General features: G+C 45.3%; 46 protein-coding genes, 2 pseudogenes and 1 other annotated feature. Of the genes and pseudogenes, 6 read left to right on the forward strand and 42 right to left on the reverse strand.

Annotated elements, in window-relative coordinates; all coding sequences use genetic code 11:
- Nucleotides 1-364: 364 nt before the first annotated feature.
- The 37 genes and pseudogenes from trpA to ACTNB3_RS13480 all read right to left on the reverse strand — a co-directional run bounded on the left by trpA (nt 365) and on the right by ACTNB3_RS13480 (nt 35,692).
- Complete coding sequence (trpA, locus tag ACTNB3_RS13300) at nt 365-1,132, reverse strand: tryptophan synthase subunit alpha (protein ID WP_427807028.1); 768 nt, start codon at nt 1,130-1,132, stop codon at nt 365-367.
- Nucleotides 1,125-2,309 carry a tryptophan synthase subunit beta gene (gene trpB, locus ACTNB3_RS13305; protein WP_441026274.1) on the reverse strand — a complete coding sequence of 395 codons (1,185 nt, stop codon included), beginning with the start codon at nt 2,307-2,309 and terminating at the stop codon, nt 1,125-1,127. Before trpB ends, trpA begins: the two co-directional genes overlap by 8 nt.
- Nucleotides 2,302-2,919, reverse strand: a complete 618-nt coding sequence (locus ACTNB3_RS13310) for a phosphoribosylanthranilate isomerase (RefSeq protein WP_427819676.1) — start codon at nt 2,917-2,919, stop codon at nt 2,302-2,304. Before ACTNB3_RS13310 ends, trpB begins: the two co-directional genes overlap by 8 nt.
- A complete protein-coding gene (trpC, locus tag ACTNB3_RS13315; protein ID WP_427819675.1) occupies nt 2,913-3,719 on the reverse strand; it encodes an indole-3-glycerol phosphate synthase TrpC in 807 nt (268 codons plus the stop codon). Before trpC ends, ACTNB3_RS13310 begins: the two co-directional genes overlap by 7 nt.
- An 11-nt stretch (nt 3,720-3,730) precedes the next feature.
- Entirely contained in the window at nt 3,731-4,753 is a 1,023-nt protein-coding gene (trpD, locus tag ACTNB3_RS13320; RefSeq protein ID WP_441026276.1) for an anthranilate phosphoribosyltransferase, read from the reverse strand.
- Nucleotides 4,754-4,841: 88 nt separating this feature from the next.
- Nucleotides 4,842-5,928: pseudogene (locus ACTNB3_RS13325) on the reverse strand (anthranilate synthase component I family protein).
- 85 nt (nt 5,929-6,013) lie between these two features.
- Nucleotides 6,014-6,280, reverse strand: a binding site (T-box leader).
- 76 nt (nt 6,281-6,356) lie between these two features.
- A complete protein-coding gene (radA, locus tag ACTNB3_RS13330) occupies nt 6,357-7,712 on the reverse strand; it encodes a DNA repair protein RadA (RefSeq protein ID WP_427807024.1) in 1,356 nt (451 codons plus the stop codon).
- A gap of 112 nt (nt 7,713-7,824) precedes the next feature.
- Nucleotides 7,825-8,235: an endosialidase gene (locus ACTNB3_RS13335; RefSeq protein WP_427807022.1), complete on the reverse strand. Its 411-nt coding sequence runs from the start codon at nt 8,233-8,235 to the stop codon at nt 7,825-7,827.
- Between the two features lie 67 nt (nt 8,236-8,302).
- Nucleotides 8,303-10,750: an ATP-dependent Clp protease ATP-binding subunit gene (locus tag ACTNB3_RS13340; protein WP_441026279.1), complete on the reverse strand. Its 2,448-nt coding sequence runs from the start codon at nt 10,748-10,750 to the stop codon at nt 8,303-8,305.
- A gap of 82 nt (nt 10,751-10,832) precedes the next feature.
- Nucleotides 10,833-11,201 carry a GntR family transcriptional regulator gene (locus ACTNB3_RS13345; RefSeq protein WP_427807020.1) on the reverse strand — a complete coding sequence of 123 codons (369 nt, stop codon included), beginning with the start codon at nt 11,199-11,201 and terminating at the stop codon, nt 10,833-10,835.
- Nucleotides 11,202-11,387: 186 nt separating this feature from the next.
- Nucleotides 11,388-12,734: a phosphoglucosamine mutase gene (glmM, locus tag ACTNB3_RS13350; protein ID WP_441026281.1), complete on the reverse strand. Its 1,347-nt coding sequence runs from the start codon at nt 12,732-12,734 to the stop codon at nt 11,388-11,390.
- 149 nt (nt 12,735-12,883) lie between these two features.
- Nucleotides 12,884-13,975 (reverse strand): tryptophan--tRNA ligase, encoded by a 1,092-nt coding sequence (trpS, locus tag ACTNB3_RS13355; RefSeq protein WP_427807018.1) that lies wholly within the window; start codon nt 13,973-13,975, stop codon nt 12,884-12,886.
- A gap of 47 nt (nt 13,976-14,022) precedes the next feature.
- Nucleotides 14,023-14,478 carry a large conductance mechanosensitive channel protein MscL gene (gene mscL, locus ACTNB3_RS13360; protein ID WP_427807017.1) on the reverse strand — a complete coding sequence of 152 codons (456 nt, stop codon included), beginning with the start codon at nt 14,476-14,478 and terminating at the stop codon, nt 14,023-14,025.
- Nucleotides 14,479-14,596: 118 nt separating this feature from the next.
- Nucleotides 14,597-15,454 (reverse strand): putative manganese transporter, encoded by an 858-nt coding sequence (locus ACTNB3_RS13365; RefSeq protein ID WP_427807016.1) that lies wholly within the window; start codon nt 15,452-15,454, stop codon nt 14,597-14,599.
- A 96-nt stretch (nt 15,455-15,550) separates the two neighbouring features.
- On the reverse strand, nt 15,551-17,419 hold the full coding sequence (locus ACTNB3_RS13370; protein WP_427807015.1) for a heavy metal translocating P-type ATPase: 1,869 nt from the start codon (nt 17,417-17,419) through the stop codon (nt 15,551-15,553).
- A 39-nt stretch (nt 17,420-17,458) separates the two neighbouring features.
- Nucleotides 17,459-17,677: a cation transporter gene (locus ACTNB3_RS13375; protein WP_427807014.1), complete on the reverse strand. Its 219-nt coding sequence runs from the start codon at nt 17,675-17,677 to the stop codon at nt 17,459-17,461.
- A 266-nt stretch (nt 17,678-17,943) separates the two neighbouring features.
- On the reverse strand, nt 17,944-19,989 hold the full coding sequence (locus tag ACTNB3_RS13380) for a complex I subunit 5 family protein (protein ID WP_441026283.1): 2,046 nt from the start codon (nt 19,987-19,989) through the stop codon (nt 17,944-17,946).
- A gap of 12 nt (nt 19,990-20,001) precedes the next feature.
- A complete protein-coding gene (locus tag ACTNB3_RS13385) occupies nt 20,002-21,474 on the reverse strand; it encodes a complex I subunit 5 family protein (RefSeq protein WP_441026285.1) in 1,473 nt (490 codons plus the stop codon).
- An 18-nt stretch (nt 21,475-21,492) separates the two neighbouring features.
- Complete coding sequence (locus tag ACTNB3_RS13390; RefSeq protein ID WP_427819668.1) at nt 21,493-23,025, reverse strand: complex I subunit 5 family protein; 1,533 nt, start codon at nt 23,023-23,025, stop codon at nt 21,493-21,495.
- A gap of 12 nt (nt 23,026-23,037) precedes the next feature.
- A complete protein-coding gene (locus ACTNB3_RS13395; protein ID WP_441026287.1) occupies nt 23,038-24,543 on the reverse strand; it encodes a complex I subunit 5 family protein in 1,506 nt (501 codons plus the stop codon).
- The gene (locus tag ACTNB3_RS13400; protein ID WP_427807009.1) at nt 24,544-24,921 is read right to left on the reverse strand and encodes a sodium:proton antiporter; all 378 of its coding nucleotides are present in this window, start codon (nt 24,919-24,921) and stop codon (nt 24,544-24,546) included. It lies immediately after the preceding gene.
- A 1-nt stretch (nt 24,922) separates the two neighbouring features.
- Entirely contained in the window at nt 24,923-25,885 is a 963-nt protein-coding gene (gene mbhE, locus ACTNB3_RS13405; protein WP_427819667.1) for a hydrogen gas-evolving membrane-bound hydrogenase subunit E, read from the reverse strand.
- Nucleotides 25,878-26,144, reverse strand: coding sequence for a hydrogenase subunit MbhD domain-containing protein (locus ACTNB3_RS13410; RefSeq protein WP_427807007.1), 267 nt, complete (start codon nt 26,142-26,144; stop codon nt 25,878-25,880). The genes mbhE and ACTNB3_RS13410 overlap by 8 nt, the downstream gene beginning before the upstream one ends.
- 3 nt (nt 26,145-26,147) lie before the next feature.
- Entirely contained in the window at nt 26,148-26,504 is a 357-nt protein-coding gene (locus tag ACTNB3_RS13415) for a cation:proton antiporter (RefSeq protein WP_441026289.1), read from the reverse strand.
- The gene (locus tag ACTNB3_RS13420; RefSeq protein ID WP_427807005.1) at nt 26,491-26,823 is read right to left on the reverse strand and encodes a monovalent cation/H+ antiporter complex subunit F; all 333 of its coding nucleotides are present in this window, start codon (nt 26,821-26,823) and stop codon (nt 26,491-26,493) included. Before ACTNB3_RS13420 ends, ACTNB3_RS13415 begins: the two co-directional genes overlap by 14 nt.
- A complete protein-coding gene (locus ACTNB3_RS13425) occupies nt 26,808-27,290 on the reverse strand; it encodes a Na+/H+ antiporter subunit E (protein ID WP_427807004.1) in 483 nt (160 codons plus the stop codon). The genes ACTNB3_RS13420 and ACTNB3_RS13425 overlap by 16 nt, the downstream gene beginning before the upstream one ends.
- Nucleotides 27,291-27,527: 237 nt before the next feature.
- Nucleotides 27,528-28,088, reverse strand: coding sequence for a TetR family transcriptional regulator (locus tag ACTNB3_RS13430; RefSeq protein WP_427807003.1), 561 nt, complete (start codon nt 28,086-28,088; stop codon nt 27,528-27,530).
- 123 nt (nt 28,089-28,211) lie between these two features.
- Nucleotides 28,212-29,624, reverse strand: a complete 1,413-nt coding sequence (locus ACTNB3_RS13435; RefSeq protein WP_427807002.1) for a radical SAM protein — start codon at nt 29,622-29,624, stop codon at nt 28,212-28,214.
- 53 nt (nt 29,625-29,677) lie between these two features.
- Nucleotides 29,678-30,268, reverse strand: coding sequence for a manganese efflux pump MntP family protein (locus ACTNB3_RS13440; protein WP_427807000.1), 591 nt, complete (start codon nt 30,266-30,268; stop codon nt 29,678-29,680).
- A gap of 240 nt (nt 30,269-30,508) precedes the next feature.
- Nucleotides 30,509-31,687, reverse strand: a complete 1,179-nt coding sequence (locus tag ACTNB3_RS13445; protein WP_427806999.1) for a phosphoribosylaminoimidazolecarboxamide formyltransferase — start codon at nt 31,685-31,687, stop codon at nt 30,509-30,511.
- A gap of 18 nt (nt 31,688-31,705) precedes the next feature.
- Nucleotides 31,706-32,419 carry an IMP cyclohydrolase gene (locus ACTNB3_RS13450; protein ID WP_427806998.1) on the reverse strand — a complete coding sequence of 238 codons (714 nt, stop codon included), beginning with the start codon at nt 32,417-32,419 and terminating at the stop codon, nt 31,706-31,708.
- A 119-nt stretch (nt 32,420-32,538) separates the two neighbouring features.
- Nucleotides 32,539-32,886, reverse strand: coding sequence for a hypothetical protein (locus ACTNB3_RS13455; protein ID WP_427819666.1), 348 nt, complete (start codon nt 32,884-32,886; stop codon nt 32,539-32,541).
- The gene (locus ACTNB3_RS13460; RefSeq protein ID WP_427806996.1) at nt 32,879-33,280 is read right to left on the reverse strand and encodes an SdpI family protein; all 402 of its coding nucleotides are present in this window, start codon (nt 33,278-33,280) and stop codon (nt 32,879-32,881) included. The genes ACTNB3_RS13455 and ACTNB3_RS13460 overlap by 8 nt, the downstream gene beginning before the upstream one ends.
- 69 nt (nt 33,281-33,349) lie before the next feature.
- Nucleotides 33,350-34,009: a DUF3887 domain-containing protein gene (locus tag ACTNB3_RS13465; RefSeq protein WP_427819665.1), complete on the reverse strand. Its 660-nt coding sequence runs from the start codon at nt 34,007-34,009 to the stop codon at nt 33,350-33,352.
- Between the two features lies 1 nt (nt 34,010).
- Nucleotides 34,011-34,355, reverse strand: coding sequence for a PadR family transcriptional regulator (locus ACTNB3_RS13470; protein ID WP_427819664.1), 345 nt, complete (start codon nt 34,353-34,355; stop codon nt 34,011-34,013).
- A gap of 92 nt (nt 34,356-34,447) precedes the next feature.
- Entirely contained in the window at nt 34,448-34,894 is a 447-nt protein-coding gene (locus ACTNB3_RS13475; protein ID WP_427806993.1) for a threonine/serine exporter family protein, read from the reverse strand.
- Between the two features lie 3 nt (nt 34,895-34,897).
- Nucleotides 34,898-35,692 (reverse strand): threonine/serine exporter family protein, encoded by a 795-nt coding sequence (locus ACTNB3_RS13480; protein ID WP_427819663.1) that lies wholly within the window; start codon nt 35,690-35,692, stop codon nt 34,898-34,900.
- 300 nt (nt 35,693-35,992) lie between these two features.
- On the opposite strand from ACTNB3_RS13480, the gene ACTNB3_RS13485 reads away from it, so the two are divergent.
- The 6 genes from ACTNB3_RS13485 (at nt 35,993) to ACTNB3_RS13510 (ending at nt 41,860) form a co-directional block, all read left to right on the forward strand.
- Nucleotides 35,993-37,339 carry an MATE family efflux transporter gene (locus ACTNB3_RS13485; RefSeq protein WP_427819662.1) on the forward strand — a complete coding sequence of 449 codons (1,347 nt, stop codon included), beginning with the start codon at nt 35,993-35,995 and terminating at the stop codon, nt 37,337-37,339.
- A gap of 93 nt (nt 37,340-37,432) precedes the next feature.
- Nucleotides 37,433-38,194: an AzlC family ABC transporter permease gene (locus ACTNB3_RS13490; RefSeq protein ID WP_427806990.1), complete on the forward strand. Its 762-nt coding sequence runs from the start codon at nt 37,433-37,435 to the stop codon at nt 38,192-38,194.
- Nucleotides 38,184-38,495 (forward strand): AzlD domain-containing protein, encoded by a 312-nt coding sequence (locus ACTNB3_RS13495; RefSeq protein WP_427819661.1) that lies wholly within the window; start codon nt 38,184-38,186, stop codon nt 38,493-38,495. The genes ACTNB3_RS13490 and ACTNB3_RS13495 overlap by 11 nt, the downstream gene beginning before the upstream one ends.
- Nucleotides 38,496-38,522: 27 nt before the next feature.
- Nucleotides 38,523-39,773 (forward strand): ATP-binding protein, encoded by a 1,251-nt coding sequence (locus tag ACTNB3_RS13500; RefSeq protein ID WP_427806988.1) that lies wholly within the window; start codon nt 38,523-38,525, stop codon nt 39,771-39,773.
- 6 nt (nt 39,774-39,779) lie between these two features.
- Complete coding sequence (locus tag ACTNB3_RS13505) at nt 39,780-40,631, forward strand: response regulator (protein WP_427806987.1); 852 nt, start codon at nt 39,780-39,782, stop codon at nt 40,629-40,631.
- Between the two features lie 194 nt (nt 40,632-40,825).
- Complete coding sequence (locus ACTNB3_RS13510) at nt 40,826-41,860, forward strand: PTS sugar transporter subunit IIC (RefSeq protein ID WP_427806986.1); 1,035 nt, start codon at nt 40,826-40,828, stop codon at nt 41,858-41,860.
- Between the two features lie 81 nt (nt 41,861-41,941).
- Here the strand turns inward: ACTNB3_RS13510 and ACTNB3_RS13515 are convergent, their stop codons facing one another.
- From ACTNB3_RS13515 to ACTNB3_RS13535, 5 genes and pseudogenes are all read right to left on the reverse strand, one after another.
- On the reverse strand, nt 41,942-43,642 hold the full coding sequence (locus tag ACTNB3_RS13515) for a carbon starvation CstA family protein (RefSeq protein WP_427806985.1): 1,701 nt from the start codon (nt 43,640-43,642) through the stop codon (nt 41,942-41,944).
- 156 nt (nt 43,643-43,798) lie between these two features.
- On the reverse strand, nt 43,799-43,930 hold the full coding sequence (locus ACTNB3_RS13520) for a hypothetical protein (protein WP_441026293.1): 132 nt from the start codon (nt 43,928-43,930) through the stop codon (nt 43,799-43,801).
- A gap of 45 nt (nt 43,931-43,975) precedes the next feature.
- A complete protein-coding gene (locus ACTNB3_RS13525) occupies nt 43,976-44,404 on the reverse strand; it encodes a methyltransferase domain-containing protein (RefSeq protein ID WP_427807030.1) in 429 nt (142 codons plus the stop codon).
- Nucleotides 44,405-44,572: 168 nt separating this feature from the next.
- Nucleotides 44,573-45,343: pseudogene (locus ACTNB3_RS13530) on the reverse strand (class I SAM-dependent methyltransferase); the annotation flags it as partial.
- Between the two features lie 15 nt (nt 45,344-45,358).
- Nucleotides 45,359-46,603, reverse strand: a complete 1,245-nt coding sequence (locus ACTNB3_RS13535; protein WP_427819657.1) for a saccharopine dehydrogenase family protein — start codon at nt 46,601-46,603, stop codon at nt 45,359-45,361.
- Nucleotides 46,604-47,180: the final 577 nt, after the last annotated feature.

Genomic DNA, 47,180 nt, shown 5'->3' on the forward strand with positions numbered 1-47,180 from the left:
TTCCTTCTTACTGTTTTTAGGTTTGTTAAATCTGTCGATTCAACCGTTCTTGAAAAATCTCTTAAAGAATTTTCAGGGTTGTTGTCTATTGTTTAGTTATCAATGTTCTTTCTTCTCTGTCTCGCGACAGCTATATTAGATTATCACATCTTTCGACGTTTGTCAACAACTTTTTTTCACCAGACTTCTGCATACCGCCCCTGGCCTCTGTCTCAGCCCTTCTAAAATAAGTTATGACCCGTTGCCCGCCGTCTCATTTCTGAGTACTGACCAATCAACGAGTCATATCTTACCACTTCATTTTGAAATTGTCAATAATGTTTTTGTTTTTTATTTATTTCAGACAATTCAAACAATTTCATTGTTATATCGCTTCTTTCATGCTTTTCACATAGTCACTTACATATGGTACGCATTCTTCTCCATACTTTGCCACTATTTTGACAATCGCCGATCCTACAATCACTCCGTCAGCCACAGCTGCCATATCTTTTGCCTGATCCGGAGTCGCAATTCCAAATCCGACTGCACATGGAATATCGGACACTTCTTTCACTTTTCTGATCATTGCTCCAATATCGGTCTTGATTTCACTGCGCACTCCGGTTACCCCAAGCGATGATACACAATAAAGGAATCCTTCCGCCTCCCTGGCGATCATCTGGATTCTTTTGTCCGATGTTGGCGCGATCAGAGAGATTAATTCGATTCCGTATTCACGGCAGACATCTTCCAATTCTCCTTTTTCTTCATATGGCATATCCGGTACGATTACGCCGACCATTCCACATTCAACGCAACGTTCCATAAAATGCCTCTTCCCGTAACTGTAAATTGCATTTACATAAGTCATAAACACACGCGGCACATACATTTCATCTTTTATTTCTTTCATCGCGTCAAAAAGCTTGTCCGTTGTACATCCGCCTTTCAGCGCACGTTCATCTGCCTCCTGAATGACAGGTCCCTCCGCGATCGGGTCTGAGAATGGAATTCCCACTTCAATCAGATCAGCTCCTGCCTCCTGCATGGCAAGCAAGAGTTTTTTTGTTACATCCAGTGCAGGATCTCCTCCTGTGATAAATGGGATAAATGCTTTTTTATTTTTAAATGCTTCCTGAATCTTACTCATAGATTTCAACTCCTCTGTATCTTGCAATTGCAGCCACATCTTTGTCTCCGCGGCCGGAAATATTGATTACGATAATTTTGTCTTTTGACATGGTTGGTGCCAGCTTCATAGCATACGCCACCGCATGTGCACTTTCAACAGCCGGTATGATTCCTTCTGTACGTGACAGATATTCAAATGCATTAACAGCCTCTTCATCGGTGATCGGAACGTACTTGGCGCGTCCTTCTTCAGCCAGCATCGCATGTTCCGGTCCGATTCCCGGATAATCCAGACCTGCCGAAATGGAATATACCGGAGCGATCTGCCCATCTTTATTCTGGCAGAAGAGAGATTTCATACCATGGAAAATTCCTTTCGTTCCTTTCGCAATTGTTGCCGCATGTTTTTCGGTATCAATTCCCAGACCTGCAGCCTCACATCCAATCAGCTGTACCTCTTTATCCGGAATAAATTCATAAAATGCACCGATTGCATTGCTGCCACCGCCGACACATGCGATCACCGCATCCGGCAGTCTTCCTTCCTTTTCCATGATCTGTTCTTTGATTTCTTTTCCGATAACCTTTTGGAAATCCCGCACGATTGTTGGGAAGGGATGTGGACCCATGACAGACCCCAGCACATAAAGTGTGTCATCCATCCGGCTTGCCCATTCACGCATCGTCTCGTTTACTGCATCCTTGAGCGTCATAGTTCCCGTTGTAACCGGATGTACTTTGGCCCCCAGGAGTTCCATGCGATACACATTTAACGCCTGACGGTCGGTATCTTCTTTTCCCATGAAAATCTCACATTCCATATCCATAAGGGCTGCTGCTGTCGCTGTCGCAACGCCGTGCTGCCCGGCTCCTGTCTCTGCAATCACCCGTGTCTTTCCCATCTTTTTTGCCAGAAGGACCTGTCCCAGGACATTGTTGATCTTATGTGCGCCTGTATGGTTCAAATCCTCCCGTTTTAAATAGATTTTCGCTCCACCCAGATCTTCTGTCATTTTTTTTGCTTCATATAGAAGCGACGGACGTCCTGCATAATTTTTCAGCAGTTCATCCAGCTCCCGGTTAAATTCCGGATCATTTTTATATTTCTCATAGGCCTCTTCCAACTCATTCACCGCATTCATCAGCGTCTCCGGAACGTACTGGCCTCCATATACTCCAAATCTTCCTTTACTCATGTTCTCTAATCCTTTCCAAAAATTCTTTTATCTTTCCGGCATCCTTCCATCCATCTATTTCCACTGCACTGCTAACATCCACCGCATACGGATGACATACCCGTATGTTGTCTATTACATTCGACGCATCCAGCCCGCCGGCAAGGAAATATGGTTTCTTCAAATCTGGGATCATACCCTTGTCAAATGTCTTCCCACTTCCACCGTACATATCTTTTACATAAGTATCCAGCAGAAGGTAATCACACTCTGTTTTTTCTGTCTCAAGTATCTGTTCTTTCGACCTCACCCTGACAGCCTTGATCACCGGAATTTCGGGAAGCTGATTCTTCAGTTCTTTCATATATTCTTCGTCTTCATCGCCATGGAGCTGAACCATTTGTATGATTTCCTGTCTGCACAGACTGCGAATGATCTCCACATCCTCATTTACAAACACTCCGACTGCCGGAATATCTCTTCGCAATTCTTTTCGAAGCAACTTTGCTGTTTTACTGTCAACTTTCCGTTTGCTGTCTGCAAAAACAAATCCGACAAAATCGGGGTGAAATTCATTTACCATCGCAATGTCTTCTGCTCGTCTCAAACCACATATCTTTACTTTTACCATTCGGAATCCCTCCCGCGAAGAAGGCCTCCGTTCAGTTCCACGAGCATTGCTTTTTTATCCCGACTTCGCATCAGTGTCTCACCGATCAGCACTCCATTCACACCGGCTTCTTTGAGATTCCTGATATTCTCTGCATTTTGAATTCCACTTTCCGCCACAAACAATACATCCGGCGGAGCTAATTTTCTGAGGCGGACACTGTTTCCGATATCTACGGTAAAGTCTTTCAGATTCCGGTTGTTTACTCCGATGATTCTCGCCCCGGCTTCGATTGCGGACCGCATTTCCTTCTCGTCATGAACCTCAACCAGTGCAGATAATCCAAGTTCATCGCAGATATGAATATAATCCCGTACAGTTTCTGTATCCAGTATGGCACAGATCAAAAGTACCGCACTTGCGCCGAGCAATTTTGCTTCATATATCATATATTCATCCACTGTAAAATCTTTTCTCAGAACCGGGATCTTCACTTTACCGGTAATTTCTTTCAAATATACATTCTTTCCCATGAAATACTTTGGTTCCGTAAGGCAGGAGATTGCCGACGCACCTGCCTTTTCGTATTCTTCTGCAATCTTCAGATAAGGGAAATCCTCTGCAATCACTCCCTTGGACGGAGATGCTTTTTTCACTTCACAGATATAGTGGATCCCGGGTTCTTTCAACACTTTTTCAAATGGAAATCCGGTGTCCGTTTTGCATGAAAGTGCAAGTCTTCTTATCTCGTCCGGCGAAAGCTCTTTCTTTGCCTCTTCTATTCGAAGCCGTGTATATGCTGCTATTTTATCCAATATCATCCTGTTTTCCCCTATTCCTTTGCTGCTGCCTGGGTAGCATCACGGAATTCTTCGTATTTGGCAAGTGCTTTTCCGCTCGTGATCAAATCTCTTGCCATTTCAATTCCGTCAGCCAGCGTAATTCCATCGATTCCAAGGTATAAGCTCATTCCGGCGTTCATCAGTACCACATCACGTTTTGCACCGATTTCTTTGCCAGTTAAAATATCCATCGTAATTTGTGCATTTTCTTCCGGAGTTCCGCCAATCAGTTCTTCCAGCGGGCATCTGGTTAATCCAAACTGCTCGGGACTGATCGTATAGGAAGTGATTTTCCCAAACCGGATTTCATAAACATCGGTCTCACCGGTCAGTGTGATTTCATCCAGACCATCCTCACCGCACACTGCCACACCGCGGGTCACCCCAAGATTAGCCAGAACCTGAGCCAGCGGTTCAGCCAGTTTTTTATCATAAACACCAAGAAGCTGCATCGTTGCTCCGGCAGGATTGGAAAGAGGTCCGAGGATGTTGAACACGGTGCGGACTCCCAGTTCTTTTCTGACCGTCGCCGCATATTTCATGGAAGAATGGTAAACAGGTGCAAACATGAAGCAGATTCCCGTTTTGTTCAATACTTCCTCATTCTGCTGTGCGGAAAGTGCAACCTGTATTCCCAGTTTTTCCAGAACATCTGCTGCCCCGCTCCTGCTTGAAACACTCCGGTTACCATGCTTAGCTACCGGCACACCACCTGCCGCCACGATAAATGCAGAAGTTGTGGAAATATTAAATGTTCCCACCTGATCGCCACCGGTCCCCACGATATCAATAACCTCTCTCTCCGGCTGGATCTTAATACCTTTATCACGCATTACATTGGCAAACGCCGTAATTTCTTCGATTGTCTCTCCCTGCATACTGAGTGCCATCAGGAACCCACCCATTTGCGCCTGTGTAGCGGTTCCATCCATCATTTCCTCCATGACACCTTTTGCTTCTTCATAAGTAAGATTTTCCTTTTTGCTTAATTTTGCGATTGCTTCTCTGATCATTTCATTTACCTCCTGCGGTCTTATTTTCATATTTTACTATGCTGAACCAGATTATAAGAAAAACTGTCATAATTATCGATCAAAAGTATCATGATTCCAACACCTCCCCTGCGCATTTGATTGCGTTCATAACTGCGGCCGCTTTATTTGCCGATTCCTCATATTCTTTTTCCGGAACACTGTCGGCTACAATTCCTCCTCCCGCCTGTACATATACCTTTCCGTCTTTTTTCACTGCCATACGGATCGCGATACAGGTATCCATATTCCCTGTAAAATCAAGGTATCCCAACGCTCCGCCGTAGATTCCTCTTTCCTCACTCTCCATCTCTTCAATGATCTCACAGGCACGGATCTTCGGCGCACCGGAAAGCGTCCCTACCGGAAGAACCGACTCAATCGCAGACAGTCCGTCACATTCGTCTTTGATATCTGCTTCCACCTGTGAACAGATGTGCATGATCTTGGAATATCTGTGGATCATCATATACTCTGTCACTTCAACAGAATTGAATTTCGCGATTCGTCCCAAATCATTTCGGCCCAGGTCCACCAGCATATTGTGCTCTGACAATTCCTTCTCATCTGCCAGTAGGTCTTTTTCCAGTTCTTTATCTTCTTCCTCCGTTTTTCCTCTTGGTCTGGAACCAGCCACAGGAAATGTCGTCACTCTGCCATTCTGGAGACGAACCAGTGTTTCCGGCGACGTACTCATGATCTCTTCTCCGTCAATATGCATATACACCATATAAGGGGATGGATTTGTCGTCCTCAGAAACCGGTATGGATTGATCAGGCTTCCTTCATACGGACTGGTAAACTGTCTGGATATAACCGCCTGGAAAATGTCGCCGTCCACGATGTATTTCTTGGTCCGTTCAACCAGTCGGCAATACTCTTCTTTTGAGACGTTGCAGGTAAATTCGATCCTGCTCGATCACGACTTTACCGTCACTGCAGTACACGCGCATCAGAGGATCATATCCCAGGAACGAATACCTGCCCCATTTTTCCCCGCCTTCAATACTTTCCAGCAGATAATGCCGTTTACTCACAGCCGCAATTTTCCGAAGCAAGGTGATCGGCGTAACAACATCTGCGTAGATTTCACGGCATACCGGAATGATGTCATAATCTGATGCAAGTTTCAGGATTTCATTACAATCTGGATACATGTACGCTCCTCCTAATTCAAAAAGTATTTGTTTTGTGGACCTTTTTTTCATAAGCATGGCACAAAAAAAAGCTCCTGTCCCCTCTTAAAGGGACAAAAGCTTAAATCTTCTGCGGTACCACCCAATTTGTCAATATACTGACCACTCTGTTATGTACTAACATACATATCTATTTGATAACGGGCTAGAATCCCGTCAGCGTCTACTCGCAAATATATGATATTCTCAAAATTTGCTTTCAAGCTGCCCTCACAAGTCCATTCAGTAAAAACTCTTGCCGCTGCCTTTCCACCATCCGGCAGCTCTCTGGGAACAAATATCTTTACCTACTCCTCTTGTTCATCGGTTTAGTGTTTTAATTTACTACAGTATATTCCGATATTTTCCAAATGTCAATTGATTTATTTTATTATAAATCTTCGTTTATATCAGAAAAGCCGGATCGCCTCATTGATATTTTTTACACCAATGATCTGTATGCCTTCGATGTTCTTCACACTGTCATAAGAGACAGCCGGCATGATACAGGTCTCAAATCCAAGCTTTTTTGCCTCCTGCACGCGCTGTTCCGGCATACTGACTGCCCGTACTTCTCCGCTCAGTCCAACCTCTCCGAATACAATCGTTCTCTCATCCAGTGGTCTGTTTTTATAGCTGGATACGATTGCCATCACAATTCCCAGATCGACCGCCGGCTCATTGATCTTAATTCCGCCTGCAATATTCACGTATGCATCATAGTTTGCCAACCGGTAACCGATCCGTTTCTCGAGTACCGCCATCAGCAAATTGACACGATTGTAATCCGTTCCAGCCGCAGTCCTCCTGGGTATGCCTAAATTACTTTCGCACACAAGAGCCTGTATTTCCAGAAGGATCGGCCTGGTCCCTTCCATGGAACATGCCACGACGGATCCCGACGCATGTTCCGGCCTGCCGTCCAGCATAAATTCCGATGCATTTTTCACCTCGCGCAGTCCGTCCTGACGCATTTCAAATACACCAATCTCATTGGTTGAACCGAAACGATTCTTCACCCCCCTGAGGATCCGGTACGATGCATGCCGGTCCCCTTCGAAATAAAGCACTGTGTCCACCATATGCTCCAATACTCTCGGACCCGCAACCGTACCTTCCTTCGTCACATGCCCTACAATAAATATCGTGATACACAGGCCTTTTGCAAGCTGCATCAGAGCATTGGTCGCCTCCCGGACCTGTGACACACTGCCCGGTGCAGACCCCACCTCTTCGCTGAACATGGTCTGAATCGAATCGATCACGACCGTTTCCGGTCTTTCTCTCTCGATTGCCTGACGGATCAGTTCCAGATTGGTCTCACAGAGCAAAAGCAGATGTTCCGTAAATTCTCCCATGCGCTGTGCACGCAGCTTGATCTGCCGCAGTGATTCTTCTCCCGAAATATAAAGCACCTTCTTCTCCGTGCGTGCCAGTTCACGGCAAACCTGCAGAAGCAATGTTGATTTGCCGATCCCCGGATCACCTCCGACAAGAATCAAAGAACCGGGAACGATCCCGCCTCCAAGCACACGATCCAGTTCATTAATATGAGTACTTACTCTCTCTTCTGCTTCCGTTTGCACCTGGGAAAGCGGAACTGCGCGTAGTTCCTTCCTGTCCTTCACGGCAACCGTTTTCGCCATCGTTACCCTTTCTTCAACAAAAGTATTCCATTCCTTGCACATGGGACACTGTCCCAGCCACTTTGACTCTTCATGTCCACAATTCTGACAGAAAAAAACTGTCTTCTTCCCTTTTGCCATATTTCCTGCTTTTCCTTTCTCACGCTGCGGTTCACAGACAGATTCAATTCCAGTGACAGGAAAAGGGCTGCATCAAACAGCCCTTCTCTCAAAATCACTATGTATCCGTGTCCTATTTCTTAACGATTTCTACTTCAACGCTTTCTTTCCCTAATTCTGCACTGATACTGAGTTTTGCACTTAAATTCGTTGACATATCTCCGACATTTACATCATTCATGTAAACTGTATATTCGCTGTCCGCTTCCAGTTCCAGCGTAATCTGCGCATCCCCTTCACCGGATACTTTGAACGAAACTACATTTTCAGAGACTTTGAAATTCTCAACGGCAGTTCCTGGCACAGATTCGTATACAAACATTCCGTTTTTCTCTAATTTGGTAATCTCTTTGAACGTCTTAACTTTATATAAATCTCCCTGAAATTCAAAACCATCTTTCTTCGTCTTTTCCGCAAGACTGTAATCTCCAAAGCTAAGTGTTCCGTCAGTCTCGCTCTTAATAAGTTCCTTGATTAATGCCATTTCCATGTTCCTCCTAATGGTATTCTCTTTTGAGTTAATCTTATTATACCATATCCCTTTTCTTTTTCTAGTTGTTTATTCCCTTTGTAGTAAATTTTATTTCTTTTTTAGAAATTCCGGCTTCCACATGATCGCCCCGTTTGATTTCACCGCTCAGGATCGCCTCCGCCAGTTTATCCTCCAGCTGATTCTGCACGGCTCTTCTAAGCGGCCTTGCACCGTATTTCTTATCCGTTCCGGTTTCGACGATGTGCTTTTTCACTGAATCGCGGATCACGAGCGTGATATCCAGCTGTTCTTTTGCACGCTGTGTCACTTCCTTGCACATCAGACCCACGATCTTCTTCATATCATTCTCACCGAGCGGGTGGAATACAATAATCTCGTCAATACGATTCAGGAATTCCGGACGAAACAGCTGCTTCACTTCATCCATAACGTTAGACTTCATGCGCTTATAATCGCCCGCCACATCTTCCTGCTGCGTAAAGCCGAGCTTCTTCGGTTCAATGATCGCTTTCGCTCCGGCATTGGAAGTCATGATGATGACTGTATTGCGGAAATCCACTTTTCTCCCCTGAGAATCTGTAATATGCCCGTCATCCAGCACCTGCAGCAGGATATTGAACACATCCGGATGTGCTTTTTCAATCTCATCAAACAGGATTACGGAATATGGATTTCTGCGCACTTTTTCACTGAGCTGTCCGCCATCATCATGTCCCACATATCCCGGAGGCGCCCCAATCATTTTTGCGACGCTGTGTTTCTCCATGTATTCTGACATATCAACCCGGATCATATCCTCTTCATTTCCAAAAAGTGCCTCTGCCAGTGCTTTCGAAAGTTCGGTCTTACCGACTCCGGTAGGCCCAAGAAACAGGAAAGAACCAATTGGCCTCTTCGGATCTTTCAGACCAACTCTTCCTCTCTTGACAGCTTTCGCCAGAGCCTTCACAGCTTCCTCCTGGCCGATGACTCTCTTCTCCAGTGTCTTTTCCAATTTTCCAAGTCTTGCCGTCTCTGTCTCGTTCAGTCTGCTCAACGGGATTCTTGTCCAGGCAGAAATCACCTCAGCCACATCCTCTTCTGTAACCGATACCTTTTTATTCTCGTGGCTCTTCTCAAACCGGGCTTTTGCCTGCTCCAGTTTCTTCATGGTTTCCTTCTGTTCCCGATGGAGGCGCGAAGCTTCTTCCATGTTCCCGGTTTTAATACAATTTTCTTTCTCGGCGCCAAGATCCTTATAAAGTATCTCTAATTTTGCAATATTCTCCGGTACTTTGAAGCCTCTGAGCTTCACCTTGGAACAGCTTTCGTCCAACACATCAATTGCTTTATCAGGCAGAAACCGGTCATTAATATAACGGCATGACAAATGAACTGCGGCCCTCAGTGCTTCTTCTTCAATCTCCACTTCATGATGTGCCTCATATTTTTTCTGGAGCCCTTTCAGGATCACAAGGCATTTTTCCTCATCCGGCTCTTCTACCGTCACCGGCTGAAAACGCCGCTCCAGCGCAGCATCTTTCTCAATATATTTGCGGTACTCCGTCAGTGTCGTCGCACCGATCAGCTGCAGCTCTCCGCGTGCGAGAGAGGGTTTCAGAATATTGGACGCATCGATAGCCCCTTCAGCCCCACCTGCTCCGATGATCGTATGCAGCTCGTCCAGAAACAGGATCACATTGCCGGATGCCTTTACTTCCCGGATCAGCTTCTTCATACGTTCCTCAAATTCACCTCTGTATTTTGATCCTGCAATCATGCCCGGAAGATCCAGCACAAGAATCCTCTTGTCCCGCATACTCTCCGGTACGATCCCGTCTGCAATCTGCATTGCAAGCCCTTCCACGATCGCAGTCTTACCGACACCCGGCTCTCCGACCAGACAAGGATTATTCTTGGTTCTGCGGCTCAAAATCTGCATGATCCTTCCGATTTCCTCCTGACGCCCGATCACCGGATCCAGCTTGCCTTCTCTGGCCTCCTCCGTCAGATCTGTGCTGTACTGTTCGAGGATTCCTCCCTGACCTTCTCCTTCACGCTGACTTTCCATATATTCTTTCGGATCCTCACCCATAGCCTGCAGAAGATCCTGAAACACCTTTTGAATATTGACATTCAAGGTCATAAGCATTTGGGTTGCCACACAGTCACCGTCTTTGAGCATCGCCAAAAGCATATGCTCCGTCCCGATCTTTCTGGATCCGAAATGTGCCGCCTCATTCTTGCTTTCCTCCAAAATGTATTCCAGTCTGGGGCTTCTTTCGATTCTTCGTCTGTCAGGTGTTCCTCCTGCCGGACTGGATATCAGCAGATCCATCGCTTTTTCCATCTGCTCTTCGTCCACTTTATTCTTGTCAAGTACCTGACCTGCAACTCCTGTATAGATTCTCTTCAATCCGAAAAGAAGATGTTCCGTCCCGATATATGGATGCCGGTTCGCCTCCGCAATCTCCTTTGCCATATTCAGCGCTTCCTGCGCCTGCTTTGTATACTGATTCTCTGTCATAACCTCGTAAGTCTCTCCTTATCTCTTATTAATCCGGTCTCACCACTCATGCAGTACTGCCGCATGACAGCCTTTACAGGCATCATTTATATTCTTCATAAATCTCATCTACCAATTCATGTACTTCTTCCCGGGTGATTCCTTTGCAGCTCCCCTTTGCCAGAAGAATCCGGAGCTGCTCCTTCATATCCTGAAGCGCCTGAATCTTATTGACATCAATACAGATCACGGCACCCTTTCTCCTGTCCAGCTGAATAAATCCTTCTTGTCTTAGTACATTATATGCTTTGTTTACCGTATGCATGTTGATCCCGATATTCTCGGCGAGTGTACGAACCGAAGGAAGCGGATCACCTTCGTGGATCGTGGACGTTGCAATCCCCATAATAATCTGATTTCTCAATTGCAAATAAATCGCTTCATCACTGTTAAAATCAATCTCTATCAGCATAAAAATTCCCTCTTTACTTTTTCTTTTGCTGTTTTTTGTTATATTCATGTTAGCACAGAAGGCATTTTTTGTAAAGTAATAAAGATGATCCCGCCATGAACCAAAAACGATCCATCGGTTCTTTTTGGCGTATGCATGACAAAAAAGGGACTGTGCATTTCACACAATCCCTTAAATCTGTTCGGGTTAACCGACGATCAGGCCTTCTTTTTCCATCACATCAACGACTTGATTTACATATTTTTCACACAGTTCATCCGTGGTGGCTTCCACCATAACACGGATTACCGGTTCTGTTCCGCTTTCGCGTACCAGAATACGTCCGTCATCTCCAAGTGCCTCTGAAACCGTAGCAACTGCTTTTACCACTTCCGGATTCTCCCGTGCCGTCTTCTTGTCAGATACTCTCACATTCTTGAGGAGCTGCGGGTAAATGGTCACATCCTCCGTCAGCTTTGCAAGAGACTGCTTCGTCTCCATAATCACTTCCATAATCATAAGAGAAGTCAGGATTCCGTCACCGGTCGTAGCATGTTTGCTGAAAATAATATGACCGGATTGTTCGCCGCCCAGCATGAAATTATTCTGGACCATATTCTCATAAACGTATTTATCGCCAACCTTTGTCTTTTCATAACGGATTCCAACTTTGTCACACGCCTTATAAAGACCGATATTTGACATGATCGTTGTCACGATCGTATCTCCGTTAAGCTGTCCGCGCTCTTTTAAATATTTTCCACAGACATACAGAATCAGGTCTCCATCAACGACATTGCCGTTCTCATCGACCGCGATACAGCGGTCTGCATCTCCGTCAAATGCAAATCCTACATCCAGTTTCTTCTCTTTCACAAATTTCTGCAGCACTCCGATATGTGTGGAGCCACAGTTTGTATTGATGTTCGTTCCATCCGGCTCGTTGTTGATCACATAAGTCTTAGCTCCAAGTGCATCATAAACACTTTTCGCAATGGCAAATGCACTTCCGTTCGAACAGTCAAGTCCGATACGCATATCCTTGAAAGAGCGTGTGGCCAGCGAGATCAGATGTCCGATATACCGGTTTCTTCCCGCCGCATAGTCAATCGTTCTTCCAATCGCTTCCTTCTGTGCAAGCGGAATTTCTCCTGTTTCCCCATCGATATAAGCTTCAATCTTATCTTCGACTTCTGCCTCCAGTTTGTGTCCTTTTCCATTAATTACTTTGATACCGTTATCATAGAATGGATTATGGCTGGCGGAAATCATAATACCGCAGTCAAAATCTTCGGTTCTCGTCACATAAGAAACGCTGGGGGTTGTCGTTACATGCAGAAGATACGCATCTGCTCCGGAAGCAGTAAGCCCTGCTGCCAGTGCATATTCAAACATATAGCTGCTCCGTCTGGTATCCTTGCCGATCACGATTCTCGCCTTGTGCTCCTGCCCGTAATACCATCCCAGATATCGTCCAACTTTGAATGCATGCTCTACTGTCAAATTCACATTTGCTTCCCCACGGAAGCCATCTGTTCCAAAATATTTACCCATATAATTATCTCCTTCGGCCTATCTTTGGCTGATTGACCGTTTTTTTTGCACAATCAGTCACTTATGGAGTCTATTATAGCGTCCTTTTAATAATTACGCAACATATTTTCATATCTGTTTAACATTTTACACTTTGTAAGCTTACTTTTTTAAGCTTCGGAAGCGAAACGTTTACTCTGCTCCCGAATCAGTTCCATATCATCAAAATAGTTGATCTTCATGGATTCTTTCACTTCTTTCAGTGTCTGAGCAGCCACTTTCTCCGCTTCGATACTGCCTTTACGAAGGATCTCGTAAATTTCCGGTATCCTCTTCTCCAGTTCTTTTCTTCTTGCACGAATCGGCGCAAGTTCTTCCTGCATGATTGCATTCAGGAACCGTTTCACCTTCACATCCCCAAGTCCGCCTCTCTGGTAATGTGCCTTCAGCTCATCCAGGTTCTGATAGTCAGGAAGATATTTGGCAAAATGCTCATCCCGACAGAATGCATCCAGATAAGTAAACACACAGTTTCCTTCCACCTGCCCAGGATCAGATACTTTCAGATGGTTCGGATCGGTATACATACTCATAATTTTCTTCTGAACCTCTTCCTCCGTATCAGATAAATAGATACAGTTGCCGAGGGATTTACTCATTTTTGCCTTTCCGTCAATTCCAGGAAGTCTGCAGCAGCTTTCATTCTCCGGGATCAATGCTTTCGGCATTACCAATGTATCCCCGTAAACTGTGTTAAACTTATGAACGATTTCACGGCACTGTTCGATCATCGGGAGCTGATCCTCTCCGACCGGAACGGTTGTCGCTTTAAATGCTGTAATATCCGCAGCCTGACTGATTGGATACGTGAAAAATCCAACCGGAATACTTGCTTCGAAATTCCGCATCTGTATCTCGGATTTTACAGTAGGGTTTCTCTGCAGACGTGACACCGTCACCAGATTCATATAATAGAAAGATAATTCTGTTAATTCCGGAACCTGGGACTGGATAAATAATGTAGATTTTTCCGGATCCAGTCCGCAAGACAGGTAATCCAATGCCACTTCAATGATATTCTGCCGTACTTTTTCCGGATTATCCGCATTGTCTGTCAATGCCTGGGCATCTGCAATCATAATAAAAATCTTGTCATATTCTCCGGAATTCTGCAGTTCCACTCTTCGTCTCAGAGAACCAACATAATGTCCTACATGAAGACGGCCGGTCGGTCTGTCTCCTGTTAAAATTATTTTTTCCATTTTCTGTATTTCCTCTCTGCCTCTTCTTTATAATATGCTGATTCAGCCTATTCTGTCTTCTCTTCTTCTACCGGAAGTTCCGATGTACAATGGGCACATCTGGTTGCTTCGATCGGAATCTCTGAACAGCAGTACGGGCACTTCTTCGTCGTCGGTGCCGGTGCTTCTTCTGCTTCTTTTCTGAGCATTTTCGCGCTCAATGTATTCATGAGTTTCACAAAGCAGAAAATAATGAATGCCATGAGCAGGAAGTTGATCACTGCAGTGATAAAATTACCATAATTAAGATAAGACGGTTCTTCTCCCTCTGTCAGAGCAAGCTTCCATGATGAAAAGCTGATGCCTCCTGTAATCACGGTAATGACAGGCATCACAACATCTCCTACTAATGAACTCACGATACTCTGGAAGGCGCCGCCTATGATAACACCGACTGCCATATCCATGACATTACCACGGCTGATAAATTCTTTAAATTCCGCAACAAATCCTTTCTTAGCCATAATTTTTCCTCTCTTTCGTATAATACTACATGTATTCTACCGCTTTTAACTGATACAAGCAACCATTTTTTACCATGGTAAATCCCTGGTTCCCTTTACCTAAAAATCTTTATTCTTTTTATAGAATCAACTGGGCAGCAAGACCGCAGAACACACTGATTCCATATAGCGATGCTACGGTCATCAGATTCACTTTCCAGTTCTTATTTGTACGAAACAATACAAGGAGCCCCACACCGGCACAGGACAACAGCCCCGCCAGCATACTTCCCACCGAAAGAACCCCTTCCAGATAAAATGTTGTAATCATAACCGAAGATGCACAGTTTGGAACCAGCCCGATCAAAGCAGTCAGAAGGATACTTCTTACCGGATGTGCGGCTGCCGCTCTGACGACCTGTTCCATTCCGATCCCTTCTACCAGTGCATTCAATGCCAGCGTTACTAAAAAAACAAACAGCACCGTCTGCAGAGAATGTGTCACTGCGGATTTCAGGATGCTCCCCTCTTCGCAGTGGCAGTGATCCCGTTCACAGATTTCATGAATATGCAGTCCTTTCTGTGTCCCGCCAGTGCGCATTCTAACCACGATATCAACAAGGATTCCCGCTATTACACCGATGAATATCTTCACACCAAGAATCCAGACAATTTCTTTTGCTTTTGTACGCTCTGAAATGAGAATCGGCAGCATTTCGTCCGAAGTAGACAGAAATACCGCAATCATCGTTCCAATCGTTATGACCCCGCCCGAATAAAGGCTTGCCGCAGCAGCCGAAAATCCGCACTGTGGGACAACACCAAGGATTCCCCCGATCAGCGGTCCCTTTTTACCTGCTCCAAGCAACATATTCACAGTCTTTTCCCCTGCTTTATTTTCCAGGTACTCCATTGCCAGATAAGTCAGAAACAAAAACGGAATCAGTTTCGCCGTATCAATCACTGCATCCATAAAAATATCTATCATAAGCTCCATATCATCCACCCTTTCCGAATGGTGTATATTCTACCTTACCACGGGACGAAAATCAAGGGAAAAATGAGCAATTCATTTTTCCCTTGACCATATCTTTTATTTTGTTTTCAGAGTCCTCATCGAATTCAGGATCGCAATTACTGAAACTCCGACATCCGCAAATACTGCTTCCCACATATTCGCCATGCCGAGCGCTCCAAGGAACAGAACCAGAGCCTTCACAGTCAGTGCAAATACAATGTTCTGTTTTACGATCTTCATTGTCTGACCGGCGATCCGGATGACAGACGGAATTTTCATGATATCGTCATCCATCAGAACAATGTCCGCAGCTTCGATCGCCGCATCCGATCCCATGCTTCCCATCGCAATTCCAATGTCCGCTCTTCCCAGCACCGGTGCATCGTTAATACCGTCACCGACAAATCCCAGACGTTCCTTCTCTCCAAGTTCTGCAAGAAGACCTTCCACTTTCTCGACTTTATCACCCGGGAGCAGTTCGGTGTAGACCTGATCGATCCCCAACTCCGCTGCAACCGCTTCTCCGACCTCTCTGCGGTCTCCGGTGAGCATGACCGTCTTCCTTACACCGCTGTTCTTGAGCTGCCGGATTGCCCGCTTTGCTTCCGGTTTCACCGTATCTGCGATCACGATCGCTCCGAGGAACAGATTCTGTTTTGCCACATATACGACGGTTCCCGCCTCATCGCACGGCTCATACCAGATTCCTTCCCGTTCCATCAGCTTTGCATTTCCGGCATAAACGATCTCGCCGTCGATCACAGAGCGGATTCCATGACCCGGGATTTCTTCACTGTCTTTCACCCGCTCCATGGAAAGCTCCTCTTGACATGCTGCACGCAACGCTCCTGCGATCGGATGATCGGAATACCCTTCCGCCAGTGCCGCAAGCTCCAGGATTTCCGACTCATTTCCCTCATTTACAATGACCTTGTTCACGGCAAATTCTCCCCGCGTCAAAGTACCTGTTTTATCAAAAACGATCGTCTTCATCTCAGACAGGATTTCCAGATAATTGCTTCCTTTGACCAGCACGCCCTGTCTGGAGGCAGCGCCGATCCCGCCGAAGAATCCGAGCGGCACGGAGATTACAAGTGCACACGGGCAGGAAATAACCAGAAAAATGCAGGCCCGCTTCAGCCATTCTGTAAACGGCTGTCCGAACAGAAGGGTAGGAAGTATCGCCAGCAGCACTGCGGCACATACTACCACAGGTGTATAATATTTCGCAAATCTGGTGATAAAATTCTCTACTTTCGCCTTCTTGCTGCTCGCATTTTCCACAAGCTCAAGGATCTTGGAAACAGTAGAATCGTCAAACTCTTTTGTGACCTGTACTTTTAAAAGTCCGCTTCCGTTCACACATCCGCTGATGATCTCGCTTCCTTCCCGTACTTCACGGGGTACCGATTCTCCGGTGAGTGCCGATGTATCGATAAAAGAATTCCCGGAAAGAACGATTCCGTCAAGCGGAATTCTTTCGCCGGCTTTGATAACAATCACATCTCCGATCCCCACATCATCCGGATCCACCTGTGCCAGTTGTCCTTCCTGCTCGATATTCGCATACTCCGGACAGATATCCATCATCTCACTGATCGACTGACGAGATTTGCCCACCGCATAACTCTGGAACAACTCTCCCACCTGATAGAACAGCATTACAGCTACCGCTTCCGAATACTCTCCGACTCCCAGCGCACCAAATGTGGCAATACACATCAGAAAATTCTCATCAAATACCTGCCCGTGGCAGATATTTCTGATTGCCTTGTAAATGATATCCCATCCAATGATCGCATAAGGGACCAGAAAAAGGAGGAACTTCACCGGCCATGGTGTCTGGAACTCCAATTTTCCCATATGTTCCAGTACAAAAAGCGGTATATAAATGATTGCTGCTGCTATAATACGATAAAGCACTGTTTTCTGTTTCTTCGTCATCTCCTGCACCTCTTAGCCTGACTTTCTTGCCTTCATCCGTTACAGCTGAATCTGACAGTCCGGCTCCACTTTCTTACATACTTTCACAACTTCCTGCATAATCTCATCAAATCTGGCATCGTCCGCATCAATTGTCAGCTTCTGCATCATAAAGCTTACCGTTGCATCATTCACGCCATCCAGCTTCTTGATTGCAGCTTCCATCTTCGCCGCACAATTTGCACAATCCAGATCTACCATTTTAAATTTTTTCTTCATATGTATAATCCTCCTGAAAATATTTTTGAACATATGAGCAATTGTTCATATGTTTATAATACTCTCATTTTCCGGAATAGTCAATACCTGATTTATATAATACTTATATATATCAATACCACAAATGAATTTCTTTTTCATTTATCACAACACATGAGCAAGAACAAAAAGACAGTGGGAGGTGTGCCTCATATACAGGGCACACCTCCCACCGTCCAAGACGATCCATTTACCACCAACACCTTTTCTCACCATAACACCGTAAATTACCACCAGATCAGATAAATCAGCGTCAGCGTCAGCCCGATACAAAAGAGCATCAGGCCAAATGACAGGCTTCGTTCAATAACCCGGTTATTTTCCTTAAACTCTTCATTTCTCACTGCCATCTCGTGAACATAGTCACGATAAACAGGATGTTTTCTCCGGACAGTATGATTCTTCACAGTTTGCACGGCATTCAGTATTTTTCCAAGTATTTCGGTTAGTATATTTCCTTCTTCACGTTCATGAGGCAACGGACTGTCATGGTAAATGGTTTTCCGCAAAAGCACAACAATCCCATCCAATATGGTATCCAAAATTCTGCTTAATATTCTTCCTGCCGACGGAAGAATTCCCAGGACCACAGGACGATAGATCAGATTTTCCAGATCCAGCCATTTTGGCCACAGATCTACATACTGTACCGTTCCATTTTCCATCTTTCTCATAAGAACTTTCCGTACGATCAGAACATAGACCGCTGCCCCGATTCCGACAGAGATCACCATTCCAAGGAGATTTTCCGGTGCGAAATAGCTCACACGCTCTCCTGTTTCCTGCAGATTCATGAAGCTCTGTGCATAGGTGGCTGCACGATCCATCAGACTATGCGGGAACAATCCCCAGATCAAAAGAATCACAGCACTTGCAGCAAGGGCGAATCCGGATTCCCGATTCATAAACTTCTCAGTCTCATCAAAGGATTTCTGTTTTTCAGAATCTGTGTTTTCTTCTACAAAAACTGCCACATAAAGCTTCGTCATATAAGCAACAGTCAGCCCGCCGGAAATCAGGAACAGGATCTCGATCATTTTCCCCGGCATTCCTCCGCCGAATTCCACGATACTCTCATGAAGCAGCGTTTTGCTGATATAGCCGCTGAAGAAAGGAATTCCCGCGATAGCAAGTGCTCCTGTCAGAAAGATTCCCTTGAAAAGCGGCTTGTTTCGTCCAAACCCGCGGATTTCGTTTAAATTCAGTGCATGCGTATTCATGTAAATTACGCCTGCTGCCATAAAAAGCACCAGTTTGATCAGAGAATGATTGACCATATGGAGAAAGGTTCCGTGCACGGCAAGCGCCTGTTCCGTTTCCAACAGTCCCTGCATGCCGATGCCCACCAGAATAAATCCAACCTGGGACATGGAGGAACACGCCAGCGTCCTCTTGATATCCACTGAGAATAACGCAAGGAGTGCTCCCATAAACATCGTCACAACTCCAATCGCAAGAATCAGCTTTCCCCATACGCCATCTCCGAAAAACAGCTGACAGCTGATGATCAGAATTCCAAATATTCCTGTCTTTGTAAGAATTCCGGAGAGCAGCGCAGAAGCCGGTGCCGGTGCTGCAGGGTGTGCCTTTGGGAGCCAGATATGAAGCGGGAATGCTCCGGCTTTTGCCCCGAATCCAACCAGAAGACAGGTCCCCGCCACATAAAGCAGGCTTTTATCCGCACACGCTGCGGATGCCGGAAGCAGTTCAGCGATCACCAGAGTTCCCAATTCATGGTAGAGCAGGAACAATCCCATCAGCATGGCCATACCGCCAGTCACCGCAACAGCCAGATACGTCTGTGCCGCCCGGATTGCATCCTCCGTCTCTTCCTGAACGACCCATACATAGGAAGTAAAGGACATAATCTCGAAGAATATAAATGTAGTATAAAGATCAGCCGAATAAAAGATTCCCATCGTTGCCCCCAAAGTCCAGAGCAAGAACAGGTAGAATCTGTTTTTGTTTTCATGATTCCGGAAATATTCTCTGGAAAAAACAGTCACCATCATCCACATCAAAGAAGCAATGCATCCGTAAATTCCCCGGAAACCGTCCAACGCAAACCCGAGTCCGAATCCACAGATTCCCGGTACCTGAAGCTCTGCACCGTCCACAGTCATAAGCGCTGCCGCTGCCAGGAATTCGCTGACAGTGATAAAATCTGCCAGATAATCTCTGCATATTTCCCGGTATTTTCCCGCCAAATACACCAGAATTCCTCCCAGAAACGGATAAAACACCAGAATGGCAAGTAATATATTTCTATTCATGATCTTCCCTCCTTAAAACACCGAAACCACCTGACGGAACAGTTCCAGCAGAGGTGCCGGGTGCAATCCGAAGCAGAACATAGCCACAGCGAAAACCGTCAACGGCAGAATCATCATCCAGTTTGGATCCTTCACGCCCCGGATCGTTCCGTAATCGAACTGTTTTCCCGGGAAGAAGGCGCGTACCGAAATTGAGAGCATATAGATTGCTGTGAGAAGTGCCGATATCAGTAATGCCGCGACACCCACATAGGCCAGCGGCATCCTGGATGCGACTGCAGCCTTCACCAGATTCCATTTACTGACAAATCCACAAAGTCCCGGAACTCCCATCAGAGCCATGCCGGATATCGTGAACAGAACAAAAACCTTCGGCATTTTGTGACCAAATCCATCCAGCTCATAAATATACGTTCTTCCTGTCTGGTACATCACCGCACCGGCACAGAAGAAAGAACAAATCTTCATCACGGAATGGAATACCATATGGCTCAGTGCACCGGTCAGTCCCAGCGGGCTCATCAATACCACACCAAACAGAATGTAGGACAGATTACTCACCGTAGACCAGGCCAGACGGCGCTTGATATGTGTTTCCTTCAGTGCCCGGCTGCATCCGTAAACGATCGTAATGATCACCAGCGTCATAACCGCCTTCTGCGCCCAGGTTCCCCTAAGAAGTTCTGTTCCGAAACTATAATAGGTCACGCGCATCAGTGTAAATGCTCCTGTATTTACCACCGCCACCGCATGAAGCAGCGCCGTCACCGGTGTCGGCGCAACTCCCGCTTTCGGAAGCCAGGAAGAAAACGGCCACATTGCCGTTTTGACACTGAATCCGCAGAAACAAAGAACATATATAATGAGCAACAGATTCGTCTTATCTCCTACTTTCGCCAGATCGATCACACCGCCCGGGACAAAATTGGAAGTCGTTCCATAACTCAGAATAAAAATCATGCCGATAAAGGCAAAAGCCGCACCACCGGTCATATAGTAGAAATACGTCCGGCTTGCGTGGATCGCCTCACGGGTAAGGGTATACATGATCAACGGAAGCGTGATCAGACTTAGCATTTCAAAAAAGAAATACATCGTCACGATATCCTCCGCGAGAGCTACCCCCAGAGTTACTCCATAAGTAATCGTGTAAAACATAAAGAAATATTTTTCATGCTTCTCATGTTTCATATATTCAAACGAGTACAAAACTGACAAAGGCCATAATGCGGAAATAAGACCTGCAAATATCCTTCCCAGTCCATCCAGTCGGAAACTGACACTAAGATTTCCTGTGAACTTAAACAGAACCAGTGCATTCTGCGGAGGATTTGCCAACATCAGGAACACCAGAATCGTGTTTAGAAGTACCGCCGTTTCAATATAGATCATCATCTGTCTTCGATTCCGAAACGGGAGCAAAGGAATCAGTACCCCCGAGAGCATCGGTAAAAGTACAACGATCATCATAATCATCTTATTCATATCCTCTCCTCCTCTACCCTACATCACAGCTACTGCGATCCTTCTCACATACTCAATCAGCGGATTGGGCCAAATGCCAAGTACCAGTGCAAGCGCCGCCAGCACGATCAGCGGAATCAGCATCGCCGCATGTGGTTCCTGTTTATCAGCTTCTTCCCGTAATTCTTTCCCCGGGAAAAAACCGTTCATAGCAACAGGTAGAAGATAACCTGCCGTCAAAAGTGCACTCAACAGAAGAATGACCGGTCCGATCCATCTAAAAATCCCTACTTCTGCCTGAAGCGCACCTTCTGCAAGATACCACTTGCTGATAAAGCCACTTGCCGGAGGAATCCCAATCAGTGCCAGCGAGGCAAAGGTATAACACCATAAAGTAACCGGCATTTTTCTTCCGATTCCCCGATACTCCTCCACACGGGTTTTCCCGGTCTGGAAAATGAAGATCCCGGCAGTAAGAAACAATGCGCATTTCACAAATGCGTGGAACACCGTGTGCAGAAGCGCACCTTCCATCGCCGTCGGGGTTAGAAGTGCAAGTCCAAACAGAACATAGGATATCTGGCTCACCGTCGAATATGCCAGCCTTTTCTTAAAAACAGGCTCACCGTACGCCAGCATGGATCCCATAAATATCGTGATCAGCGTTAGCACGATCCAGGCCGTCTGTACCCAGGTTCCCCGGATAAAATCCGTGCCCACAATATAGTAGACCACGCGAATAATTGCCAGGACCCCGGATTTCACGATGATTCCGGACAATGCAGCCGAAGCCGGTGCAGGTGCCACCGGATGTGCCGCCGGAAGCCATGCGTGAAGTGGAAACATGCCCGCCTTTGCCCCAAAACCGATCAACATAACGAACACTGCTGCCAGCAGAATCTCCCGGTTTCCCTGAGCCAGTATTCTATTCAGCGTACCGCCCGCTGTGAATGTGAGCGTATCACAATAGCGATACAGGAAGAATATTCCAAAAAGGCCGAGATATGCACCGCACATGGAATAAAACAAATATTTCAGTGCTGCCATGATCGCTTCCCGCGATCCATTGTGAAGTACAAGCGGAACCGATGCCAGTGTCATCAATTCGTAGAAGAAATACATCGTCACAAGATTTCCCGAGAAATCAAGCGCTACAAGAATACCAAATACTATCAGATACGATCCAAAATATCTTTTTTCTTCTCCCTCATGTTTCATATAAATAAAAGAGTAGATTCCGGCTGCTACCCACACCACACTGACGATCGTGACGAACAGTCTGCCCACATCATCAATGCGAAAACAGATCGGAATATCCTTCATCAAATGAAACACAATCAGGCTGCGATCTCCCGTCCACGCAAGGCCTGCCGCCGAAACAGCCGTCAGAACCAGCACGGTCCCGGTCAAAATATGAATGCGCTTCAGATTCCCTTCGGATGGTGCAAATCCCGCAGTTTTTCCATTGCCGTGCCGTTTTGCTGCCCGAACATATTCCAGAAATGCCGAACTCAGAAGCCCGCTTCCTGCAATGACAGGCAGAAGAATCGGAAATAAAATCCATTTATCCATAGCAATCCCCTCCTAATGAAACATTTCCAGACCATTTTGAAGCAGCTGGATCAGCGGTTCCGAAGAAAGTCCCAATAACAGATTCAAAATGATGAAGCATACCAGTGCCAGCGACTTCTGTGGCTGATCCAGAATTCCGATCCGACATGCTTTTCCGGAATCCTCCGGCACCCTCATTGGCGTGTAAATTCGGATAACCGTTTTCATAAAATAAACCGCATTCAGTATCGTACTGATCGCCAGAGCGATCAGCGTAGGAAGCATTTTATAGGTATGCCCCACCGCCGCCTGTGCAAACAGAAGCTTGGAAATAAAGCCCGAAAACATCGGAAAGCCTACCATGGAAAGAGAGCCTGCCGTAAATGCCACGCCCGCAAGCTTGTTGCGATACCCTGCACCGGTCAGATCTGCATACCGCACACTCCCGCCCGATGCATCCGTAAGTCCGGACGCAGCCGTAAACAGCAGTGATTTCGTCGCGGCATGGGAAACCACATGGTAGATACTCGCCAGCACACCTGCCGGCGTTCCAAGTCCAAATCCCATGTAAATATAACCGATCTGCGCAACAGAAGAAAATGCGATCATTCTCCGTATATTATCCTCTCTGATCGCACTTAACGATCCCATGATCATTCCCGCAATTCCAAAAACAAAGAGAACATGGATAACCTTGCTGTCACGCACAATGTCAAACCCAATAACACGATAAAATATTTTAATCAATAAAATAATATATCCCTTTGACACCAGTGAAGATAAAATTGCGGCAGATGACAAAGTGGAATACCCATATGCATCCGGCAGCCAGGCATGAAACGGATAGAGTGCGCTTTTAATTGCAAGCCCTACCGACATCAGTCCCAGAGAAACCAGGAGCGGAATATGGTATGCACCAGTCTCATACAGCGTCCGGACCGCCTCCTGAATATTGCTCATCAAAAGCTGTCCGGTCAGATCATATAAAAAGCAGATTCCAAGAAGGAGCAATCCGGATCCGAGAAGGCTCATGATCATATACCGGGTCGCCGCCTCGATCGTCCTTCCGTTCTGCCGTATCATGATCAGCCCGCAGGCAGAGATCGTATTGATCTCAACAAACACGTATGCCGTAAAAAGGTCATTGGTATAGACCAGTGCCAGCAGTGAGCTGAGCAGCAGATTCACCATGACATAATAAAGATTCTGTTTTGTTTCCTCGATCTGGTTTTCCCGCTCCTTCGCCCCGCCGATCATACAAAGCAGCATGATCACACAGAAAAAGAGCGCCATAAACGCTTCCAGATACCCGACACGGATCTCATTCCCCCATGGTGCGGGGAAATGTCCCATCAAATACACATAAGGTTCCCCAGTCTTCAGCACATAGCCGAGCACGGCAGCTGACATCATTCCAATCAGGGATATCACGGCAAGATTCAGCCTTTTGGCTTTCTTTCCGTCAAGCACCGAAGAAAGAGGTCCGGAAAGCAGCGAAAGGATGATCGTCATAAAAGGAAAATTCTGTACAAATTCCATTTACCGCCCCTCCTTCTTTAAGCGCGTTGTGATCTCATCCAGATCCAGCGTATGATAACGGCGGTATAGCCGGATCGTAAGTGAAAGCATCAGTGCTGTCACAGAAACCGAAACGACAATTCCGGTGAGCACCAGCCCGCTCGGAATCGGATTGATGTAAGCTTCCACACTCTGCACCCCGTCTACAACGATCGGTGCCTTCCTTCCGGATACATATCCCTTTAGTGCAAGAAACAAATAAGTTGCCGTGTCCATAATATTAAGTCCAATGATCTTTTTGATCAGATTCTTTTGCAATAGAAGATTCGAGAACCCGATACCGAACAGAATCATTGCGACCGCCTCTTCGTAATTATTCAATAGATTTGCAAGATTCATCCTAATAGCCTCCCTTCCTGAACATAACATAAAACGTATACATCGTTCCTGCGACAACAACCCCGACACAGATATTGAGGATCAGGATCAGACCGCTGCTCAGGATCGCTCCGGGTGTTCCAAGCGGGATCACGCTCTCGATATGATTCGCACCGGTATAAAAGGAATAACTCTTTGCCAGACTATAGCATGCCAGTGCTGCAAAACTCATCTTTTTATAGGTTTTTACTGTAAAGAAACGTTCTGTTTTGGCAAATCCGAATGCATTCAGATACAGGATCAGACCGGCTCCGATCACGGCGCCGCCGGAAAATCCACCCCCCGGTCCCAGATGGCCTGCCAGAACCACATAAACACCGAAAATCATGATCGGCGGCACAAGAATCCTGGCTGCCGTCTGAAGGATCACATCATTCTTCGGTTCATAGGTCCTGTCATTTGCCTCCATATACTCACGGCTTTCCTTCCGGTCTGTCCGAAGCAGAATCAGGACGGTGCAAGTTGCAATAAAGAGTACATGGGACTCTCCCAGTGTGTCAAAAGCTCTGTAGTCCAAAATCATTCCGGTCACAAGATTGACCGCGCCGGTTTCCTCAAGTCCCTGCTCAATGTAACGCGCAGCGACTTCATTATTGGCCGGATTATCGGCATTTCCAAAAGGCGGCAGATTGGAAACGGCGACGAGAAGCATAAATACCAGTGCGATACAGAAGATCACACTGAAAATACGATAAATTTTTCGGAATATCTTCATCTCTGCATTATGCTCTATATCGTAAACACGCCTTACAATTTCCCGCTTCTCCTCACTTCGTAAATGTTTTGCCTTCTTGTCTTCCTGATAAGCTATCTGAGGCTTCATCTCCACTGCATCAAGATAGGGATCTTTTGTCCCATCCAGCCATTGCCTGAATTTCCAGGATTTCGTCTTCCGGTACTGTTCATCCGTTAATTTTCTACTCATCCTTCTGTTCCTCCTCATCCTCTTTCATGATTGCATGGATTTTCTTCAAAGTGACCAGAAAAAGAACCGTTGTGATCCCGGCCCCAACTGCTGCTTCCGTAATTGCCAGATCCGGTGACTCCAGAAGGATCCATATAATTGACATGATCAGGCTGTACGACATAAATATCAAAATAGAATTCAGAAGATTCTTGGACAGACTGGCTGAGATTGCGCACACTACAAGGAAACTAAGTAATATCCATATAAACATCTGCATATCCTATTCCTCCACTTCTTTCTCCAATTCTTCCAACGAAAGAATCTTATAATACTTTTCCTTCTCTTCGTCTGTCGTCACCTCGAGTCTCGCGATCAGATGAGATGATACCGGAGATGAAAACCACAAAAACACAATAACAAACAGAAGCTTCAAGGATGTGAAATTCAAACCACTCATAAGAATCAGACCTGCCAGCGAGAAGCCGATCCCCAGTGTATCACCCATTGCCGCTGCATGCATCCGGTTCAATACATATTTAAACCGGAACACACCGATCATCTCAATCGCAAAAATAATCAGACCGCTCACCAGAAGCGCTGTGCCTGCCAGAAATCTTACCCACTCAATGACTGCCATTTTTCTTCTCCTCCTCTTCTTTCTTTTGGATATATACTCCCATATAAACCTTTGTCAGCACAATCACTGCAAGGAAGCTGATCATCGCATAGATCAGACAAATATCAACCAGATAACCTTCCTCCTGCATCAGTGCGAGAATCGCAATCATCACCATTACGATCGTTCCCATCATATTGACCGAGACGATCCGGTCTGCAATCCGCGGGCCTATGATGGCACGAATCAAGCAAAGCATCAGCATCACCGCCAGAAAAATAAGCGCCGCAATAAATACAATATGATACATCTTATCAAGCCCTGCTATTCCTCTTCCCATTTTGCATCCTCCTCTTCCAGCTCGCTAAGCATCTCCACAAATACAGAATCCGCAATCCCCACTGCCAGACTTTCATCCAGACAATGCACGGTATAGTCCGACTCTTCCAAAGTCACCGTGATCGTCCCCGGTGTCAGCGTAATCGCATTAGCCAGGAACGCTTTTCCTGCCGGTGTATTCATATCCGAATGGAAGCTTACCAGCGCCGGCTCGATTTCCTCCTTTTCCGATAAGATCATGTGAATTACCACAAGGTTGGCTTTCACGATCTCTTTGACCAACACACAAATATATTTCAGGAAACGAAAGATTCGACACATATTTCGCTTTTCTTTTTCAATACTATAATCCATAAATTTACATGTAAACGCAAACATTGCCGATGCGATAACCATACCAAACAGACATATCTCTAATGTGAAATTTCCGTTAAAGATAATCCACAATAAAAAATACAGTAAAAACATCTCTCTCCTCCATTCTGCTAATCAGAGATTTTTTTCATAATCCTTACTTTCGGGTAACCCTTACAAAAAACGTTATCATTTTAACACTTTCTTCCAGTAAAGTCCAGTAAATACACAAAAAGGCTAAACTACCGCTAAGGGCCTCTTAAAAGGCGAAAAAAATGAGGTCTCCCTTTTCCCGGAGATACCTCATCGTTTCCTTTCTGCGCTTTTTGATCCGGATCATTTAGTTTCTTCCTAATCCATAATATCCAGAATCGAGTGTGACATCATGAAATTGCAAAATTCCATTGCCTCATCTGCTGTAAGTGTAGTATTTTTATTTGTAATCCAGTATTTCAAACCATTGACCACCGAAATCGTTTGAAAGAGAACGAAGGTCTCCCGGTTTCTGAGGCCCTGCATCTTCTCCAGTTTGACTCCATGTTTATTCAGAAGGAGTTCAAGCAGTTCCATGACCTGACGAGTCAGTATTTCTTCAAAACCGTTCTGCCCTGTCACTTCAAATGCCTTCTGATAATATACTCTGTCTTTCTCCATCTTTTTAAAAACCAGATGTATGGCTCCCTTCGGCATATCCGATACAACCATTTCACGGGCATTCTGAAACACTTCCGTCTCCAGGAGCCACTCCATCACTTCATATTTATCCTGAAAATAATTATAGAATGTAGGTCTGATTACTCCAGCCAGATCCGTTATCGTCTTAATTGTTATTTTGTCAAACGATCCTTTGATCAAAAGTTCCTTAAAGCTTTCCGCCAAAAGGCTCTTCGTCAGTTCTCTTTTCTTCTCCATGTAAACACCCTGATTCTCACAGATTTATCCTGAAATACAGACTCCCTCCTGCCCTTGTCCGGACTGCATTTATGGCTATCATAGCACAAAAGCATCTCATTTTCAAACTATGCCGCCAGCATTTCAGGAATGCACAGCCGTTTTCTTTTTATAATTTGTATATCCTTTTGTCTGACGCGGATGTTTTTCCCAGAGTTCATCTGCCGTCTTCTGCCAGCTTGCCGCATACTCCACACACTTTCCACAGAGATGCTCTGCACTTTCCGGTGACATCAGATCCGTAGATTTCGCACCGCTCTCCCGGATCATTTCCTGAAGTATCTCCGGATTTTCCAACATCGGACACGGACGCAGATGGTTCGTATTGAATGGCTGCCGGTCACGATACGCCATGAAAAGCGGCTGTTTCAGAGCATCCAGAAGCGTCATTTCCCGGATATTTGCAGAAGAATAGTGGATAAAAACACAAGGTTCCACATCTCCGTTGGCATTAATATGGCAATAATTTCTTCCTCCTGCAATGCATCCTCCCACATACTCTCCGTCATTCTGGAAATCCATCGCAAAGATCGGTTTTCCACCGGACATTCCACGGATCTCCCGAACTCTGTGATACATGTATTCCCTCTGTTCCCTGGTCGGCATCAACTCCGGTGCGGCATCATTTCCGACCGGCATATAGTGAAAATACCATGTAAAACGGCATCCCTTTTTAATAATCATATCCAAGAACTCATCGGAAGTGACCGTCTCAATATTTTTGCTTGTATAGCAGATTGAAGTGCCGAAAATCTGACCATGCTTTTTCAGCAGATCCATTGTATGCATGACTTTATCAAACACACCCGCTCCGCGCCTTAGGTCATTAACCTCCTCAAACCCTTCCAGACTGATCGATAACGAGAGGTTCCCGACTCTTCTCATTTCTTCGCAGAATTCCTCATCCACAAGCGTTCCGTTCGTGAAGGCATGAAATGCGCAATCATAGTGTTTTTCACACAACCGAATGATATCTTTCTTCCTCACCAAGGGCTCTCCACCCGTATACATATAGAAATAAATCCCAAGTTCTTTGCCCTGTGTGATGACCCGGTCCATTTCTTCATATGTAAGATTCATCTTGTGACCATATTCGGCCGCCCAGCAGCCGGTGCAGTGCAGATTGCAGGCACTTGTCGGATCCATCAGGATCAGCCACGGAATATTACACTGATGCACTTCACGCATACTTCTTATTTTCTTTGTACCGTTGAGTGCCGCTTCAACTCCAAGATTCAATGCGGTCTGCCGGATCACGTTCGGATCAATTTCTTTCAAAAGACACTCCACATATTTCATCCATTTTGATTCGGGGTCCTGGATCAATTTTCTCGCTCCCTCATAGGCAGACTTTGGAAAATGATCCCCCATATACCTTTCCGTCAGGTCCACCATTTCCAGAAACCCTTTTTCTCTGTCTTTGTTTACATGTTTGATTACCACATCAATTGTTTTTCCGAATGTAGCCCTTGCAGCTCTGTGTGTCAATTCACTCATATTCTTTCTCCTCTCGAAACAAAAAGATGAAAAATAAAATGTTTTGCTTTCTCCTATCGGAGTATACAGGTGATCGCAATATCAAATCCTGCAATTAAAAGCATAATTCCGCCTATTCCATAGGTTCTTCGGTTGTGTTCACATCCCAGCCGGTATCCGATATAGATTCCCAGAATGGACTGGATCACTGTGATGGGGCCCATAATCAGCATCTGGTTCGCAAAATCCACGTTCCAGAATCCAATCCCGATTCCCGCAAACAATGCATCCACACTAGTCGCTGCCGCAAGCATCCCCATACGTTTCCAGTTGATCTGGTCATTTCTCCTCTCAAATACCGTTTCGTTCTTCTCTGCCTTCAGAAGCATATAGATTCCAAGTCCGATAAAAATGAAAACGGAACCTATTTCCCAACTGTTTGCCGCAGCAAAGAGTCGTTCCTCTCCTGCCTTCCCCGGTCTCAGAACCCAGGCAACCGCATTTCCCAGAAGAAGCGCCAGAAGCTGAGAACCACTGAACAGAATCCCCGATATCAGTGCATCCCGTTTGTGAGGTCTGGAAAACCCTGCTCCTACACAGACGTGCACAACCACCACATCCAGCGAAAGACCTATAGAAATCAAAAGAATTTCTAATATACCCACAGATATGCCTCCTTTGCTTTTCCTTTGCTTTTCCTTTTCTCCCTTCCTATTCTATGACCCGACATACGGATAATAAATCTTCAAACTTCTGTTTTTGTTCAAAATTTTACTACAATTGTCTGTTTTTGTCGTTTTTTCAGAGTTATAAGTTTCATAACATTTGCTAATTTCAGGGCAAAAAAAAATCCCGTGAACCCACGGGATTTTTTTATTCTTATGATACACACATAAGCTGCATTTTTAATGATGGAACAAACGGATTCCGGTAAATGCCATCGCCATTCCATATTTATTACATGTCTCAATAACATTATCATCTCTCACAGATCCGCCCGGCTGTGCAATGTATTTCACGCCGCTCTTATGTGCTCTCTCAATGTTATCGCCAAATGGGAAGAACGCATCGGATCCAAGAGAAACATCGGTCATCTTATCAAGCCATGCTCTCTTTTCTTCTCTTGTGAAGACTTCCGGCTTTTCTGTGAAGATGTTCTCCCATGCGCCGTCTGCCAGCACATCCATGTATTCATCTCCAATGTACACATCGATCGCATTGTCTCTGTCTGCACGTCTGATTCCTTCTTTGAACGGAAGCTCCAGAACCTTCGGGCACTGTCTCAGCCACCAGTTATCTGCCTTCTGTCCGGCAAGACGAGTACAGTGGATACGGGACTGCTGTCCTGCTCCGATACCGATTGCCTGTCCGCCCTTTACATAGCATACAGAATTGGACTGTGTATATTTCAACGTAATCATGGAGATTGCAAGATCGATCTTCGCTTCTTTCGGAATTTCCTTATTCTCAGTCACTACATTTGCGAAGAAATCTTCATCGATCTTCAATTCATTTCTTCCCTGTTCAAAGGTAATGCCGAAGACATCTTTGTGTTCCAGCGGAGCAGGCACATAATCCGGATCGATCTGGATCACATTATAATTACCGTTCTTCTTCTGTTTCAGGATCTCCAGTGCTTCCGGTTCATATCCCGGTGCGATCACACCATCGGAAACCTCGCGTTTGATCAGCTTTGCGGTATCTACATCACACACATCAGATAAAGAAATGAAATCACCGAAAGAAGACATTCTGTCCGCACCTCTCGCACGCGCATAAGCACTTGCAAGCGGAGAGAGTTCTCCCAGATCGTCCACCCAGTAAATCTTCGCCAGTGTCTCGTCGAGCGGAAGTCCGACTGCCGCTCCTGCCGGAGATACGTGCTTGAATGAAGTTGCCGCCGGAAGTCCGGTCGCTTTCTTCAGCTCGCTGACAAGCTGCCATCCGTTAAATGCATCGAGGAAGTTGATGTATCCCGGGCGTCCGCATAACACCTTGATCGGAAGCTCACTTCCGTCCTTCATATAGATACGTGATGGTTTCTGGTTCGGGTTACATCCGTATTTTAATTCTAATTCATTCATGACATATGCTCCTTTTGCTTATTTGTTCTTATTTACAATTCTGGTCTCATATTTACCGGTTGCGATGTCAATATATCTGACAAACAGTGAAACCTTATTGTCTTCATTCAGGCTGTTCCATAATGTGTCCGTAAATGCATCCATATCATCCGGAATTGCGATCAGCTTCGGTTCTCCTTCAAAGCTCGGCAGCGGATTGCCGTCACATTTGTAAGTATGGATGAAATGTCCTTCTCCGGCCACCGGATTCTCATACGCAAATGTATAACGGTTGCATGCTTCCGGATTGCCATTGTTGCTCTTCAAAATAGACATTGCATAGTTATATCTTCCGCTTTCGATATGCATAATACCGGAAATACGAGGTGTATAGTTCGGTCCGTCCGGTTCGAACTCACGGCTTCTCAGGGACTGTTCAAATGTCATCTGCTTGTCCATGCCTTCATAAATCGTATCTGTCTGATCTCCGTTCGTTACGATCGTCTTATTCCCCAATACACGAACCGGTGCATAAATGATCAGGCTCGGGTCTGTCAGCTTTGACTCGTCAAAAGCCTGTGTACGGATCCCTTCTCCTTCTTCCACAAATACACGGTTGCGGCTGTTCTCACTTCTGCCCATGATAAAATAAGCAGTTACCGCTTTGGTTCCGTCAGCAGACTTGCCGATGATAATACCTCTTCCCGGATAAGAATTGCTCTGCAGTTCTTTTTCAATAGATAACATATCCATGTCTGATTCTCCTTTTATAACTTGTACTTATTTTTATGCGACGATTTATCAGATTAATTATAACCAACCATACGATATATTTCCAGTATTTCTGCAAAATAATTAAGATTTCTCTGTTTTTACTTTTTCCGGTACTTTTTTTCGATCTTCGTTATATAAACTACCATAACCGCAATGGTCTCAGCCATCACACCGATTACAGACAGCAGGATTACCGGAGAATTTTGCTCGTAGTTAACCAAAGGAATCCCAAGCAGGATAAAACCGATTCCGTATGCACACCACAATTTTCCCAATGCCCGATTATAGCCCCGCACATCTTCCACTTCGAACATCTTCGCATTTGCCCAGAATCCAAATGTGGCAGACTTTTTGCTGAAAATACAATATATCCCCAATCCGATAAATGCGGCTCCCGCCAGTGCCCATATGATAAATCCAATTCCAGCCTCAGTCATCCTACTCATCCTCCCATTCTTCCTTGTTGATCCGTTTTCCGTCTTTATCAAAGGTTCTTTTTAAAGCTTTTTCCGTCGAGAAGATCGGAAGGATCAACACCACACACTGTATCGTTATGATAACCGATCCCACAATTCCCACAATATCGTCATCCTTCCCGATCACCGGTATCATCCCCAGTATAGACGGTAGCAGAATCAGCCATCCCAGCTTATACCATCTTTTTCCGAAATACTTGTGCGCGAACTGCCATGTATCCATATTCTTCATGGAATTTGCCGTCCGGTAACCGAAGATCCCGTTGATTGCTCTCGGACTGTTTCGCATAAACATTTTTCCGAATCCAATCATAGTGATCGGAATCAACAAATTCATTACCAGCATAAATATCCAGAAACCCATTTTCTTCCCCTCCTTGTCACATCTCACTTTTCAAAATTCATATTATTCTAAGAAACCGTTATCCCCGAATCATTTCATATAGATTCCCGCCAGCTTCATCTCGACATCAAACGTTAAGGTATAGGTGACACTTACATTATCATAAGAAGCATTCATCTGTACCATGGCAAAGCTTTGCCCATTCTGCCTTATTTCTGTCATATACGTTTTCCCAAAATTCCGGAATGTTCCCCAATCGTCGCCAATCGTTTTCTTTGCTTCTTCCATTTTTTCTTCGGTTAGGTAAGGCTGCATTTCCGAAGTTGCAATCTCTGCCATCGCCTCATAATCCCCTCCATCCAGAAGAGCAATGAGTTTCTCAGACTGAGCCTCCACTTCTGTTTCCTTAAAGATACTGCTTTCTTCAATCGGTACACCCTTGGGAAGCATACGATATACAACCACTGCCACGATCACTGCGATTCCCAGAATCAAGAGAAGAATGCGAATCCGTTTAGCCTTCCTGTATTTTCTTCCTTCGCTTTCCGGGAAAGTACGATTGAATTCCTCTGCCATCGCAACCGGTGAACCAAGAGATTGTTTTATCTCTGCATCACTTTCATTTCGTTCTCTCGCATCCCTGATATCAGCCTCCAGCTGCCTGCGTATCTCTTCCTTCTTCTCTTTGGAACACTTAAGCATCTTTACAACCTGCTGAACATACTGCTTCTCATCGAATCTCTCATTCATATTACGACTCCTCCATGATCATTCTTACACTGTCCGTAATCTCGCTCCATACCTTCTCGATCTCGCAAAGCTCGGTCTCTCCCTGCGGTGTCAGTGCGTAATATTTTCTGGATGCCTGCTTCCCTGTCGGTTCACTCCACCGGCTCTCTACCAAACGGTCATTCTCCAGGCGATAAAGCACCGGATACAAAGTCCCTTCTTTCAGTGCGAATCTTCCATTGCTTTTTTCCTTCAGCTCACTGATAATCTGATATCCATACTTTTCCTCCTCTTTGAGCAGTCTGAGCACCAGCATATCAAGAACTCCCTTCTTCATCTGCGTCTCATATTTATCGTTCAGAATCATCACCTCATATACTTTGTATTGCTAAGTATATTATAATACCGGGCACTTATGTATGTCAAATAAAAAAAGGCCCGATAAGCCTTTTTTTATTTTTATTCATTTCCTTTTTTTACTATATAAAAAATCATAGAGGTTACCGCCCATACAAGACTGATGCCCGCCGCAATTGCCAACGCATACTGCAATGTCCTGCTCCCGTAATCACTTGCCATCTCCCAGTTTCTTCCTACCACGCCGCTCATCGTATAATACAGCGTGCTTCCCGGAATCAGAGGTATCAGAGCCGGCACCAGAAATAAAGTTGCAGGAGCCTTCCAGACACGCGCCTGAATCTCAGCATAGAGTGCTGCCATTGCAGCTCCGGCAAGGCAGGAAATAAAAATTCCTTTTTCATAGTGAATACCAATCAGATAAACCGCCCAGCTCAGCGTCGCCCCCAGAGAAGCCGGTATCATAAGTCCAACCCTGACGCCAAACACAATAGCAAAACCCAAAGAGCAAGAAAAAGCCATAAAAAGCTGTACTATGATTTCTTTCATTTTTTAACCCCCAATCAGCAAAATCGCCGTCATGAATCCGCACGCCAGACTTCCGGCCCACAGAATACTTTCTATCAATCTCATAAGGCCCGATATCGTATCCCCTACCAGAATATCACGAATCGAGTTCGTCATCGCAATCCCCGGAATAAGAAGCATAATATCACCAATCATGATTTTGTCAGTATGCAGAAACGGAAGTGCTCTTCCCACAGCACAGATTCCCGATCCGGCGAAAAAGGCCGCCGTCAGATTAAAAATCATATTGTTCGGACATATTTTCGGAAGAACCTTCTGCAGGTAACATATCAGGATTCCGAATACTGCGGCAAACATCGCATCAATCAGTGTTCCGCCAAAAAAAACCGCATGGCTTCCTGCGGCCAGTGCACTTCCTGCATACAACAAAAGACCACCGGGTGCCTTTTTCAAATGCTCCATCTCATACTGAAACGTTTCCGGATTCATAGGGTGTTCACAGCACCGTCTGCTCAATTCATTCAGACACTCCATCCTTGTAAAATCCGTTCCTCCCGCGCCCAGGATTCTTCTTGTCTGTGTAATTCTCTCTCCTCCGGGCAGTTCCATCGTAACTACAATGCTGGAAGTGATTACGAATACATTCATTTTCACTGCACCATACGCATTTCCCAGACGGATCAGTGTATCTTCCACACGCTTCACTTCCGCGCCGCATCCCATGAGTTTTTCTCCCATATTCAGAAATATATGCAGGAGCTTACCAGCTGTTTCTTTTGTCAATAACATGTCTGCATTTTTTTTATTATCTTGATCCATATCTCCCCCGTTCAAGAATACCTTCGCATTCTTTTCTCTCCCAAATGACTTTTTGACAATATTTTAACACGCTGTTGTTTCGTATTCCATAATTATTTTGCACAATTTCTGAATTTCGAAAAAATATGAAAACGCGCTGTAATTTTTCACTGCATTCCAGAATATTTTTTATCTTCACAGATTTAACCGCATTTTTTACTTGAAGCCTATCTCTCAAGGCGTTACAATACATGCGTATACTCACATCCTGAAATTGTACTATAATTAAAAACTATAGCGAAATATAGAAAGGAAAAACTCATGGCATCTGAACAAGTCGATTTCGGCAGCAATCATGTCCGCCGCAGTGTCCTCTCTGTCGCGGCTCCGATGCTTGTTGCCCAGCTCATCAATCTGCTCTACAATATCATAGACCGTATCTATATCGGAAGGATTCCGGGTGAAGGGAGTACTGCGCTCGCCGGACTGGGACTGTGTTTCCCGGTCATTACAATGGTGACTGCCTTCGCGAACCTGTTCGGCACCGGCGGCTCTCCCCTTTGCTCCATCGCCCGGGGCAAAGGGGACACGAAAACGGCCCGGGGCATCATGAACAATGCCTGTTTCTGCCTAATAATCACTGGAATTATGATCACACTGCTTGGCATACTCTTTCACAAGCCGCTACTTTACCTTTTCGGCGCAAGTGACCGGCTTTATCCTTATGCCTCCGGCTATATGATCATCTACCTTCTGGGTACGGTCTTTGTCATGATCTCCCTCGGACTTAACCCATACATTAATTGCCAGGGCTTTGCACGGACAGGGATGAAGACCGTCCTGCTCGGCGCTCTATGTAATCTGATTCTGGATCCTGTATTTATTTTTGGTTTCCATATGGGCGTAAAAGGTGCTGCGATCGCTACCGTCCTTTCCCAGTTTTTTTCTGCCTTGTGGGTACTTTTCTTCCTCACCGGAAAGCATGCTGAGCTCACTCTGGATTTCAAAGGGTTCCGCCCTGATTTTGCATGTATTGCCGAAATCACGAAACTGGGAATTTCTTCATTCGTAATGTCTTTCACCAACGGGCTTGTGCAGATCGCCTGCAATTCCATGCTGCAGATATACGGAGGCGACCTCTACATCACGGTCATGACTGTACTGAATTCCGTCCGTGAGATTGCCTCCGCCCCGGTTCTGGCCATTGCTGACGGAGCATCTCCGATCATCAGCTACAATTACGGGGCCGATCAGATCCCACTGATGAAAAAAGCGATCCGCTTCATGAGCCAGCTCGGCATTGGCTACACCGTCTGCATCTGGGGACTCATTTCCCTGTTTCCGGAGTTATTTATCGGAATTTTCAACCGGGATCCTTCGCTGATGCTAAAAGCAATCCCCGCCATGCATATTTATTTCTTCGGATTTTGTATGATGGCCTTTCAGTTTACCGGACAGAGCGTGTTCAAAGCGTTGGGCAGAGCAAAATATGCCGTATTTTTCTCGATTCTCAGGAAGGCAATCATCGTAACGCCCCTTACCTTACTCCTGCCTCATATCGGAGGACTGGGTGTGAACGGAGTCTTTCTCGCAGAACCGATTTCAAATGTCATCGGCGGACTTGCCTGCTATCTGACCATGCGCCGGACCGTGCTCAAGAAGCTATAATCTAGAATTTACAAACCGCTGTTCAGGTGTTAGAATGATAAAGTATACGTAATTCCAATATATGCCAATTTAAACTGAAGAGAGGTTTTACAAATGAATAAAAAAGCGAATTTTACTGCCGGAGTCCGGGATGGAATTCCAATCTTTCTCGGATACATGGCAGTCTCTTTTACGTTCGGCATAATGGGGAGAAATGCCGGAATCTCAGCCTGGGAGGCTGTGCTCATTTCCGCGACCAATCTGACCAGTGCCGGACAATTTGCAGGATTGTCCCTGATCAGTGCATCCGCGTCCTACATGGAAATGGCAGTCACCCAGTTCATCATCAATCTGAGATACTGCCTGATGTCCTGCGCTTTGTCTCAGAAGCTGGATAATCATCTGCCGTTCTTTCACCGTTTCTTCATTGCTTACGGTGTTACAGATGAGATTTTCGGCGTGTCCATAGGCTGTAAAGGCAAATTAAGCCCCTATTATTCCTACGGTGTGATCAGTGTTGCTGCTCCCGGATGGGTTCTTGGCACGTTTCTCGGGATTGTTATGGGAAATGTCCTCCCGACACGAGTTGTCAGTGCACTCAGTGTTGCGCTTTACGGAATGTTCATCGCAGTCATCATTCCTCCTGCCAAAGAGAGCCGGGTGATTCGCGCTCTGGTTCTTGTTTCCATGATCCTGAGCCTTATATTTACGAAAGCGCCTTATTTGAACCAGATCTCATCCGGCTTTCGGATCATTATTTTGACTTTGGTTATCGCAGGCGCTGCTGCGTTTTTCTTCCCTGTAAAGGAAGAAAATCCCGACACCGCTGAAAACAGTCCTGCATCCGCAAAGGAGGGTTCTGAAAATGAAGCATAATATTTACATTTACATACTTGTTATGGCAGTAGTCACCTATCTGATCCGGCTGGTACCGCTGACTTTGATCCGAAAAGAGATCAAGAATCCGTTTATACGCTCATTTCTGTATTATGTGCCGTATGTCACGCTGGCAGTTATGACTTTCCCCGCCATTCTGAGTGCAACGGCGAATATATGGTCAGCTGCCGTGGGATTTGCAGTCGCGCTTATCCTCGCATGGCAGAAACGAAGTCTGATCAGTGTATCGTTGATCTCCTGCATCAGTGTATTTCTGGTCGAACTGATAACCGGAATTTAAAACAGTCTCATTCATAAGGAGGCAGCTATGGCAGAAAAATATGCAAAACATTTCCAGCAGATTCTTCTGATCGGCATTTTCATTATCATCGGTGCACAGATCAATATGAATCTTTTTATTGACAACTTCAGAATTTCGATCGGCACTCTGATCTTTCCTATTACCTTTGTTATGTTTGGGAAATATCCGGTTCTTCCGGTAACATTTATCTCCGCTGTCGGTGTGCTGACTTCACGTGTTCTCTCAGAATGGCTGCGATATGATCAGATTCAATTCTACAGTTTTTTCCCGGAAATGATATTTTATCTGGTTTACGGAACTCTGTTCTATATTTACAGCCACAAGAAAGAAACACTTTCCCCAGATTGTGCAGCAGTACTCTTTATCTTTGACTATATTTCCAATCTGACGGAGTTGCTGGTAAGACTGGGGGCAGGCGCATTTAACATAAAATCACAGTTTGGGATTTTGCTGGTTGCTTTTTCACGTTCCCTCATTATTTATGGAATACTGTTCTGCCTTCATCATTATAAGTTCAGCCTTCTTCGCCGGGAACATGCTCTGCGCTATCAGCGTCTTCTTCTGCTGATCTCGAAATTAAACGGAGAAGTTGTGTGGATGAAGAAGAATACAGGTCTGATTGAAGAAACCATGAATACCTCCTACCAGCTATACCGCGAGCTAGAAGAAAACGGAACCGATGAGACACTTTCCCGCAAGGCACTTGGTGTTGCGAAAGATATCCACGAGATAAAAAAAGAATATCTGCTGATTCTCCGAGGTTTATCGGAAGCTCTGGACCTGAATCTGAAAGATGAAGGAATGTATCTGACCGATATTCTCACCGTCCTAAAGCAAAGCCTCACCACAGAATCTTCGGATAAAAAAGCAGACATCTCATTCCAGATTCAGGAAAATCTCTACACGGAAAATCATTATTTCCTGATGAGTGTATTCCGTAATCTTCTTACGAATGCGATTGAAGCTTCTGAGAAAGACAATCCGCAGATTCACGTGATCCAATCCACAGATGCTGACTCTTACCTTTTTGACGTTACCGATGACGGTCCGGGAATTCTGCCTGAGGATCTGGAGCAGATCTTTTCTCCCGGTTTTTCAACCAAGATTAATTTTACAACGGGCGAAATCAGTCGGGGACTTGGCCTTAATCTGGTACAGGATCTGATTAAAAACCAGTGGAACGGGGAAATCCAGGTTTCTTCCGTTCCGGGCTGCACTACATTTCACATCCGCATACCCAAAAGTGACTGGAGGTAATATAAAATGAAATTCTATTTAATCGATGATGACCGCAATGTTCTGAATATTCTGAAATTGATTATCAAAAGCAGGCAGCTCGGCGAAGTATGCGGAACCGCCCAGAGTGGAACCGACGGACTGGATGATCTGCTTACGGCCCAGCCCGACATTATCATAGTCGACCTTCTGATGCCGGAAATAGATGGCATCTCTTTCGTCAAAAAAGCCCGCAATATTCTTCCGGATTGTGCCTATATCATGCTTTCTCAGGTTACATCCAAGGATATGATCGCAAGTGCTTACGAAAGCGGGATTGAATTCTATATCCAGAAACCGGTCAACAGTATCGAAGTAGAGTCTGTGATCCGAAAGGTGATCGATTCCCTGGGTGCAAGACGGACTCTGACTCAAGTACAAAACATCTTTCTTGACCAGCAGATGCGTACACCCTCTCCTGCGGTGGAAGAAACGGCAGAAAAGCAACAGATTTTACGACTCAGGAGCATCCTCCGTCAACTTGGAATCATCGGCGAAAAAGGAAGCCGTGACATCATTACTCTGGTCGATTATCTGATGGAAAATGATGAAAATATGGACGACACCACTTTAAGTGATCTCTGCAGCAACTTCACGGATTCGCCGAAATCTATGGAGCAGCGCATTCGACGCACTGCCTTTACCGGCATGGTAAATCTTGCGAATCTCGGGCTGGAAGACTACTCAAATGATATTTTCACGACGTATGCCAATACACTCTACAATTTCGAGCAAGTACGTCGGGAAATGGACTATATCCGTGGAAAAAGTGACAAACATGGAAATGTAAAAATTAAAAACTTTCTGAATTCACTGGTTCTTGCCTGCGAAGATCACTAATATACATATATTAATTTCATCTATAAAAGGAGCCGTTTATTGACAAAATATACAATTGCCAGGCTCTTTTTTTGTGACTTTTTTAGAACTTTCTTTCCATTTTGATACCATTTGAATCTTTTTGAAACTTGCTTCCTATGATATCCGCATATTCAATGTTATCACGAAAACAAATATTTAATTAGGAGGCAATTATGGTTACAATTATTTCTGGAATTGGTTTGTTACTTCTGACCCTCGCTGGTTTCTCTCTCTTCAGTCTGAAAATGCCGAAAGGCCAGGCTGCCATGTCGGGTATGGCAAATGCTGCCATCGCTACATTTCTGATAGAGGCTGTTCATCGTTATATCACAGGCGACTTGCTTGGACTTGCTTTCTTTCAGGAACTCGGCGCAACATCCGGAAGTCTTGGCGGTGTTGCTGCAGCGATCACAGTACCAATCAGCATGGGTGCGAATCCGGTATTTGCTGTCGTAGCCGGTGTTGCTGTAGGCGGTTACGGAATTCTTCCTGGATTTATCGCCGGTTACATCGTAGGACTGATTTCTCCGATACTCGAAAAGAAACTTCCTGAAGGGCTGAATATCATAGCAGGTGCACTGATCATCGCTCCTGCTGCCAGAGCGATCGCAATCCTCGTAGATCCTGTAGTAAACTCTACTTTATTGAAAATCGGCCAGACAATCTCCGCTGCTGCAGATCAGTCTCCGATCGTCATGGGACTTCTGCTCGGAGGCATCATGAAAATGATCTGTACCTCTCCTCTTAGTTCCATGGCGCTTACCGCCATGCTCGGACTCGACGGACTTGCAATGGGAATCGCAGCCATCGCATGTGTGGGCGGATCTTTTACAAACGGAATTATTTTCCATCGCTTAAAACTGGGTGACAGAAGCAACATTATCGCCGTCATGCTGGAGCCACTGACTCAGGCAGATATTATAACACAGAATCCGATACCTATTTATTGTTCAAACTTCTGCGGAGGAGCACTGGCTGGATTATCAGCTGCAGTATTTGGTATAATTAACAACGCTCCCGGTACTGCTTCCCCGATTCCGGGACTTCTGGCACCGTTTGCTTTTAATCCGCCGCTTAAAGTAATTGCTGCCATCGGACTTGCAATCCTTGGAGGAATTACAGCAGGCGTGGTTGGATCAACCGTATTCAAGAAGCGTTTCGCACATACCGAAACAGCCACGATTCCGGAAGGAGCCGTGCTGGAATAATTTCATAGAACCCATAAGAAACAGCCCGGCGTTCAAATCAAAACGCCGGGCTGTTTCCATGTATACTTTCTTCTATATTATTTATTTTGCTGATGCAGGAACTGTATCTTCTTTCTCTGTCAGTTTCTTGATTCCCTGTACCGCTACAATAATACCGAGAATCAGAAGCAGTACAGCAAAGATAAGCTGAAGTGTATTTCCAAGACTAAGTCCTGTTGTCATCAATTGTTTTGACAGATTGATACTTGTTGTCGCAAGCGCAGTGAAAGTTACCGCCATCATAAATACCATCGGAATCCAAAGCATAACACCCTGACGATGTGTCTTCTTCAGGAATGCAGCGCAAGCCAGCAGAGCAAGTACTGCAAGAAGCTGATTTCCTGAGCCAAATAATGGCCAGATCTCAGCATATCCAACTTTCGCAAGCATATATGCGACAATCAGAGTCACAATTGTAGAAACATAGTTATTCGTCAGAAGTTTTTTCCATGCAGGCATTGTATCCGAAGTATCTCCGTCTTCAAGGAAAAACTCCTGGAAAGAAATACGTGCCACACGTGCAACAGAATCCAAAGATGTCAGTGCGAATGCAGATACGGAAAGATTGATCAATGTAAAGATCAGATCATGCGGAAGCCCGATCACTGACAGGAAATTTGCAATCGCTCCTGCAAAAATCTGAGGCTGGGTCAGAAGTCCCTGACTGGCAGCCTCTCCCTCAGCGAAGGAAGCAACCGCAATCAGTGCCAATACCGCAAGCATACTCTCCAAAAGCATTGCTCCGTAGGAAACCGGAAGCATATTCTTTTCATTCTTAATCTGCTTTGAAGCAGTTCCTGATGAAACCAGTGAATGGAATCCGGATACCGCACCACACGCAATCGTCACAAACAGGATCGGGAACATGCTCTTTCCATCTACATTAAAGCTTGTCACCGCCTGAAGGTTGCATGATGGATTTGCCACAAAAACGCCAATCACTGCGGCTCCGATCATGAAAATCAGCAGATAGCTGTTCAAATAATCACGTGGTTGTAAAAGTGCCCACACCGGAGTTACACAGGCAATCATAATATATATAAAAATAATAATGTGCCAGGTTCCAAGGCTCATATAAACCGGGCAGGCAAGTCCGATTGCAACTGCCGCTACCAGCATGACAATCGCAATTGCTGTATTCACCCATTTATTCAACTTTGCGTATTTCAGAATCATTCCAAGTGCAACCGCCTCAAAAATAAACAGTACAGAAGTAGTCGCAACAGACCCGTTTGCCGCCACTTTCGTCACAGCGCCGGATGCATCTGCCGAAAAGCCGTTGAATGTACCTGCAACCACATCAGCAAATGCTGCAATAACCAAAATACAAAACAGCCAGCAAAAGATTGAAAATAATTTCTTTCCCAACTTTCCAATATATTCTTCAATAATATATCCGATTGTACGGCCTTTATTTTTTACTGAAGCATACATTGCTGCGAAGTCCTGTACCGCTCCTACAAAAACACCGCCAATCAGAATCCACAAGAATGCCGGAAGCCATCCAAAAATTGCTGCCTGAATCGGGCCGTTGATTGGTCCCGCTCCTGCGATCGATGCAAACTGATGACCAAATACAATATTTGTATCAGCCGGCACATAGTCTACGCCATCCTCCAGCTCATACGCCGGTGTCTTGGCATTCGGGTCAATTCCCCATTTCTTCTCAAGGTATCGTCCATAGAAAAGGTATCCTGCACTCAACACCACAATGGCGATCACCATCATTAAAATACCATTCATAAAATCACTCCTCTTTTCTTTCGTCTCTTTTCTTTCGTCTCTTTCCTTAATTCTCACCTCATTGTTTTACCACTTTAAGACGTTGAATTCAAGAAGCATAATACATAAAATTACCGAATATTTTTATCGATTTTTGTAGGTTTTATAAAATATTTTTTATAATGTTTTTCTTGCCGTGATGGCTGAAGACATGATATATTCACCAATCGCCAGGGATCGTCCCCATCGTTCTTCATATTCCTTGGAGACAGGCTTCGCAATCACTTCCACTTCCTCAAATCCTGCCATTTTAATAATTTTTTCCAATTCTTCTACCGAAGACGCTCCGGACACTCAGCAGGAATGCATGGCTTCGTCCCTCTTCATTTCTTCGGTCAGCTCTTTCATGATCACAATATCACACAGGGAAATCCTTCCTCCGGGCTTCAGCACCCGGTAAATCTCCCGGTACACTCTTGGTTTATTATCGGACATATTGATCACACAATTGGAAATGCATACATCCGCCGTACAGTCAGCGACAGGAAGATTCTCAATCTCTCCCAGTCGGAATTCTACATTACGTATTTTGTTTTCCTTAGCAATTTTGCGCGCCTTAGAGATCATCTCCGGTGTCATATCGACGCCAATCACTCTTCCTCTTCTGCCGACCTTTTTCCCTGCGATAAAACAGTCAAGTCCGGTTCCGCTTCCCAAATCAAGCACCACTTCTCCCTGAGAAATCTCTGCCTTCCGATGCGGATTTCCACATCCCAGTCCCATATTTGCCCCTTCTGGAGCTAATGCCAGTTCTTCCTGCGTATACCCCACACTGGACGATATTTCCTTGGAACCATTATTTCCACTCAGAACAGATCCCTCAAATTCTTCCCTTGCAATCTTTCCATAATCACGTCGTACACTGTCATGGATGTCCGCAGACTTCTTCTGTTTCCTTAAAATATCCACTGTATGTGCTGTTGCCCCCAACAGTTCTTTCCGTTCGCATGTCATCAAATGGTACTTTATGAAACTTTCAAATGTCTTTTCATCCATTGCATTCAAAATCGGACGCATATAATCGGCCGCTCCGTCCGCAGAGATCAATTTGATCCGTTCCAGTCCTGCCGCCTGGTTATATGCATCGATATCTTCTATCCGGACATAATCGTACAGATCTTCCGGCTTTGCGATCACGTGGAAATCCTCTGTAAGCTTCCCCTTCTCCAGAGACTCCAGAATATGATTTTCCTTAAATCCATACGTCAGCACACTGTATTCATTCATAACATACGCCACAAGAATCACGCCATCCTCTTTGACAACGCGCTTCGCCTCCTTCAGCGCCTTCACCTTGTCCTCCATCGTATACAGGTGATACATCGGCCCAAACACCAACACAACGTCAAACTCGTTATCCGGGAATCTGGAAAGCTTCATGGCATTTCCCTGATATGCTTTGACAGTACTGTTCTTCTTCTTCAGAATTCCAAGATTATACTTTACAAGTTCCACCGCCGTCACATCATATCCTTCTTCCGCCAGCGCCACCGAATAACGTCCGGTTCCTGCACCAACGTCGAGGATTTTCGCGGATTTATCCTCCGGAAGATATTCGTGAATGTATTTCATAGAAGTCAGAAATTCCACCTGTCCATGGCGGCTGTTCAAGCGCTTCTCCTCGTTAAACTTGTTATAGTATTTCTCCAGTTCTGTCATCATAATAAAAACTCCACTCTATTCATATTCCCGGAACGCATATGTGAATCCCGTTTCATTCATCAGCGCCAGATACGGTTCCGGCTCAAATGCTTCCAACGAAAAGACACCCGGTTTCCTGTAAATCCCTTTCGCATAAAGTTCAATCGCAAGCGCTGCACCGAATCCGGTCTGTGCCACGACCGCCTGCATGGAGAACCGTTTCATCGCTTCTTCATTGGAATACGGCTGATACATCATTATCTTCTTTGTTTTTCCATCTTTTTTCCCGATAGCAAGAACACCCACCACCATCTCTCCGGACATCTCGTCCTTGATATTCTTCGGTGCCGGTGCACATGCAGCGATCACATCACGCGGTACCACTTCCACATCCCCGACCTTAACCTTTTTCGTCGTATTCAAATGCAGATGGTCCAGAACCTTCAGTGCCTGAATCAGCTTCTCATCAAGAGAAATCTTAAACGTACAGCGCTTCAGTCCATATTGAGAGAGATATCTTGGCATGGTTACCGTTTCTTCATGCTCTACCTTGACGAAGGTATTATCTCCGACCTCCGGCATGCAGAAGACTTCCTGCCCGGCGAACGGCTTCTCCACCAGGAATCCTCCACGGTCCTTATCGTATTCTACATTCGGATTCATAACCTCATCCAGCACCGTCCAGACATTAAATCCAAATACAATATCATCTTCCTCGCCGGCCACTTCCAGATTGCCGCCGTCCCGCACGTGAAGTTCTTCCACTTCATCAAATTCGTATTTACAGAGATATTTTGCAAACACATTTACCACACCCGGATCGATTCCCAGACAGATCAGCGCCGTATTTCCCTGATTCCGCCAAGCATCATCTCGGTCAAAATTATAGGCCGTCATCACTTCATCATAGCTGTTCTCAATCCCAAGTCCGTAGGCAGGATTCTCCTTAGGAACAGACCAGGTTCCCATATTGGAATAGTCCACGCCCGACTCAAAAGCTGCATCAAAAATGTAATTTGCGCAAAATGGGCTGGATGCATCCATTACAAAATCAATATTATATTCTTTTATCAACTTTTTTATTTCTTCTTTTTTAGTCGCATCCAAGTATTCTGCATAAAATCTTGCATCATTCAGATTCCTTTGCACTTCCTCCGCTCTTTCCAAACTGATGTCACAAAGCAGACAGAATTCAAACCATTCCCCCGCCTCATCACGTTCTTTCAGCATCTTCACGATGCACTCACCTACAGCTCCGCTTCCCACAAGCATCATTCTCATAACCTTACCTCCTGACCGGCATCCATATTCCGGATCGTTGTCTCATTATTCTATTCTCTACCCGGCAAAAAAAGAAAACAAGACGCACTCCCATCGTGCATCTTGATCTTCTCTGTCCTTTTACCAGTTGGTTATGTCCTCGTAGGTGATACCCGTCCAGAATTTCAGAAATCCTGCGTTCGTATTCTCTCCAAAGAATTGTCAGTCGGCCTTCCTTTTGCCTGCTAGTTTCCCGATTACACTGGATGCATCTGGCTGTAATCTTTGCTGCTTCGGCCCCGATTCAAACGGCGTCTTAAGCTGACCTCATCCATTTCTTTTTCTTTAAACCTAACAAATTCTCACTCTGCTGTCAAGAATTTTCTCCATTCTGAATATAACGGTTGATTTTCTCATATGTATGGTAGAGTAGGCGGATGAACCTTTCATCCGCCCCTCATCAAACCGTGCATGAGGGTCTCCCTCACACGGCTTTCCGACATTCTTCTTTCTACAGCATTACGTCATGCTTTAGCCATTTTCTTTAATCCTTTTTCGTAAATGCTATTTCTAACAAATCCCACCTTTGACATATGAT

It is taken from the genome of Bariatricus sp. HCP28S3_D3 (assembly GCF_052065755.1).
Taxonomy (GTDB): Bacteria; Bacillota; Clostridia; order Lachnospirales; family Lachnospiraceae; genus Allocoprococcus.

Coding starts and splice junctions, on each gene's coding strand:
- trpA (WP_427807028.1), bottom strand. CDS start 1,132: ATGAGTAAGATTCAGGAAGCATTTAAAAATAAAAAAGCATTTATCCCA.
- trpB (WP_441026274.1), bottom strand. CDS start 2,309: ATGAGTAAAGGAAGATTTGGAGTATATGGAGGCCAGTACGTTCCGGAG.
- ACTNB3_RS13310 (WP_427819676.1), bottom strand. CDS start 2,919: ATGGTAAAAGTAAAGATATGTGGTTTGAGACGAGCAGAAGACATTGCG.
- trpC (WP_427819675.1), bottom strand. CDS start 3,719: ATGATATTGGATAAAATAGCAGCATATACACGGCTTCGAATAGAAGAG.
- trpD (WP_441026276.1), bottom strand. CDS start 4,753: ATGATCAGAGAAGCAATCGCAAAATTAAGCAAAAAGGAAAATCTTACT.
- radA (WP_427807024.1), bottom strand. CDS start 7,712: ATGGCAAAAGGGAAGAAGACAGTTTTTTTCTGTCAGAATTGTGGACAT.
- ACTNB3_RS13335 (WP_427807022.1), bottom strand. CDS start 8,235: ATGGCATTAATCAAGGAACTTATTAAGAGCGAGACTGACGGAACACTT.
- ACTNB3_RS13340 (WP_441026279.1), bottom strand. CDS start 10,750: ATGACAGAGAATCAGTATACAAAGCAGGCGCAGGAAGCGCTGAATATG.
- ACTNB3_RS13345 (WP_427807020.1), bottom strand. CDS start 11,201: ATGCTGATAGAGATTGATTTTAACAGTGATGAAGCGATTTATTTGCAA.
- glmM (WP_441026281.1), bottom strand. CDS start 12,734: ATGGGTAAATATTTTGGAACAGATGGCTTCCGTGGGGAAGCAAATGTG.
- trpS (WP_427807018.1), bottom strand. CDS start 13,975: ATGGAAAAAATAATTTTAACAGGAGACAGACCGACCGGCCGTCTTCAT.
- mscL (WP_427807017.1), bottom strand. CDS start 14,478: ATGGCTAAGAAAGGATTTGTTGCGGAATTTAAAGAATTTATCAGCCGT.
- ACTNB3_RS13365 (WP_427807016.1), bottom strand. CDS start 15,454: ATGGAGCTTATGATAGATATTTTTATGGATGCAGTGATTGATACGGCG.
- ACTNB3_RS13370 (WP_427807015.1), bottom strand. CDS start 17,419: ATGACGAAGAAACAGAAAACAGTGCTTTATCGTATTATAGCAGCAGCA.
- ACTNB3_RS13375 (WP_427807014.1), bottom strand. CDS start 17,677: ATGAAGAAAAAATTTAAAATGGTAGATCTGGATTGTGCAAATTGTGCG.
- ACTNB3_RS13380 (WP_441026283.1), bottom strand. CDS start 19,989: ATGAATAGAAATATATTACTTGCCATTCTGGTGTTTTATCCGTTTCTG.
- ACTNB3_RS13385 (WP_441026285.1), bottom strand. CDS start 21,474: ATGAATAAGATGATTATGATGATCGTTGTACTTTTACCGATGCTCTCG.
- ACTNB3_RS13390 (WP_427819668.1), bottom strand. CDS start 23,025: ATGGATAAATGGATTTTATTTCCGATTCTTCTGCCTGTCATTGCAGGA.
- ACTNB3_RS13395 (WP_441026287.1), bottom strand. CDS start 24,543: ATGGAATTTGTACAGAATTTTCCTTTTATGACGATCATCCTTTCGCTG.
- ACTNB3_RS13400 (WP_427807009.1), bottom strand. CDS start 24,921: ATGAATCTTGCAAATCTATTGAATAATTACGAAGAGGCGGTCGCAATG.
- mbhE (WP_427819667.1), bottom strand. CDS start 25,885: ATGAGTAGAAAATTAACGGATGAACAGTACCGGAAGACGAAATCCTGG.
- ACTNB3_RS13410 (WP_427807007.1), bottom strand. CDS start 26,144: ATGCAGATGTTTATATGGATATTACTTAGTTTCCTTGTAGTGTGCGCA.
- ACTNB3_RS13415 (WP_441026289.1), bottom strand. CDS start 26,504: ATGGCAGTCATTGAGTGGGTAAGATTTCTGGCAGGCACAGCGCTTCTG.
- ACTNB3_RS13420 (WP_427807005.1), bottom strand. CDS start 26,823: ATGGGAAGAGGAATAGCAGGGCTTGATAAGATGTATCATATTGTATTT.
- ACTNB3_RS13425 (WP_427807004.1), bottom strand. CDS start 27,290: ATGTTTTTACTGTATTTTTTATTGTGGATTATCTTTAACGGAAATTTC.
- ACTNB3_RS13430 (WP_427807003.1), bottom strand. CDS start 28,088: ATGGAGAAGAAAAGAGAACTGACGAAGAGCCTTTTGGCGGAAAGCTTT.
- ACTNB3_RS13435 (WP_427807002.1), bottom strand. CDS start 29,624: ATGAGTGAATTGACACACAGAGCTGCAAGGGCTACATTCGGAAAAACA.
- ACTNB3_RS13445 (WP_427806999.1), bottom strand. CDS start 31,687: ATGAATGAATTAGAATTAAAATACGGATGTAACCCGAACCAGAAACCA.
- ACTNB3_RS13450 (WP_427806998.1), bottom strand. CDS start 32,419: ATGGATATGTTATCTATTGAAAAAGAACTGCAGAGCAATTCTTATCCG.
- ACTNB3_RS13455 (WP_427819666.1), bottom strand. CDS start 32,886: ATGAGTAGGATGACTGAGGCTGGAATTGGATTTATCATATGGGCACTG.
- ACTNB3_RS13460 (WP_427806996.1), bottom strand. CDS start 33,280: ATGGGTTTCTGGATATTTATGCTGGTAATGAATTTGTTGATTCCGATC.
- ACTNB3_RS13465 (WP_427819665.1), bottom strand. CDS start 34,009: ATGAATGAGAGATTCGATGAGAAGCAGTATGTTCAGCAGGTTGTAAAG.
- ACTNB3_RS13470 (WP_427819664.1), bottom strand. CDS start 34,355: ATGATTCTGAACGATAAATATGAGACGCAGATGAAGAAGGGAGTTCTT.
- ACTNB3_RS13475 (WP_427806993.1), bottom strand. CDS start 34,894: ATGAAAGAAATCATAGTACAGCTTTTTATGGCTTTTTCTTGCTCTTTG.
- ACTNB3_RS13480 (WP_427819663.1), bottom strand. CDS start 35,692: ATGGATCAAGATAATAAAAAAAATGCAGACATGTTATTGACAAAAGAA.
- ACTNB3_RS13485 (WP_427819662.1), top strand. CDS start 35,993: ATGGCATCTGAACAAGTCGATTTCGGCAGCAATCATGTCCGCCGCAGT.
- ACTNB3_RS13490 (WP_427806990.1), top strand. CDS start 37,433: ATGAATAAAAAAGCGAATTTTACTGCCGGAGTCCGGGATGGAATTCCA.
- ACTNB3_RS13495 (WP_427819661.1), top strand. CDS start 38,184: ATGAAGCATAATATTTACATTTACATACTTGTTATGGCAGTAGTCACC.
- ACTNB3_RS13500 (WP_427806988.1), top strand. CDS start 38,523: ATGGCAGAAAAATATGCAAAACATTTCCAGCAGATTCTTCTGATCGGC.
- ACTNB3_RS13505 (WP_427806987.1), top strand. CDS start 39,780: ATGAAATTCTATTTAATCGATGATGACCGCAATGTTCTGAATATTCTG.
- ACTNB3_RS13510 (WP_427806986.1), top strand. CDS start 40,826: ATGGTTACAATTATTTCTGGAATTGGTTTGTTACTTCTGACCCTCGCT.
- ACTNB3_RS13515 (WP_427806985.1), bottom strand. CDS start 43,642: ATGAATGGTATTTTAATGATGGTGATCGCCATTGTGGTGTTGAGTGCA.
- ACTNB3_RS13520 (WP_441026293.1), bottom strand. CDS start 43,930: ATGGCAGGATTTGAGGAAGTGGAAGTGATTGCGAAGCCTGTCTCCAAG.
- ACTNB3_RS13525 (WP_427807030.1), bottom strand. CDS start 44,404: ATGGGACTGGGATGTGGAAATCCGCATCGGAAGGCAGAGATTTCTCAG.
- ACTNB3_RS13535 (WP_427819657.1), bottom strand. CDS start 46,603: ATGAGAATGATGCTTGTGGGAAGCGGAGCTGTAGGTGAGTGCATCGTG.